This window comes from Mycobacterium sp. NGS59, from assembly GCF_059812345.1.
Window position 1 is genome coordinate 1 of the sequence record NZ_JCALCN010000020.1, and the last position, 57671, is coordinate 57671.

General features: G+C 65.6%; 50 protein-coding genes and 2 tRNA genes (1 of these 52 running past the window's edge). 28 read left to right on the plus strand and 24 right to left on the minus strand.

The genetic code is table 11. From position 1 onward, the window contains the following. Positions 1–166: 166 nt before the first annotated feature. Together AC5Y46_RS19475 and AC5Y46_RS19480 are read right to left on the minus strand one after the other, a co-directional pair. Positions 167–2164, minus strand: coding sequence for a TPM domain-containing protein (locus AC5Y46_RS19475; protein WP_499992537.1), 1998 nt, complete (start codon positions 2162–2164; stop codon positions 167–169). 61 nt (positions 2165–2225) lie between these two features. Next, on the minus strand, positions 2226–3173 hold the full coding sequence (locus tag AC5Y46_RS19480) for an esterase family protein (protein WP_499945262.1): 948 nt from the start codon (positions 3171–3173) through the stop codon (positions 2226–2228). A gap of 203 nt (positions 3174–3376) precedes the next feature. On the opposite strand from AC5Y46_RS19480, the gene AC5Y46_RS19485 reads away from it, so the two are divergent. Beyond that, a complete protein-coding gene (locus AC5Y46_RS19485; RefSeq protein WP_499992538.1) occupies positions 3377–4636 on the plus strand; it encodes a deoxyguanosinetriphosphate triphosphohydrolase in 1260 nt (419 codons plus the stop codon). Between the two features lie 46 nt (positions 4637–4682). Then, entirely contained in the window at positions 4683–6653 is a 1971-nt protein-coding gene (dnaG, locus tag AC5Y46_RS19490) for a DNA primase (RefSeq protein ID WP_499992539.1), read from the plus strand. A 4-nt stretch (positions 6654–6657) separates the two neighbouring features. On the opposite strand, the gene AC5Y46_RS19495 is transcribed toward dnaG, so the two are convergent. Next, positions 6658–6930 carry a hypothetical protein gene (locus AC5Y46_RS19495; RefSeq protein ID WP_499992578.1) on the minus strand — a complete coding sequence of 91 codons (273 nt, stop codon included), beginning with the start codon at positions 6928–6930 and terminating at the stop codon, positions 6658–6660. Between the two features lie 164 nt (positions 6931–7094). Here AC5Y46_RS19495 and AC5Y46_RS19500 point away from each other — a divergent pair. Further along, positions 7095–7167 (plus strand) — tRNA-Asn (locus tag AC5Y46_RS19500). 1 nt (position 7168) lies between these two features. On the opposite strand, the gene AC5Y46_RS19505 is transcribed toward AC5Y46_RS19500, so the two are convergent. From AC5Y46_RS19505 to AC5Y46_RS19540, 8 genes are all read right to left on the minus strand, one after another. After that, on the minus strand, positions 7169–7690 hold the full coding sequence (locus tag AC5Y46_RS19505; RefSeq protein WP_499992540.1) for a hypothetical protein: 522 nt from the start codon (positions 7688–7690) through the stop codon (positions 7169–7171). 1 nt (position 7691) lies between these two features. Beyond that, entirely contained in the window at positions 7692–8957 is a 1266-nt protein-coding gene (locus tag AC5Y46_RS19510) for a molybdopterin-dependent oxidoreductase (protein ID WP_499992580.1), read from the minus strand. Between the two features lie 191 nt (positions 8958–9148). Further along, the gene (locus AC5Y46_RS19515) at positions 9149–9430 is read right to left on the minus strand and encodes an ANTAR domain-containing protein (protein ID WP_499992541.1); all 282 of its coding nucleotides are present in this window, start codon (positions 9428–9430) and stop codon (positions 9149–9151) included. Positions 9431–9635: 205 nt separating this feature from the next. Continuing rightward, on the minus strand, positions 9636–10088 hold the full coding sequence (locus AC5Y46_RS19520) for a DUF4395 domain-containing protein (protein ID WP_499992542.1): 453 nt from the start codon (positions 10086–10088) through the stop codon (positions 9636–9638). Further along, entirely contained in the window at positions 10088–10510 is a 423-nt protein-coding gene (locus AC5Y46_RS19525) for a thioredoxin family protein (protein WP_499992543.1), read from the minus strand. The genes AC5Y46_RS19520 and AC5Y46_RS19525 overlap by 1 nt, the downstream gene beginning before the upstream one ends. Positions 10511–10544: 34 nt before the next feature. After that, a complete protein-coding gene (gene cysE / locus AC5Y46_RS19530; RefSeq protein ID WP_499992544.1) occupies positions 10545–11240 on the minus strand; it encodes a serine O-acetyltransferase in 696 nt (231 codons plus the stop codon). 2 nt (positions 11241–11242) lie between these two features. Beyond that, positions 11243–12175, minus strand: coding sequence for a cysteine synthase A (gene cysK, locus AC5Y46_RS19535; protein ID WP_499945773.1), 933 nt, complete (start codon positions 12173–12175; stop codon positions 11243–11245). Positions 12176–12185: 10 nt separating this feature from the next. After that, positions 12186–13460 carry a thioester domain-containing protein gene (locus tag AC5Y46_RS19540; RefSeq protein ID WP_499992545.1) on the minus strand — a complete coding sequence of 425 codons (1275 nt, stop codon included), beginning with the start codon at positions 13458–13460 and terminating at the stop codon, positions 12186–12188. Between the two features lie 362 nt (positions 13461–13822). Between AC5Y46_RS19540 and AC5Y46_RS19545 the strand changes: the two genes are divergently transcribed. From AC5Y46_RS19545 to AC5Y46_RS19610, 14 genes are all read left to right on the plus strand, one after another. Further along, complete coding sequence (locus AC5Y46_RS19545) at positions 13823–14746, plus strand: family 2A encapsulin nanocompartment shell protein (RefSeq protein WP_499945776.1); 924 nt, start codon at positions 13823–13825, stop codon at positions 14744–14746. Further along, on the plus strand, positions 14733–16625 hold the full coding sequence (locus AC5Y46_RS19550; protein ID WP_499992546.1) for a family 2A encapsulin nanocompartment cargo protein cysteine desulfurase: 1893 nt from the start codon (positions 14733–14735) through the stop codon (positions 16623–16625). Before AC5Y46_RS19545 ends, AC5Y46_RS19550 begins: the two co-directional genes overlap by 14 nt. 245 nt (positions 16626–16870) lie before the next feature. Continuing rightward, positions 16871–17638: an MlaE family ABC transporter permease gene (locus AC5Y46_RS19555; RefSeq protein ID WP_499992547.1), complete on the plus strand. Its 768-nt coding sequence runs from the start codon at positions 16871–16873 to the stop codon at positions 17636–17638. 29 nt (positions 17639–17667) lie between these two features. Continuing rightward, positions 17668–18486 (plus strand): ABC transporter permease, encoded by an 819-nt coding sequence (locus tag AC5Y46_RS19560; protein WP_499992581.1) that lies wholly within the window; start codon positions 17668–17670, stop codon positions 18484–18486. Positions 18487–18491: 5 nt separating this feature from the next. Next, positions 18492–19760 carry an MCE family protein gene (locus AC5Y46_RS19565; protein ID WP_499992548.1) on the plus strand — a complete coding sequence of 423 codons (1269 nt, stop codon included), beginning with the start codon at positions 18492–18494 and terminating at the stop codon, positions 19758–19760. Next, on the plus strand, positions 19757–20797 hold the full coding sequence (locus AC5Y46_RS19570; protein WP_499992549.1) for an MCE family protein: 1041 nt from the start codon (positions 19757–19759) through the stop codon (positions 20795–20797). The genes AC5Y46_RS19565 and AC5Y46_RS19570 overlap by 4 nt, the downstream gene beginning before the upstream one ends. After that, the gene (locus AC5Y46_RS19575) at positions 20794–21963 is read left to right on the plus strand and encodes a virulence factor Mce family protein (RefSeq protein WP_499992550.1); all 1170 of its coding nucleotides are present in this window, start codon (positions 20794–20796) and stop codon (positions 21961–21963) included. The genes AC5Y46_RS19570 and AC5Y46_RS19575 overlap by 4 nt, the downstream gene beginning before the upstream one ends. Next, positions 21960–23264 (plus strand): MCE family protein, encoded by a 1305-nt coding sequence (locus AC5Y46_RS19580; RefSeq protein ID WP_499992551.1) that lies wholly within the window; start codon positions 21960–21962, stop codon positions 23262–23264. The genes AC5Y46_RS19575 and AC5Y46_RS19580 overlap by 4 nt, the downstream gene beginning before the upstream one ends. Then, positions 23261–24385, plus strand: a complete 1125-nt coding sequence (locus tag AC5Y46_RS19585; RefSeq protein WP_499992552.1) for an MCE family protein — start codon at positions 23261–23263, stop codon at positions 24383–24385. The genes AC5Y46_RS19580 and AC5Y46_RS19585 overlap by 4 nt, the downstream gene beginning before the upstream one ends. Next, a complete protein-coding gene (locus tag AC5Y46_RS19590) occupies positions 24385–25863 on the plus strand; it encodes an MCE family protein (protein ID WP_499992553.1) in 1479 nt (492 codons plus the stop codon). Before AC5Y46_RS19585 ends, AC5Y46_RS19590 begins: the two co-directional genes overlap by 1 nt. Before the next feature lie 33 nt (positions 25864–25896). Beyond that, positions 25897–26487 (plus strand): Rv1363c family protein, encoded by a 591-nt coding sequence (locus AC5Y46_RS19595; protein WP_499992554.1) that lies wholly within the window; start codon positions 25897–25899, stop codon positions 26485–26487. Further along, the gene (locus AC5Y46_RS19600) at positions 26484–27179 is read left to right on the plus strand and encodes a hypothetical protein (RefSeq protein WP_499992555.1); all 696 of its coding nucleotides are present in this window, start codon (positions 26484–26486) and stop codon (positions 27177–27179) included. The genes AC5Y46_RS19595 and AC5Y46_RS19600 overlap by 4 nt, the downstream gene beginning before the upstream one ends. Before the next feature lie 8 nt (positions 27180–27187). Beyond that, complete coding sequence (locus AC5Y46_RS19605) at positions 27188–27679, plus strand: CAP domain-containing protein (RefSeq protein WP_499992556.1); 492 nt, start codon at positions 27188–27190, stop codon at positions 27677–27679. A 183-nt stretch (positions 27680–27862) separates the two neighbouring features. Then, positions 27863–29278, plus strand: coding sequence for an MBL fold metallo-hydrolase (locus tag AC5Y46_RS19610; RefSeq protein WP_499992557.1), 1416 nt, complete (start codon positions 27863–27865; stop codon positions 29276–29278). 4 nt (positions 29279–29282) lie between these two features. Here the strand turns inward: AC5Y46_RS19610 and AC5Y46_RS19615 are convergent, their stop codons facing one another. After that, entirely contained in the window at positions 29283–29585 is a 303-nt protein-coding gene (locus AC5Y46_RS19615) for a hypothetical protein (RefSeq protein WP_499945789.1), read from the minus strand. Positions 29586–29700: 115 nt separating this feature from the next. Then, complete coding sequence (locus AC5Y46_RS19620; protein WP_499992558.1) at positions 29701–33831, minus strand: bifunctional nitrate reductase/sulfite reductase flavoprotein subunit alpha; 4131 nt, start codon at positions 33829–33831, stop codon at positions 29701–29703. 321 nt (positions 33832–34152) lie between these two features. Here AC5Y46_RS19620 and AC5Y46_RS19625 point away from each other — a divergent pair, with 321 nt between their 5' ends. Continuing rightward, positions 34153–34644: an LppP/LprE family lipoprotein gene (locus tag AC5Y46_RS19625; protein WP_499992559.1), complete on the plus strand. Its 492-nt coding sequence runs from the start codon at positions 34153–34155 to the stop codon at positions 34642–34644. A 35-nt stretch (positions 34645–34679) separates the two neighbouring features. Here the strand turns inward: AC5Y46_RS19625 and AC5Y46_RS19630 are convergent, their stop codons facing one another. Beyond that, positions 34680–36617: an acyl-CoA dehydrogenase family protein gene (locus AC5Y46_RS19630; RefSeq protein ID WP_499992560.1), complete on the minus strand. Its 1938-nt coding sequence runs from the start codon at positions 36615–36617 to the stop codon at positions 34680–34682. 90 nt (positions 36618–36707) lie between these two features. On the opposite strand from AC5Y46_RS19630, the gene AC5Y46_RS19635 reads away from it, so the two are divergent. Further along, a complete protein-coding gene (locus AC5Y46_RS19635; protein WP_499992561.1) occupies positions 36708–37289 on the plus strand; it encodes a methyltransferase family protein in 582 nt (193 codons plus the stop codon). Between the two features lie 157 nt (positions 37290–37446). On the opposite strand, the gene AC5Y46_RS19640 is transcribed toward AC5Y46_RS19635, so the two are convergent. Together AC5Y46_RS19640 and AC5Y46_RS19645 are read right to left on the minus strand one after the other, a co-directional pair. After that, positions 37447–40200 carry an ABC transporter permease gene (locus tag AC5Y46_RS19640; protein ID WP_499992562.1) on the minus strand — a complete coding sequence of 918 codons (2754 nt, stop codon included), beginning with the start codon at positions 40198–40200 and terminating at the stop codon, positions 37447–37449. A gap of 122 nt (positions 40201–40322) precedes the next feature. Beyond that, positions 40323–40799 carry a MarR family winged helix-turn-helix transcriptional regulator gene (locus tag AC5Y46_RS19645; RefSeq protein WP_499945795.1) on the minus strand — a complete coding sequence of 159 codons (477 nt, stop codon included), beginning with the start codon at positions 40797–40799 and terminating at the stop codon, positions 40323–40325. A gap of 97 nt (positions 40800–40896) precedes the next feature. Between AC5Y46_RS19645 and AC5Y46_RS19650 the strand changes: the two genes are divergently transcribed. The 3 genes from AC5Y46_RS19650 (at position 40897) to AC5Y46_RS19660 (ending at position 45338) form a co-directional block, all read left to right on the plus strand. Continuing rightward, on the plus strand, positions 40897–42963 hold the full coding sequence (locus AC5Y46_RS19650; RefSeq protein ID WP_499945796.1) for an ABC transporter ATP-binding protein: 2067 nt from the start codon (positions 40897–40899) through the stop codon (positions 42961–42963). Next, positions 42960–43808 carry a CbiQ family ECF transporter T component gene (locus AC5Y46_RS19655; RefSeq protein WP_499945797.1) on the plus strand — a complete coding sequence of 283 codons (849 nt, stop codon included), beginning with the start codon at positions 42960–42962 and terminating at the stop codon, positions 43806–43808. The genes AC5Y46_RS19650 and AC5Y46_RS19655 overlap by 4 nt, the downstream gene beginning before the upstream one ends. Positions 43809–43877: 69 nt before the next feature. Further along, positions 43878–45338: an amino acid permease gene (locus AC5Y46_RS19660; RefSeq protein WP_499945798.1), complete on the plus strand. Its 1461-nt coding sequence runs from the start codon at positions 43878–43880 to the stop codon at positions 45336–45338. 67 nt (positions 45339–45405) lie between these two features. Here the strand turns inward: AC5Y46_RS19660 and AC5Y46_RS19665 are convergent, their stop codons facing one another. From AC5Y46_RS19665 to AC5Y46_RS19675, 3 genes are read right to left on the minus strand one after another with little or no spacing between them, the layout of a single operon-like run. Further along, positions 45406–46722, minus strand: a complete 1317-nt coding sequence (locus AC5Y46_RS19665; RefSeq protein WP_499945799.1) for an ABC transporter substrate-binding protein — start codon at positions 46720–46722, stop codon at positions 45406–45408. Then, entirely contained in the window at positions 46719–47531 is an 813-nt protein-coding gene (locus AC5Y46_RS19670; RefSeq protein WP_499945800.1) for a carbohydrate ABC transporter permease, read from the minus strand. Before AC5Y46_RS19670 ends, AC5Y46_RS19665 begins: the two co-directional genes overlap by 4 nt. Continuing rightward, a complete protein-coding gene (locus AC5Y46_RS19675) occupies positions 47518–48390 on the minus strand; it encodes a carbohydrate ABC transporter permease (protein ID WP_499945801.1) in 873 nt (290 codons plus the stop codon). The genes AC5Y46_RS19670 and AC5Y46_RS19675 overlap by 14 nt, the downstream gene beginning before the upstream one ends. Positions 48391–48423: 33 nt before the next feature. Here AC5Y46_RS19675 and AC5Y46_RS19680 point away from each other — a divergent pair, with 33 nt between their 5' ends. The 6 genes from AC5Y46_RS19680 (at position 48424) to AC5Y46_RS19705 (ending at position 53628) form a co-directional block, all read left to right on the plus strand. Then, a complete protein-coding gene (locus AC5Y46_RS19680) occupies positions 48424–49941 on the plus strand; it encodes a TldD/PmbA family protein (RefSeq protein WP_499945802.1) in 1518 nt (505 codons plus the stop codon). Continuing rightward, positions 49938–51311, plus strand: a complete 1374-nt coding sequence (locus AC5Y46_RS19685) for a metallopeptidase TldD-related protein (RefSeq protein WP_499945803.1) — start codon at positions 49938–49940, stop codon at positions 51309–51311. Before AC5Y46_RS19680 ends, AC5Y46_RS19685 begins: the two co-directional genes overlap by 4 nt. 41 nt (positions 51312–51352) lie before the next feature. Further along, positions 51353–52198, plus strand: a complete 846-nt coding sequence (locus tag AC5Y46_RS19690; protein ID WP_499945804.1) for a carboxymuconolactone decarboxylase family protein — start codon at positions 51353–51355, stop codon at positions 52196–52198. 102 nt (positions 52199–52300) lie between these two features. Next, positions 52301–52960, plus strand: a complete 660-nt coding sequence (locus AC5Y46_RS19695; protein ID WP_499945805.1) for an Rv1352/Rv1906c domain-containing protein — start codon at positions 52301–52303, stop codon at positions 52958–52960. Positions 52961–53024: 64 nt separating this feature from the next. Continuing rightward, positions 53025–53498, plus strand: coding sequence for a nitroreductase family deazaflavin-dependent oxidoreductase (locus AC5Y46_RS19700; protein WP_499945806.1), 474 nt, complete (start codon positions 53025–53027; stop codon positions 53496–53498). A 53-nt stretch (positions 53499–53551) separates the two neighbouring features. Further along, a tRNA-Ile gene (locus tag AC5Y46_RS19705) sits at positions 53552–53628 on the plus strand. A gap of 97 nt (positions 53629–53725) precedes the next feature. On the opposite strand, the gene AC5Y46_RS19710 is transcribed toward AC5Y46_RS19705, so the two are convergent. The 5 genes from AC5Y46_RS19710 to AC5Y46_RS19730 all read right to left on the minus strand — a co-directional run. After that, a complete protein-coding gene (locus AC5Y46_RS19710) occupies positions 53726–54085 on the minus strand; it encodes a hypothetical protein (RefSeq protein ID WP_499945807.1) in 360 nt (119 codons plus the stop codon). Between the two features lie 342 nt (positions 54086–54427). After that, positions 54428–54922, minus strand: a complete 495-nt coding sequence (locus AC5Y46_RS19715) for a RusA family crossover junction endodeoxyribonuclease (RefSeq protein WP_499945808.1) — start codon at positions 54920–54922, stop codon at positions 54428–54430. A 252-nt stretch (positions 54923–55174) separates the two neighbouring features. Next, a complete protein-coding gene (locus AC5Y46_RS19720; protein WP_499945809.1) occupies positions 55175–56032 on the minus strand; it encodes a hypothetical protein in 858 nt (285 codons plus the stop codon). Beyond that, positions 56029–56706, minus strand: coding sequence for a hypothetical protein (locus AC5Y46_RS19725; protein ID WP_499945810.1), 678 nt, complete (start codon positions 56704–56706; stop codon positions 56029–56031). The genes AC5Y46_RS19720 and AC5Y46_RS19725 overlap by 4 nt, the downstream gene beginning before the upstream one ends. 591 nt (positions 56707–57297) lie before the next feature. Beyond that, positions 57298–57671, minus strand: partial view of a nitroreductase family deazaflavin-dependent oxidoreductase gene (locus tag AC5Y46_RS19730; protein ID WP_499945811.1) — the 3' portion only. The gene runs 49 nt beyond the window's last position; 374 of the gene's 423 nt are visible here — the last part of the coding sequence; its start codon lies off the right edge, out of view; its stop codon occupies positions 57298–57300.

The window sequence follows — 57671 nt, forward strand, 5'->3', positions numbered from 1 at the left end:
AACATGGCGCAGACCGACAGCGCCGTCGGGTCCAGCTGGGCCTGAGAGAAGTACCCGGTTCTGCGGCGGCGCACCGCTAGTCGGTGCGTCCGCCGCGAACCTCAACTACGCACGTCTACTTGCGGTATCCACCGTGAGTGGGCGTGCGTAGTTTTTTCGGGTTCTTTCAGAACCGGCCGCCGCCACCCATGAAGCCGCCGCCGGATGAGCCTCCCGAGGACCTCGACCCTCCGAACGAGGTCGGGCTCCAGCCACCGAATCCGCCCCGCAGGCCGCCGCTGAGCAGGTCGCCGATGATGATGCCACCGAGGATGGCTCCGGTGTCGCTGTCCGTGCGCCGCATGTAGGCGCGCTGTGCCGACTGCACGTCGGCGTTGGCCAGCGATTGCGCCTGGGCTGCCAGTGTCGACGCCCCGTTGGCGTAGGCGATCGCGTCGGTGAGGCTGGAAGGCTTTCTTTCGTGTGCGGCTTCGAGCTGGCGCTTGGCTTCGGCAAGCCGAGTCCTGGCTTCCGGGCCGACGCTGCCACGTCGGGTGTCGATGTATTCCGACACCGCGCGCACTCGCGACTCCGCAGTGAACATGGCCTGCTCGAGCGAGCGCCTGAGCCGCTCGGCGTTGGCTTGTTCTTGAGCCACCGTGGCCACCATCCGGTCAAGTTCGGCGTCTGCCTTACTCAGTTGCGCGAACGCGCTCAACGGATCGGCGGTACCCCGGGAACCACCCGAGCTGTCCAGCGCGCGGGCCGCCGCATCGCGAGCGGCGATCAGTTCGCTGGTATGCGCCGAGGAGTTGCCCTGCGACTTCTGCAGTTGCTCGTTGGCCCGCTTGATGCCGGTCTGGATGTCGGCAACCACCGACGGCAGATTCTGGACGGCATGCCGGATGTCGTCGGCGGCGCTGTCCACCGCGTCGAGCAGCGAACGCGCTTGTCCCAGCGCGGCTTCGGCGGCGCGCACCGAGTCCACCAGTCGCGTCTGCTGTCCGCTCACCGCGTGGCCGGCCAGTTCGCGGGCGATGGCGATGTTGCGGTCGGCGAACTCCAAGCGCTCCTTGGCGGTGCCGACGTTGGCCGAGACCGAAGCCAGCGCCGTGGCACCGAATTCCCGGTGCAACTCGACCAGATGTTGAGCCGCGGGCTCGACACGGGTGGTGAGTTCGACGTATCGCTGCGTCATGGCGTCGAGTCTGGACGCCGCGTTGATCACCAGATCGCGGAGTTGCTCGAAGGCTTCGGTCTGAGATTCCAGCTCGCGGTCGGCATTGGCGGCCGAAACGATCACGCGCGTGAGCAGTTCACGGCGCTGCGCAGGGGTTTCAGGGATGCTGTCGTCGAGTTGATGACGCACCGTAAACGCCTGCGCCAGTGCGGCTTTGGCGTTGTTCAAGGCTTGCGTGAACGGCGCGGTCCGCTGTTCGCCGAATTCTTCGATGGCCAGCGCGAGTTCGTTGGCGCTGGTGCGCACCGCGTTGTCGACTTCCACCACCTTCGACCGGGACAGCTCGTCGAGGATGTCCAACGGCACCGTGGCCAGAGCGGTCGCATCGGTGGGGTCCACCCGTCGCGCCGCGGCCAAGGCGTCGGCCCGTCGCCGCCGGCCACGCCGGCGCATCACCCACAACAGGATCAGCACGGCCAGCGCAAGAGCCGCGAGGAAGGCGAGCAGCACCACCCAGCCCGTCGAGCTCGGCGTCACATTGAGTCCGTTGGCGGCGGCGACGGCGGCGCCGCTCCAGTCGCCTCTGGCCAGCGCGGGCTCGATCTGGTTGCGTCGCAAGTCGTCCACCTGCCGCGCGTTCACACCCGGCACGGCGTTGCCAACCAGGAAGGCGTAGGCGCGGTCGGTGGTCGCCACGGCCAGCAGCGCCTGGCTGCTCTGCAGATCGCTGGCCCGCCGGGTCTGCTCGGCCCAGCTCTGCGCGCTCTGCCCGGAGAACGTGTCGACGTAGACGACCCACAAGCGGATCTGCCGGTCCCCGTAGAGCTTGATCGTGGCCGAGGTCACCATGGCCCGACCCGACTCCGAGAGCGCGTTGGCTTTGTCGGTGATGTAGCCGGGCAGTCGGAACGGCGGCTGGGCGGCGGCGGGGGGTGCCTGTAGCAGTACCCCGCCGCCGACTGCCAGGATCGTCAGGATCACGCCGAGTAGGCGAGCGATGCGCATATCGCTAATTAAACGTCGGTGACGTTGTGCTTGGCGATTGCGGTCCTTGCCCGCCGAAATGTCACGCCTGTCCGCCCCCCGAAGCGCCCAGCGTGCGCTGCATGTCGGCTTTCATGGCCACCAGCTGCGCGTTCCAATATCCCCAACTGTGCACGCCGCTGCCGTCGATGTTGAACGTGGCGTTGTGGCCACCCGCAGCCGTGTAGGCGTTCTTGAAGTCGACGTTGCTCTGCAGCACAACCTGCTCGATCACGGTGCCCGGAATACTGCCCTGTCCCAACTCCGACGGCTTCCCATTGCCGCTGTAAACCCACAGGCGGGTGTTGTTACCGGCGAGCCGTCCGGCTTGCACGGTGGGATCGTGGCGTTGCCAACCCGCCCCGCCCGACGGCCCCCACATGTCCTCGGGATTGAAGCCGCCCTCGTCGTTCATCGCGAGCTTGATCAACGTCGGCCCGTTACCGCTGGACGGCGTGAGGTATGCCGACAACGCACTGGCATAAGCGAATTGCCCCGGGTGATAGGCCGCCAGGATCAACGCCGACGACCCGGACATCGAAACGCCGACGACGGCATTGCGGGTGCTACGGACGCCCTTGCCCGCCAGATAGGCCGGCAACTCACTGGTCAGGAATGTCTCCCATTTGTAGGTGGCACCGTTTGCCGACCCGTACCAGTCGGCGTAGAAACTGGACCGTCCGCCGACCGGCATGACCACCGAAATGCCCGAGCCCTTGTATTCGTCGAAGGCGTTGGTTTCGATATCCCAGCCGTTGCGGTCGTCGCGGGCGCGCAGGCCGTCGAGCAGATAGACCGCCGGCGCCCCGCCCTGCTGAAACTCCACCGTCACGTCGCGGCCCATCGCCGCCGACGGGACCTGCAGAAACTCCGGCGCCGCGGCCCGCGCCGCCGGCTCGGCCCCGACAACTCCCAGCAGCCCCGGTAGTGCGGCGGCCACCGCCGCCGCGCTCGACAGTCGACGCATCCAACGTCTGTTGCGCACGTTCATATCTCTGATCCCCTCTGAAACCTCCAGAACAGCAAGCGGGTGGACGCTGTCGTCCATCCCACGGCTGTTTCGCAATCTGGATCCGACCCAGTTCAGCACGTGGTACCCAGGCCGGTGGGGCCTCAATCGGCAGACGTCGTCTCCCTTCGCGGCGGGACGTCGATTGTCACCCAGGCGAATCTTCCCTGGCAGACTGTGGATCGGTGAGCACCGATCAGCCCGACCCCTATGACGACTTCGACCGCGAACGGCGGGTACTCGAAGCGCCGAAGAGTGCGGGTCTGCCGGGCACCGAGGGTCAGCACCGCACCGACTTCGCCCGCGACCGGGCTCGGGTGCTGCATAGCGCGGCGCTACGCCGGTTGGCCGACAAGACCCAGGTCGTGGGTCCGCGGGAAGGCGACACTCCGCGCACCCGTCTCACCCATTCGCTCGAGGTGGCGCAGATCGGTCGGGGGATGGCCATCGGGCTGGGCTGCGATCTCGATCTCGTCGAGCTGGCCGGCCTGGCACATGACATCGGCCACCCGCCCTACGGGCACAACGGAGAGCGGGCGCTCGACGAGGTGGCCGCCGACTACGGCGGTTTCGAGGGCAACGCCCAGAACTTCCGTATCCTGACCAGCCTGGAGCCCAAAGTGCTTGACGGGCAAGGGCGTAGCGCAGGATTGAACCTGACCCGCGCGGCCCTGGACGCGGTCACCAAGTATCCGTGGGGACGCGGTGACAACGAGCGCAAGTACGGCTTCTACGACGAAGACCGCGAAGCGGCTGCCTGGGCACGGGCGGGTGCGCCGGATCGTCGCACATGCCTGGAGGCGCAGGTCATGGACTGGGCCGACGACGTCGCCTACTCGGTGCACGACGTCGAGGACGGCGTCGTCTCCGAACGCATCGATCTGCGTGTGCTCGCCGACGAGGACGAGGCGGCGGCGCTGGCCAAGCTGGGCGAGAATGAGTTCGCCCAGGTCGATGCCGACGACCTGATGCAGGCCGCGCGGCGGCTGTCCCGGCTGCCGGTGGTTGCCGCGGTCGGCAAGTACGACGCCACGTTGTCGGCGGCGGTGGCACTCAAGCGGTTGACCAGTGAATTGGTGGGCCGGTTCGCTACGGCCGCGATCGCCACCACCCGCGCGGCGGCTGGGTCCGGTCCGCTGCTGCGCTACCGAGCCGACCTGCATGTCCCAGATCTGGTCCGCGCCGAGGTCGCGGTACTGAAAATCCTTGCGCTGCAATTCATCATGTCCGATCCGCGGCATTTGGAAACGCAGGCCCGGCAACGCGAACGTATCCACCGGGTGGCCCAGTGGTTGCAGGCCGGGGCGCCGCAGACCCTCGACCCGATGTTTGCCGCAGCCTTCAACGCCGCCTCCGGAGACGGCGCTCGCCTGCGGGTCGTCGTCGACCAGATCGCCTCCTACACCGAGGGACGACTGGAACGCATCGACGCCGGCCGATCCTGACGGCAACGGTGCCCGCGCCGTCGGGACGACGGCTTAGACTGAGCCCGTGTCGAGTCCGGCTGGCCCCAGGGATGCGGGCCGTTCCGGCGGTCGGTCCAGAATTTCGGACCGCGACATCGCCGCGATCCGGGAAAGAGCCGTGATCGAGGACGTCGTCGGTGATTACGTCCAGCTCAAGCGGGCGGGCGCCGACTCGCTGAAGGGCCTGTGCCCGTTCCACAACGAGAAGTCGCCGTCGTTCCACGTGCGCCCCAACCACGGTCACTTCCATTGCTTCGGTTGCGGTGAAGGCGGCGACGTGTACGCCTTCATTCAGAAGATCGAGCACGTCAATTTCGTCGAAGCCGTCGAAATGTTGGCCGATCGGATCGGCCACACGATCACCTACACCGGCTCGGCCACCAGCGTGCAGCGCGACCGCGGCAGCCGCAGCAGGCTGATCGCGGCCAACGCAGCCGCCGCCGCGTTCTACGCCGAGCAACTGGAGTCCGCCGAGGCGGCTCCGGCCCGGCAGTATCTGACCGAGCGCAGTTTCGACGCCGAGGCCGCCCGCCGGTTCGGCTGCGGCTACGCGCCGTCAGGCTGGGACAAACTCACGAAACATCTGCAGCGCAAGGGGTTCGAGTTCAAGGAACTGGAAGCGGCCGGGCTGGCAAAGCAGGGCCGTCGCGGCCCGATCGACCGGTTCCACCGGCGCCTGCTCTGGCCCATCCGCACGTCGGCCGGTGAGGTGATCGGGTTCGGTGCGCGGCGACTGTTCGACGACGACCCGATGGAAGCCAAATACGTCAACACCCCCGAAACGGTGTTGTACAAGAAGTCCTCAGTGATGTTCGGTATCGACCTCGCCAAGCGCGACATCGCCAAGGGGCATCAGGCCGTGGTGGTCGAGGGATACACCGACGTGATGGCCATGCACCTGGCCGGGGTCACCACCGCGGTCGCGTCGTGCGGCACCGCGTTCGGCGACGAGCATCTGGCCATGCTGCGCCGGCTGATGATGGACGACAGTTTCTTCCGGGGGGAACTGATCTACGTCTTCGACGGTGACGAGGCTGGCAAGGCCGCCGCGCTCAAGGCATTCGCCGGCGAACAGAACCTGGCCGGGCAGTCCTTCGTAGCGGTCGCCCCCGACGGCATGGACCCCTGCGATCTGCGGCTGCGCTCCGGTGACGGCGCGCTGCGCGACCTGGTGGCGCGACGAACCCCGTTGTTCGAGTTCGCGATTCGCACCGCGCTCGGCGAGATGGACCTGGACAGTGCCGAGGGCCGGGTGGCCGGGCTGCGTCGCTGCGTGCCGATGGTGGGCCGGATCAAGGACCCCACGCTGCGCGACGAATACGCGCGCCAGCTCGCCGGCTGGGTCGGCTGGGACGATGTCGCGCAGGTGATCGACCGGGTCCGTGCCGAAGCCCGCAAATCCGGCGGCTCCGCCCGGTCCGCGGCGCAGGCGAAGCCGTCTCGACGCACGTCGCCCGCTCAGACCCCCGCTGAGGGCGGAGCCGCACAACCCGCCGTCGCCCGTCCGGACCCGCGCGATCCGACGCTGTGGCCCCAGCGTGAGGCTCTCAAATCGGCGTTGCAGTATCCCGCGTTGGCCGGCCCGGTGTTCGACACGCTGACCGTGGAGAGCTTCACGCACCCGGCTTACGCCGCCGTGCGGGCCGCGATCGAGGCGGCGGGCGGCACCGCGATCGGTGTCAGCGGGGCCCAATGGTTGGACATGGTGCGCCAACAGACCAGCGCGGCGCCGATCGCCGGCCTGATCAGCGAACTGGGTGTCGAGACGATCCGGGCCGACGACGAGCAGTTGCCGCGCTACATCTCCGGGGTGCTGGCCCGGCTGCAGGAAGTGTGGATGGGGCGCCAGATCGCGGAGGTCAAGTCGAAGTTGCAGCGTATGTCGCCGATCGAACAGGGCGACGAGTATCACGCCTTGTTCGGCGACCTGGTGGCGATGGAGGCCTACCGCCGCAGCCTGCTGGAACAGGCCAGCGGCGACGATCTCACGGCATGAGACGTCAGCGGGTGGCGTTCACCTGCGGTTCGACGTCCGACTCGAGTTCCTCGACGCGGCCGACGACGGCGGTGCCGTCGATCTCGGTCAGTGTGACGAATCCGGTGTCGGGAGAGATCCGATTTGCGATCTTGCGACGACCCCCTTCGATCATCGATCTGGCTATCGGACTCGACGTCACGGCGCGATAGGTGCCGGCAATCTGCTCGTAGCGTCGACGTCCGGCTTTCGTGCCCAACACGTAGCCCAGTCCCAACACGGCGACATACCCGATCAAAGCGGTCCCTCCGAAGCGAAGTGCGATTGGTTCCATCCTGCCTCATCCGGTGGCGAAGCGGCGCGCCCGATGCGCCGACGCTCCCGGGGCCTCTAGTTGGGGGCGACCCTGCCAGTACGCTAGAGTCGTCCCGCGATCAGCACCAGGATTGGCTGGACTGATAGTCCCCTGTAGCTCAACTGGCAGAGCATTCGGCTGTTAACCGAAGGGTTGAAGGTTCGAGTCCTTCCGGGGGAGCCTATGGTTGCTCGGTGTCGTCGGATGGCTGCTTGCGCCGGGCGAGTCGTGCGGCGTAGGCCAGCGCGCTGAGCCCGTACACGACGGCGACGAGCAGCAGCCAGCGCCCCAGGAAGGGTTGCTGGTCCTGACCGGTGGCCGCCACGTAGCTGGATTCGCCCTGCCGGATGATTCCGGGGAAGAACAGCAGCAGTGCGAGGCCCGCAGCCAAGGTCGGCACGCGAAAGTAGTTGAGCGGCGAGATTTCCGGCCGACTACCTCGTCGAATCCGAACGGCGGCAACGGCTTTGACCAGAGAGCGGTCGGCCAGCGCGTACAGCGGAAACAGGATCAGGTCGTGCGCGATGATCGCCGCGATGAACCAGACGCCGATCGATTGCCACCACACCGCCGGATTCCACAGGGCGTGCGGCCCGAGCACGGACACGACGTATCCGGCCAGCGCGCACGCGGCGACCGTGCCCAGCAGATGCAGGGGATGAGCGCCGTAGAACGCGGTGAACCGGGCGATGCGGGCGCGCATTTCAGGCGGTGCCGAACTCGATGGACCGCACCCACTTGGTGTTGTGCACCCCGGGCAGCGCGGGCACGATGATGCGCGCGGGATAGCCGTGGTCGGGCGACAGGTCGACACCGTTGACCCGAAGGGCCAGCAGCGAGTCGCGATCTCTCACCTGGTTGGCCTGTAGGACCGCCTGGTTGAATGCCCCGACCCGCTCGAGTGACCGCACCGTGGCCCGCGCCGGACCGCGCATCCCGGCCAGGGCGGCCAGATCGCGGAGCCGAACTCCGCTCCACCTCTGGGTTGTCGACCAGCCCTCCACGCAGGCGATCGGCAACTCGGCGGTGTGCTGCGGCATGGCTTCCAGGTCAGCCCGGTCCAGCAGCACTTGACCCGACGGGCCGCGCACGGTGAGTCGCCAATCGGGGCCGGTGTCGGCGGGGGTGATCGCCGCGGCCGCGGCGGTCCGGTTGACCTGAAAATCATTGGGTCCGTCGCCGCGGCTGCGTCCCCGCGGCAACAGCAGCGCCGCGCCGCGGGTGAAGCCGCCCACGGTCTGGCCGGCGGTGAGGACCGCGACGAACAGTGCGCCGCCGGTGACCATAGCCAGCGCGCCGCGTCGACTCAGCGTGGCCGGGGCGGGATTGGCGGCGACCAGCCCGTCGGCGTCGTGCGGCTCGGGGCGGGTGTCGGCCCGCGAGGTGCGCAGCACCGTACGGAACGAACGAGACCGCAAGCCGGACAGCATCTTCGGCCATTTGATCAGCACGTGGATCACGAAGCCGGCGATGAAGACCCACGCCCCGAAGTAGTGGGCGGTGTAGAAGCTGAAGCCGAAAATGTAGTCGTACTGGATGTTCAACACTCCGGTAGCCAGCTCGAACAGGATCCCGCCCACCAGCATCGACAATGACAGCCGCTCCAGCAGTTGCGCGAACGAACGCAGCGGTGGCCAGGCGAAGAGCCGCGGAATCACCGACCAGAGTTTGGCCAGCACCACCGGGATCAGGACCAGGCCCAGACCGACGTGCACGCCTTGGGTCAAGCGGTACAGCCACGGGGGTCGGGTGGGCCAATCGAAGGTGGGTAACTTGAGCCATCCCACGTCGTTGGGGATGGCCTGGCCGAATTGGGGGGCGTACGCGATGTAGGACAGCAGACCGGTCAGGATCACCAGCGGCAGTCCGACGAGCAGCGCCAAGCCGAACACCGACGTCAGCCACGGCCCCCGCAACGGGCTTCGCCATCGGTGCAGCAGGCGCGTCCCGCGCGGGGGATGACGTTCCAGCGCGCGCCACAGCGGAGCGGGAAACCCATAACGCCGGTTGCTCGTATCGCGCTCGAAAGCCGAGTTGGCTTTGGCGGCTTCGTGCTTGGGATCGGCCAATACGGTGCCGTTCGTCGTCGGTGCAGTCGACCGTTATTCGATGCTGGTCGCCGGACGGATTGCCCGCACCCGAATTTCCAAACGGCTGCCTGCTAGACCAGCAGGTGCGCGCCCCACTCCCGCTCGGCGGCCAGCTGCGCGGCCGAACCGGCGGACTGGCTGTCCGCTTCGCCGCTGGCCAGCTTCACCAAGGCGGCCGCCAGCGCGAAGACGGGGACCTGATGTCTCTGGCCGGCGGCCACCAATTCCCGGAATGCGGCATAGCTATCGCACCGGCGCCATCCCACGAGAATCCCGACCGCCGTGTCGAGCGCGCGGGTCGCTTCGTGCCGGCCGTCACTGATCGATACTGCTGTGCGCAGACTTTCGGTCATCAGTCGTCGAACCCTTCTGGAATTGCCATGTCGCACACGGCGAGACGAAGCGAATGGGAAGCAGATGATCAACGGAGGCGACAGCGGCACGGCCGCACGGACTGAGGCATGTCTCCACTATAGGGCATCGGCAAAGAGTCGACTTGATTCAAAGTGTTTGCCTCACAGTGGATTTAAAGACCAGGGCCGAGTAAGCGGGCGGTCGCTACGCCGCGGGTGCCCGACGGAATCGGGCGACCAGCGGGTAGAGCTGGCAACCCAGGCAAATGCCGAAGGCCGCATTCAGAAACGCCGCGAAGAGGGCGAACGCGGTTGCGACGAGTCCCACCAGCGTCAGCCCGGCCACGAAGCCGATCACGCCGATGACGGCGAAGATCAACCCGACCAACTGCGCGAACTTCAACGGCGGCACCGGTTCACGTTCACTGACCGGGCTCAGCCGCGGCGCGACCAGTTTGGCGAACAGCAATCCGTAAGGGCTGCTGCGTGGACCGCGCAACGCGCTCAGCGCGAAGACGACGGCCTGGGCGCCCAGCAGCGCCGCCGCGGCAGGCTGGCTGAAGACCGACAGGACCAACGTCGAGACCAGAACCGTCGTGGTGATCCACGCCGCAAAGCGGGGACCGCGCACGTCGACCTGGTTTGTCGGCGACGACATCAATGTGCTCCTCTCAAGGGCTGCAAGGCCGTCTGTAGGTCGGCCGCCTTCGGCACCCCGGCGGTGCGGAACCGCTGCCGGCCGTCGGAGTCGAAGATGAAGGTGGTGGGCAGTGACAGCACTGAAAGTCGTTTGGCCGGACCGGGATTGGCGTCGATGTCCAACTCGACATGCGCCACATCGGGCAACTCGGCGCATACCTGGTCGACCACGCGACGCACCGCCGCGCACGGGCCACACCAGTCCGCGCTGAAATGCACCACCGTCGGCCCGGTCTCGGACAGGCCAAGATCTGAATTGTCTTGCCCGCCAACCGACGAACTGCGCAACACGCCCGACCGGCGATTGACCAGCGCGCCGATCACGCCGGCACCGCCCAACGCCGCGACGCCCGCGATCGCCGCGATCACAGCAGAACTCACCAGCACACCAACACTTTCCGCAGCGCGATATTCCCTAGATGGAGAAATCCTCGCCGTACCAGACCCCGGCCTCGGGGGGACGGATGACGCGTTCGGCCGCTTGGCCGTTCTGCTTGCCGGTGCTTCGCGACTCCAATCTCGCCACCCGGGTCAGCAGCGATTTGAGGCTGGCGCCGACCAGGTCGGGCAGTTTGGATTCGTCCTCGCTGGCGGGACCGGGACGGCTGACGATCTGCCCGGGTACCCCGACCACGACCGCGCTTGCCGGGACTTCCTTGACGACGACGGAGTTCGCGCCGATCCGGCTGTCGTCGCCGATCTTGATCGCGCCCAGCACCTTGGCTCCGGCGCCGATGGTCACCCGATCGCCGACCGTGGGGTGACGTTTCCCGGTTTCACTGCCGGTGCCGCCGAGGGTGACCCCGTGGAAAATCGTCACGTCCTCGCCGACCTCGGCGGTCTCCCCGATCACCACGCCGGTCGCGTGGTCGATGAACAGGCCCGGTCCGAGCACGGCACCCGGATGAATCTCGACGCCGGTCAGGATGCGGTTCACTTCGGCCAGCGTCCGGGCCAGCAGGCGCGCGCCGCGCAGCCACAACCAGTGGGTGACCCGGTGCCCCCATACGGCGTGCACGCCCGGGTAGGCAAAGACGACTTCCAGCACGGTCGGGTTGGCCGGGTCGCGGTCCCTGGCCGCCTTGATGTCGCGCCGGATCGCCGCCAGCATGGCTAGTCGCTCAGATCTTTGAACAGCACGGTGCTCAGGTACCGCTCACCGAACGACGGCAGCACGACGACGATCAACTTCCCGGCGTTCTCGGGTCGGCGGGCCAGTTCGAGGGCGGCCGCGACCGCAGCGCCCGAGGAGATACCGACCAGCAGTCCTTCCTCCTTGGCCAGGCGCCGGGCCAGGTCGAGGGCGTCGTCGTTGTCGACCGTGATGACCTCGTCGACAAGGCCCATGTCGAGCACCGCCGGGACGAACCCCGCGCCGATGCCCTGGATCGGGTGCGGCCCCTTTTGACCGCCGGACAGCACCGGCGACGCAGCCGGCTCGACGGCGACGAACTGGACCGATGGCTTGCGCTCTTTGATGGTCTGCGCGACACCGGTGATGGTGCCGCCGGTTCCGATCCCGGAGACGAAGATGTCGATCTTGCCGTCGGTGTCCTTCCAGACCTCCTCGGCGGTGGTGACCGCGTGCACGGCAGGGTTCGCCGGGTTTTCGAATTGCTGCGGAATGAAGTACCGCTGATCGGTCTTGGCGAGTTCCTCGGCCTTGGCGATGGCACCGGGCATGCCTTCGGATCCGGGAGTGAGGATGAGTTCGGCGCCGTAGGCGCGCAACAGGATTCGCCGCTCGATGCTCATCGTGTCCGGCATGGTCAGCACCAGCTTGTAGCCGCGCGCCGCGGCCACCATCGCCAGGGCGATGCCGGTGTTTCCGCTGGTGGGCTCGAGGATGATGGTGTCCTCGTTGATCAAGCCCGCCTGCTCGGCCGCATCCAGCATCGCCACGCCGATGCGGTCTTTCACACTGCCCGCCGGGTTGAACGATTCGAGCTTGGCGACGACGTCGGCCACCGCACCGTCGGTCACCCTGCGCAGTCGGACCAGCGGTGTGTTGCCGACCAGTTGTGTGATGTTCTCCGCGATGCTCATCTGCCTTCTCTCAAATGTCGGCCTTCGGAAAGGGCCACGTCTCGTCCCAGCTGATGTCGAATTCGATGGTCAGTTCGGTGGGCACGGTCAGGGCGACCGGGGTGAACCGCTGAGCTGGTTCTTCCATGGCCACACCCGTCAGTACCCGTCCGCCCCCGATGTGTGGGGTGGACGCGGTCAATGTTATTGCGGATGCGCCGGGGATGCGACGAAGGTAGAAATCCGTTCCCGGCCCAACCGCGCCGTCGAAGGTGAAGCCGTCGGCGTCGACGATGCCGTGCGGGTCCTCGGCGTTCAGTCTCATCGGGACGGCCACCTGGAACGGCCCGATCAGTTCGGGTTCGACGAGGGCGTCCGCATCGACGAGCGGGGGTAGGTCGGCGTCGCGGGGCGCGGCATACGCTCCCGCGAGCAGGTAGTTGTACAGGTGCACGATGCGGTCGGCATTGCGGTGGTGCCGGGACCCGCTCAGCCAGAAATCCACCTGATCGATGGTGGGCGCATTCCCCGCTGCGCTGATCAGCCGGTAGTAGCGGTAGCCTCGTCGGCCTCTGCCGTGGCTGCTGGTCGAGACCGTGCTGCCCACGCCGAGCGTGCGCCGATATCGGCCTTTGCCCGGGTCGATGGTCAGCCGGGAGCCGGACACCGGCTGCCATGTCCGGCCGTCTACCGACTTCTGCAGCTCGACGGCGGCGGGATGGTCTGCAGCCGCCGACAACGAGAAACCGCCGAGTTGAGGGTGGCCGTCGAATTCGAAGGTCAGCGCCGAGTCCGAGCGATGCACGGCGATGGGCGCGTTGAGTGGCCGGGTGTCCAAGGACAGGCCGTTGGTGAAGTACCAGACCGCGGCCTGCGTGCCGGCGATGGCTTCGTGTTCGCTGATGTTGGCCGACCCCATCGGATAGCCGGCCGCCCGTAGTTGCTCGCTGAGTTCGGCGACCGAGCGCAGTGGGTAGGAGTGACGCAAGATCCAGTCCACTTCGGCTTCACAGTCCCGGGCGTGCAGGTGCGGCAGCGCCGACCAGCTGTCCAGCCGGTACCGCGACGGCTGGTGCGGGGCGATGCCGGTGAAGTCCAGCGAGTACGCCCGCAGGTTCGGGTTGAGCCGGATCAGGTCGGTACGCGCGGTGGTCCCGTCGGTGAACACGATCCGGTCGACGGTGTGGGAGTAGGTGCCGCCTCGGTACCGCATCATGCGGCTGGGCTCGGCGGTGGGGCGCACCCGGACGCGACGACGGACAGCCAACTCGGGTAGCGCACGGCTGGGAGCAGACAGCAAAGTCATGGGCAGGTGATCTTTCCGAGGAATTCGAGCCGCGCATCGCCGGGCCACAGGGCGGTCTGTCACAACCGCGGGCAGGGGAGCGCGAGGATTACTGCGGGCTCAGAAGATCAACAACAACAAGACGGCATGCCAAAGCAGCGCGAGGGAACGAGGCGCGGCTGGTAGGCCTGTTGCATGCGTCCCACTATAGGGCATCGCCCTTTTCCGACCATTCGGTTCACGCGTGGTTAAAGGTTTGTGTGCGATTGCCGGGTCACTTACTCTCGGCGGGCGCCAGGCTTCCCGGTACGGCAGGATGAGCCTGGCTCGATTGAACTCATACAGATATTCAGCGTGATCGGACTTTGCGAGGAAGGACGACGATGACTACGGCTCAAAACGAGTCTCAGTCCCTGGGCGATCTTGCTGCCAGGCAGCTTGCCAATGCGACGAAGACTGTTCCCCAGCTTTCCACGATCACGCCGCGGTGGCTGCTGCACCTGCTGGGCTGGGTGCCGGTAGAAGCCGGCATCTACCGAGTCAACCGGGTGGTCAACCCCGAGCAGGTCGCGGTCAAAGCCGAGGCCGGAGCCAGTATCGACGAGCCGCTGCCCGAGACGTACGTCGACTACGAGACCAGTCCGCGCGAGTACACGCTGCGCAGCATCTCGACGCTGCTCGACGTCCACACCCGCGTCTCCGACCTGTACTCCAGCCCGCACGACCAGATCGCGCAGCAGTTGCGGCTGACCATCGAAACGATCAAAGAGCGTCAAGAGTCCGAACTGATCAACAACCCGGAATACGGTTTGCTGGCTCAGGTGACTCCGGAGCAGACCATCCAGACTCTGGTCGGCGCCCCGACCCCAGACGACCTCGACGCGCTGATCACCAAGGTGTGGAAGACGCCCAGCTTCTTCCTGACCCACCCGCTGGGCATCGCCGCGTTCGGTCGCGAGGCCACCTACCGCGGTGTGCCGCCGGTGGTGGTGAGTCTGTTCGGCGCCCAATTCATCACCTGGCGGGGCATTCCGCTGATCCCGTCGGACAAGGTGCCGGTCGAGGACGGCAAGACCAAGTTCATCCTGGTGCGCACCGGCGAGGAACGCCAAGGGGTGGTCGGTCTGTTCCAGCCCGGTCTGGTCGGGGAGCAGGCGCCGGGCCTGTCGGTGCGGTTCACCGGCATCAACAAGTCCGCGATCGCCACCTATCTGGTCACGTTGTACACGTCTTTGGCTGTCCTGACCGACGACGCACTTGCCGTGCTCGACGACGTCGCCGTGGACCAGTTCCATGAGTACAAGTGAGTACCGCTCGGTAGACGCCGAAAGCGAATTGCCGGTCAGCGCTACGGAACTCGCCGTGCTGGCCAGCCAGCTGTACGCGGCCAGCATCCGTCCGGGACCCGACAGCCCACCGCAGACCTCGCCCGTCGCCCCTCGTGGGAATGTGCCGGATACGACGGCTGCATCGTCTGCGGCACGAACGGTGATCGGCACGTCTGACCCGCTGACTTCCGGCGTGCCAGCGTTGGCGTTCTCTGACATCTATGTCCCGGCGCCGAGCTCGCCGGGACCAGAGGTCATACCGCCGCAGGCGGTGCCGGTGGCTCCGCGCGGCAACCTGCCGGATTCGACAGCGGCACCGACGGCGGCCCAGGCCCCCGCGGCAGCAGGGGATCCGTACCTGCCGCCCGGCGTCGGTGACTTCAGCGCTTTCGCCGTCCCGGCTTCGGGCATCGTGCCGACGGTGCCGGGCGTGCTGGCCGGTGCTTCACCGACCGTGCCGGTGGCCCCCCGCGGCTCGGCGCCGAGTTGGCCAGCCGAGGCGCCGTCGGTCGCTGACCTGCGCTGGTCCGACACACCGGTGCAGGCACCGGCCGGTGACGAAGCGAACTACTACTTCCTGACCCGCCCCCGAGACGTCGAGCCGGTACCGCTGTTTCCGGACGAGCACGAGGTTTTCGACGTCAACGCGGTGCGGGCGGACTTCCCGATCCTGCAGGAGACGGTCAACGGTAAGCCGTTGATCTGGTTCGACAACGCCGCCACCACCCAGAAACCTCAGGTGGTGATCGACCGGCTGGCGTACTTCTACGCCCACGAGAACTCCAACATCCACCGTGCCGCACACGAGCTGGCGGCGCGGGCCACCGATGCCTACGAGGAGGCCCGCGAGACGATACGGCGCTTCATCGGCGCGCCGAAGGTCGAGCAGAACATCTTCGTGCGGGGGACCACCGAGGCCATCAACCTGGTGGCCTACGCCTGGGGCGGGAAGCACCTGGGGCCCGGTGACGAGATCGTCATCACGCACTTGGAGCACCACGCCAATATCGTTCCCTGGCAACTTCTTTCGCAAGCCACCGGAGCGGTGTTAAAGGTCGCGCCGGTCGACGAGGCGGGCAATCTGCTGCTCTCGGAGTTCGAGGACCTGCTCGGCCCGAAGACCAAACTGGTTGCGGCGACCCAGGTTTCCAACGCCCTCGGCACGGTGACACCGGTGGAGAAGATCGTCGAGTTGGGTCACCGCTACGGGGCGCGGGTGCTGGTCGACGGCGCTCAGTCGATCCCGCATCTGCCCATTGACGTCGCCGAACTCGGCGTGGACTTCTTCGCCTTCTCCGGCCACAAGATCTACGGCCCCACCGGGATCGGGGTGCTGTACGGGTCCGAGGAGGCGCTAGCCGAGACGCCACCGTGGCAGGGCGGCGGCAACATGATCGCCGACGTCACGCTGGAGCGATCGCTGTATCAGGGACTGCCCAACAAGTTCGAGGCCGGCACCGGCAATATCGCCGATGCGGTCGGGCTGGGGGAGGCGATCCGTTATATCGAGCGGGTCGGCATCGAGCGGATCGCGGCCTACGAGCACGCGCTGCTGGAGTATGCGACACCCCGATTGGCGGACATCCCGGGAGTGCGCCTGGTCGGCACGGCTCAGGAGAAGGCCAGTGTGCTGTCGTTCGTGCTGGCCGGGCACGAACCACTCGAGGTGGGCAAGGCGCTGAACGCCGAGGGCATCGCGGTGCGTGCCGGACATCACTGTGCGCAACCCATCCTGCGCCGCTATGGTTTGGAGGCGACCGTCCGTCCCTCGTTCGCGTTCTACAACACCCACGAGGAGATCGACGTCTTCCTGCGGGCGGTCCGTCGCATCGCCGAAGGCGGCGCGAACGTAGGCTGAATCCCGCGCCCGCTCCACCTTTTCTTTCCGGCTGATTGCAAACCTCGGAACGCAATTGGGCGGCTCGTAAGCTCGCGACATGACTCTATCTGCATTCCGGCGGGGTGGTCCGCCGTCGCCTGCAGATGCCGTGAATGCATTGTCGGACAACGAATTACGCACCATCGCGACTCTTCTTGTGGCGTGGGCGTAATTGTGCTGGGCCGCACGCACACATCGATCAATCCGGGGGGGTGAGCAGAACCATGAACGCAACGACTTTCGCAAAGCCGATGAACGCGCTGGGTGAGTTCTTCAGTTTCTGCGCCGAAACTTTCCTGGTCCTGGTGCGACGGCCGTGGAACTGGCGGGAGATCCTCGAGCAGATCTGGTTCGTGGCCCGGGTCTCGATTTTCCCCACCATCATGCTGTCGATCCCGTACACGGTGCTGATCGTGTTCGTGCTGAACATCCTGCTGGTCGAGATCGGTGCCGGGGACCTGTCAGGGGCCGGCGCGGGACTTGCGTCGGTGACGCAGGTGGGTCCGGTGGTTACCGCGATGGTGGTCTCCGGCGCCGGCTCCACCGCCATGTGTGCCGACCTGGGCGCGCGCAAGATCCGCGAGGAAATCGACGCGATGCAAGTCATCGGCGTCAATCCCGTTCAGGCGCTGGTGGTTCCGCGCCTGATTGCCGCCACTTTCGTTGCGGTGCTGCTCTTCTCGGTGGTCTCGGTCACCGGTTTGGTGGGCAGCTACATCTTCGTGGTGTACATCCAGCACGTCACGCCGGGAGCGTTCGTGGCCGGAATGACGCTGCTCGTCGGGTTGCCGCAGGTGGTGATTTCCCTCATCAAGGCAACGCTGTTCGGCATCTCCGCGGGATTGATCGCGTGCTACAAAGGGCTTTCGTCCGGCGGCGGTCCCGCCGGTGTGGGTAGTGCGGTGAACGAGACCGTGGTGTTCTCGTTCATGGCGCTGTTCTTCATCAACATCTTGACCACCGCGCTCGGCGTGAAAGTGACCGCCAAGTGACGGACGCGACGTTCGACGAATCGACCTGGTTGGCCACCGTCGGCCCGAGGCTGAGCGCCTCGACCCGGAAGTTGGGTGAGCAGACCGCGTTCTACGGGCGCTCACTGGTGAACATCGTCGACGCGGTACGGCGTTACCCAGGTGAATTGCTGCGGCTGATCGCCGAAATGGGTATGGGCACAGGCGCGTTGGCGGTTATCGGCGGAACCGTCGGCATCATCGGATTCCTCACCCTGACCACCGGTGCCCTGGTCGCGGTGCAGGGCTACGACTCGCTGTCCAACATCGGCGTCGAGGCGATGACCGGCTTCCTGTCGGCGTTCCTGAACGTCCGGATGATCGCGCCGTGCACGGCCGGCTTGGCATTGGCCGCAACCATCGGCGCGGGCGCCACCGCGCAACTGGGCGCCATGCGGATCAACGAGGAGATCGACGCGCTGGAGGTGATGGGCATCCGCGCGATCACCTACCTCGCGTCGACGCGGATCATCGCCGGTGTCCTGGTTGTCATTCCGCTCTACGCGGTGGCGGTGCTGGCCTCGTTCATCGCGGCCAAGTTCCTGACGATCTCGGTCTACGGCCAGTCCCGCGGCGTCTATGAGCACTACTTCTCGACGTTCCTGCATCCCGTCGATCTGCTGTGGTCGTTCTTGTCGGCGCTGACGATGGCCACCGGCGTGATGGTGGTGCACACCTACTACGGCTTCACCGCGGCCGGCGGGCCGGCCGGTGTCGGGGAAGCGGTCGGCCGGTCGGTGCGGTCCTCGATGATCGTCACAGCCTTTGTCTGTCTGATGATTTCGCTGTCCGTCTACGGCCAGCACGGCAACTTCAACCTCTCGGGCTAGCCGGTATGAGCGACGACAAATACCGAGGAGCCTCGAGGGCGAACAGGGTCCGCGCCAGCAGGGTCGATCCGATCTGGTACGCACCGATTCTGTTCCTGGTGCTCGCAGGCCTGATCGCGATGACCATGGGCATGTTCTCCGGCAAACTCCAGCCCTCGGTCCCGCTGACCCTGGTGTCGGACCGCGCGGGACTGGTGATGGAACAGGGCGCCAAGGTCAAGTTTCGCGGCGTGCAAGTCGGCCAGGTCGAGGCGATCGGCACCGACGCCAAAAAGGCCAAGCTGAAACTGAAGATGCAACCGGACGCTTTCAAGTACCTACCCGGCAACGTCGAAGCAGAGATCAAGTCGACGACCGCGTTCGGCTCCAAGTACGTCGACTTGATCGCACCCGAGCACCCCAGCCCGGCCGGGTTGAGGCCCGGTGCGGTCCTGCACTCCCGGAACGTGACCGTCGAAGTCAACACCGTATTCGAGAATCTGCAGTCGCTGGTTCAGGCCATCGATCCGGCAAAGCTGAACGCGATCCTGTCGGCGTTCGCACAATCGGTGCGCGGCAAGGGCGATCGGATCGGGCAGGCGATCACCGACTCCAACAATCTGTTGCTGGCGGTCAATCCCCGGTTGCCGACAATCCACGAAGACTGGAAGCTGTTCGGCAGGACCACCGCTGTCTATTCCACTGCGGCGCAAGACATCCTGTCGATTCTCGACTCCGCGACCACGACCAGTGCCACCCTCACCCAAAACCAGCAGTCGCTGGACGCGATGCTGATGTCGGCCATCGGGTTCAGCCAGACCGGTATCAGCGTCATCGGCCGCAACGAAACCAACATCGTCCGAGCCATCAACCTGCTCGACCCGACCACCAGGCTGTTGGACATGTACTCCCCGACCTACACGTGCCTGTTCCAGGGTTCGCAGTGGTATGTGGAGCACGGCGGTCGGGACACGTTGGGCGGCAACGGATATTCGTTCATCATGGATGCCGGCTTGTTGTTCGGCGACGACCCGTACCGGTACCCCAAGCACCTGCCGAAGGTCAATGCCACCGGCGGTCCGGGTGGCAAACCCAGTTGTGGGTCGCTGCCTGACCCGAGCGCCAACTACCCGGTGCGTGCGCTGGTCACCGACACCGGATGGGGCACCGAGCCCAACGAGATTCGCACCAACCTCGCGGTAGGTAATCCCTGGTGGTCCAACTACTTCCCGACCACCAAGAACCCGCCGGAACCGCCGCGCTACTTCTACCGCCGGGGGCAACCGCCGCCATGAGTCAAGAGAAAAGACCCGGCACATTCAAACTCTGGGCACGCGTCGCAATGTTCACCGTGGTGTGCCTGGTGTTCACGTTCGCTCTGGTCACGGTATTCGGACAGTTCCGTTTCGAGGATCGCACCGACTATCACGCGGTGTTCACCAACATCTCCGGCCTGAAATCCGGCAACTTCGTCCGCATTGCCGGTGCGGAGGTCGGCAAGGTCGGCGACATCACCCTGCATCGCGACGGCACGGTCAGCATCGATTTCGCCGTCGACAAGGGTCTGCGGCTCACCGAGGGCACCCGCGCGGTGGTGCGCTACGAGAACCTGATCGGTGACCGTTTCCTGGCGTTGGAGGAGGGCGCCGGATCGCCGCACCGACTGGCGCCGGGTGGCACGATCCCGCTGGCACGGACATCGCCGGCCCTGGACATCGACGTGCTGATCGGCGGCTTCCGCCCGTTGTTCCGCGCGCTGGACCCCGAACAGGTCAACGCGCTGTCGGGCCAGCTGCTGCGGATCTTTCAGGGACAGGGCGGCACTCTGTCCTCGGTGCTGGCCCAGACCGCGTCGCTGACCTCGACGTTGGCCGGGCGTAGCGAACTGATCGGTGACCTGATCGCCAACCTGAACACCGTGCTGCACACCTTCGCCGCGCGCGACCACGAATTCTCCGACGGCTTGGACAAACTCGCCGAGTTCGTCGACGGGCTTTCGCAGCGTAAGACCGACATCTCCACCGGGCTGGCCTACGTCAACGCGGCAGCCGGGTCGATCGCCGACCTACTCGTCCAGGCACGCCAACCGATCAAGGACGTGGTGCGCGAGACCGACCGCATGGCCGGGCAAGTCATGGCCGATCACGACTATGTCGACCACCTGATCCACAGCCTGCCCGACGTGTACCAAGTGCTGTCTCGGCAGGGCCTCAACGGCGACTATTTCGGTTTCTACTTCTGCGAGGTGCTGCTCAAACTCAACGGCAAGGGCGGCAACCCCATCTACGTCAAACTGCTGAGTCAGCCCAGTGGGCGGTGCACACCGCAATGAGCCGTTTCAGGGGCAAGCCGGGCAAGAACCGCAGCCCGTTCGTCTTGGGGGTGATGGGCACAGTCATCCTGATCCTGGTGGTGTTCGTCGCCTTTCAGTACAACAAGCTGCCGTTCGTCAACGGCTACGACAACCACGCGGCCTACTTCTCCGAGGCCGGCGGCATCAAAGCCGGCAACCAGGTGCGGGTTTCGGGCGTCGGTGTCGGCCGGGTCTCCGACATCCGTCTGGAGGGCACCAAAGTCCGGGTGGGCTTCACCGTCCGCAAAAGCGTCGAGCTGGGTGAACGCACGGAAGCGGCCATCAAGACCGAGACCATCCTGGGCTCCAAGATGCTCGAGCTGACCCCGCGCGGCGGCGGACGGCTGAAGAACACCATCCCGCTGGAACGCACCACGTCACCCTATGACCTGCCGGATGCGTTGGGCGATCTGACAACTCAGATCAGCGGGCTCGACACCACCCAACTGTCCTCGGCCCTGACGACGCTGGCTGACACGTTGCGCGACACACCGCCCAACCTCAAGCCCGCGCTGGAGGGCGTCGCGCGATTCTCCGACACCTTGAACAATCGGGACGCCCAGCTGCGCAGCCTGCTGACCAATGCCAACAACGTTGCCGGCGTGTTGGGCCGACGCAGCCAGCAGATCGCCGGCCTGGTATCGAATTCCAACACGCTACTGGCGGCGCTGCTTCAGGAACGCAGCTCGATCGACGCGTTGATGAACAGCATCACCGCGGTCTCACACCAGATCTCGGGATTGGTCGACGATAACCGTGCACAACTCAAGCCGGCGCTGGACAAGCTCAACGGCGTGCTCGAAATACTCGACAACCGCAAGGAAGACATTCAGCGAACCCTGCCCAAGTTCAAGCGTTACGCAATGTCCTTCGGGGAGGTGCTGGGGTCGGGTCCCTTCTTCAAAGCCTATGTGGCCAACCTGATTCCGGGTCAGCTCAGCGGACCGATCCTCGACTCCCGGATGTATGACCGGTATCTGGACCCAAACCAGCATCTTCCTTCGGAGGCGGTCGATCCACCGACCGGATCTCCGCCCGTACCACCGGAACTCGCGCCCGTGCCGCTGTGGTCGCAACCTCCATCTCCCGGACCCGCCCCGGGCCCGCCGCCCGAGCCCGCGCCTGCCGCAACGGGGGGATCGTGACCATTCCCCCGAACGCGCGCAGCACAGTGCGCAAAGTCACCGGTGTCAGCCTGGTCGTGATCCTGGCGCTCGCGTCCTTTCTGGTCGGCAAACAACTGTGGAAGCAAGTCGACAAGAGCACCTACTCCGCGTATTTCGCTAATGCGAACGGTCTTTTCGTCGGCGACGAAGTACGGATCCTCGGCGTCGCCGTCGGCACCATCGACAACATCGAGCCGCAACCGGCGAGCTCGAAAGTGACGTTCTCCGTGGACAAGCAGTACGCGATCCCGGCCGACGCGCGCGCGGCGATCCTGTCGCCCTCACTGGTCACCTCACGGGCGATCCAGCTCGTCCCCGTCTACGCCGGGGGACCGAAACTAACTGCCGGAGCCTCGATCCCGCTGAGCCGCACCGCGGTTCCGGTCGAGTGGGACGATTTCCGCAAACAGCTGGAAAAGCTCACCGAATCCCTGCAACCGGGCCCTGGCGGAGTGAACTCGTTGGGGGAGTTCGTCAACTCGACCGCGGACAACCTGCGCGGCGAAGGCGACACCGCCCGCGACACCATCATCAAGCTGTCCGCGGCGCTTTCGGCGCTCGGCGATCACGCCGACGACATCTTCAGCACGGTGCGCAACCTGCAACTTCTCGTTTCTGCGCTGTACTCCAGCAGCGATCTGCTGGCCGCGTTCAACCAGAACCTGGCCAGCGTCACCACGATCCTGTCCAACTCGCCCAACGAGGTCGCCAACGCGGTGCAGGGTCTCGACGGGGCGCTGGCGGATCTGCGCGGCTTCCTGGCGGAGAACCGGGAGTCGATCGGAGTGACCTTCGATCGGCTGAGTTCGGTGACGACGGCGCTGAACGACAGCCGCGCCGACATCAAACAGATTCTGCATGTGGTCCCGACGGTGTTCCAGAACTTCATGAACATCTACCAGCCCGCGCAGGGCGCGATGACGGGCATCATCGCGTTGAACAACTTCGCCGACATCCCCCAATGGATCTGCAGCTCAATCGAAGCGGCGTCACGGCGTGGACTGGACCGAGTTTCGAAGCTGTGCCTGCAGTACGTCGAGCCGATCATCAAGAATCGCATCTACAACTACATTCCGGCCGGGATCAACCCGTTCGTCGGACCGCAGGCCCGCCCGGGTGAGATCACCTACAGCGAAGACAGGCTGCGCCCCGGCGGCCCACCCACACCCGAGGCGGCCCCGCCGCCGCCACCGTTACCGGCTGAGCAACCGGCACCGACGGTCGTCGATCCGAGGCTGGGGCTGCAGGGCCTGATGGTTCCGCAAGGACCGGCGTCATGAGGCGCGCCGTCATCGCGGCGCTCAGCGTCGCGTGCCTGTCCGTACTGCCCGGATGCGGCGACTGGCACGGGCTGAATTCACTGACGTTGCCCGGCACTTCCGGCGACGGACCGGGCTCCTACACCATTCAGGCCCAACTGCCCGATGTGGTGAATATCCAAGAGAACACCCGAGTTCGGGTGGACGACGTCAACATCGGCAACGTCACCAAGATCGAGGTCCAGGACTGGCACGCGCTGGTGACGATGCGGATCAACGGCGATGTCCACCTGCCGGCCAATTCCACAGCCAAGATCGGACAGACCAGCCTGCTCGGCTCGATGCACATCGAACTCGCAGCGCCCAAAGACGAGCCGCCGGTCGGCCAACTCGGCAACGGATCGGTCATCCCGCTGGCGCACGCGAGCATGTACCCGACCACCGAGCAAACCCTGGCCTCGGTGTCGATCCTGTTGAACGGCGGCGGCCTGAACCAGCTTCAGGAGATCACCCAGGCGGTCGCGAAAGCCTTCGCCGGCCGGGAGAACGACATGCGCAGCCTGCTGCGCCAGCTCGACGAGTTCATCGCCGGCACCAACGAGCAGACCGACGACATCATCGCTGCCGCCGAGAATCTCAACTCCCTGGCGGGTCAGTTCGCCGCCAAGGACGCGGTGGTGGACCGGGCCCTGACGACGGTGCCCCAAGCGCTCGCGGTGTTGGCCAGGGAGCGCACCCAGATCGCCGACGCTATCGACCAGCTCGGCAAGTTCAGCGCCATCGCCGCCGACACGGTTCGTCAGAGCAAAGAGTCCTTGGTGAACAACCTGCGTCAGATCGCACCGGTCTTGCGGCGACTTGCCGACGCCGGACCGGCGCTCACCAAGGGACTGGACGGGTTGGCGACCTACCCCTGGCCGACGTCGACGGTGACCAACTGGTTCCGGGGCGACTATGCCAACTTGACGATGATCGTCGACCTCACCTTGAGCCGCATCGACACCGGCATCTTCACCGGTTCCCGTTGGGAAGGCAATCTCACCCAGCTCGAACTGCAGTGGGGGCGCACCATCGGCATGCAACCCAGCCCGGTCACCGGCGGGAACCCGCTGACGTTCCCTTACCACTTCGAGGGATACTGATGTTGCGCCTGAACCGCAAGACCTGGATCCAGCTGGCTGTGCTGTCGGTGGTGACGTTGATCTCCTGTGGCGCAATGGCATTCGACTACATGAAGCTTCCCGCGACGCTGTTCGGGATCGGTGAGTACAGCGTCAGCGTCGACCTGCCGCAGTCCGGCGGACTCTACGAGAACTCCGTCGTCACCTATCGCGGCACCGACGTGGGCCAGGTCAGGTCGGTCAACGTCACCGCCACCGGGGTGCGGGCGGTGCTGGCCATGAGATCCGGCGTCAAAGTGCCGGCCGAGGTCCAAGCCTCGGTGCACAGCCGCTCGGCGATCGGCGAGCAGTACATCGAGTTGACCCCGCGGTCGGGCGGAGACGGACGACAATCCCGGCTGCTGCGTGCCGGCGACGTCATCCCCGCCGGAAGGGTCGACGTGCCCGTCGACATCGGGCGGCTGCTGGACATGACGAACCGTGCGCTGCAAGCGATTCCGCGGGAGAACCTGCGCACCGTGATGGAGGAGGCCAACCGGGGTGTCGGCGGGCTCGGGCCGGAGCTGTCCCGAATCGTGGACGGGTCAACGGTTTTGGCTATCGCCGGAGGCCGAACCGTGGAGCCGTTGTCGGCGCTGATCGACCAGGCCCCGCCGGTGCTGAACTCCCAGGTGCAGACATCGGACGCGATCGCCACCTGGGCTCATCGGACCGCAGCGATCACCGCGCAGTTCCAGGCGCAGGACGCGGCGCTGCGAGATCTGTTGACGCAGGGCAGTTCCGGTTTGGAAGAGGGCCGAGCGATGTTCGACCGGGTCGCGCCCGCCGTGCCGGTGCTGTTCGCCAACCTGGTGAGCCTGGGTGACATCGCCTACGTCTACCGCCACGACATCGAACAGATCCTGGTCCTGTTGCCCCAGGGCATCGCGGTCATGGCGGGGTCCCTGGTGCCGAACGTCGGCACCAAACAGGACTACAAGGGCTTCTATCTGGACTTCAACCTCAACATGAACCTGCCGCCGCCCTGCACCACCGGCTTCCTGCCGCCCACCCAGCGGCGCTCGCCGGCCAGCGTGGACGCCCCGGACCGCCCGGCCGCGGAACTGTATTGCCGACTGCCGCAGGACTCCGAGCTCAATGTTCGTGGCGCGCGCAACATTCCGTGTGAGACCAAGCCGTGGAAACGTGCGCCGACCGTCGAGCTGTGCGAAAGCGACGAAGAGTACGTCCCGCTCAACGACGGCTACAACTGGAAGGGCGACCCGAACGCAACCACCAGTGGGCAGGGCGTACCGCAATACCCGCCGGGGCAAGACCCGCGGCTTCCACCGCCGCGGGGCACCGCGCCACCACCGTCGGCACCCGCGCCGATCGCGGTGGCGACCTACGACCCGGCCTCCGGCGACTACGTGGGTCCCGACGGACACCGCTACACCGAAGCCGATTTGGCGCACCCACGTGCCAAGAACTGGCAGGCGCTGCTGGTGCCGACATCCTAGGCACACCCGGACCTGCCGTGAGCAAGGAGCAATATGACCGAACAACTTGAAATCACCGACGTCGAAGAACCCGACGGTGTCGACGAGCACGAGGATCCAGTCGCAAAGCGGCCAATCCCGCGCCGTCGCAATCCTTTTGCGCGGCTTTCCCAGCTCGGACGGGCACTGGTAGCCGCCGGTGTCGTCGTGGCGGCGCTGGCCGGATTGACCGGCTGGCTCGGCTACCGCGCCTATCAGCAGCACCAAGCGCAGGCTCAGCGCGAGCTGTTCGTCCGGACCGCCCGCCAGGGCGCGGTGAACCTGACCACGCTCGACTACACCGAGATCGATGCCGACGTGCAGCGAATCCTGGACCTGGCCACCGGCACGTTCCGCGACGATTTCGAACGCCGCGCCAAGCCCTTCATCGAACTGGTCAAGGTGGCCCAATCGAAATCTGAAGGCACGGTGACCGACGCCGGCGTGGAAGCTGAGCGCGGCGACTCGGCTCAGGTGCTGGTCGCGGTCGCCGTGAAGTCACGGACCGCGGCCGGCGAAGAGGCACCGCGGGAGTGGCGCATGCGGATCGAGGTCCGCGCGGTCGGCGACGACGCCAAGATGTCCAACGTGGTGTTCGTGCCATGACGACACTGAGCGCAACGCCCGTCGACGCGGACGAGACGACCGAATCCGCCGTGACACCAGCGGATTCCGAGGCGACCACCGACGACGAGACGACATCGGAACCCACCGGCGACGAGGCGACATCGGAACCCACCGGCGACGAGGCCGGCGAAGCCCCGGACGACGAGTCCGCGGATCCCGATCCGAAAGAGCGGCATCAGACCCCGATTGCCTGGACGCGGGTGCTCGCCTTCGGTGTGTTGCCCGGACTCGCGTTGGTGCTGGCGTTGACCGCCGGCTACTTCAAGTGGGTGGCCTTCTCCGGTGACGAGGCGGCGCGGGCCCGAACGGAGTCGGTTCGGGTCGCCGGTGAGGATGCGGTCGCGCTGTTGTCCTACACCCCCGACTCGGCCGACAAGGATCTCGGCGCGGCCCGGGAACGCCTGACCGGCGACTTCAAGGACGCCTACACGGCGTTGACCCGCCAGGTCGTCATCCCCGGCGCGAAAGACAAGCGCATTTCGGCGGTCGCGAAAGTCAACTCGGCGGCGTCGGTGTCCGCCACCGCCGACCATGCCGTGGTCCTGTTGTTCGTCAACCAGACAGTCACCATCGGAGACGGCGGAACCCCGACGGACACCCAGCCCGTGATCCGGGTGGTCTTGGACAAGGTCAGCGGACGATGGCTGGTGTCCCACTTCGATCCGGTGTGAGGACTTCGATGAAACGCTGGTTCCGCGTCGGCGCACCCGCCGCGATCGTGATCCTCATACCACTCGGGGGAGTAGCTCCGGCTCGAGCCGACAACAAGAGGCTCAACGACAGCGTCATCTCCGGGGTCTACACCGTGCAGCATCAAGCGGGTTGCGTCAATGATGTCGTACCGAACAACTCGCTGTACCTGGCCGCCCAGTGGCATGCCGACGACATGATCGCGCACCGAAACATCAACGACGACACCGGATCCGACGGGTCGACTCCGCAATCCCGAGCCGACGCCGCGGGCTTCCGCGGCAGGGTCGCCGAGACCGTGGCGATCAACCCTGCGCTGGCCATCAGCAGCCTCGAAGTGTTCCAGCAGTGGTTCGATAACCCGGACTACCTGACGATCATGCGGGACTGCGCCAACACCGCGATGGGGGTGTGGTCGAACAACAGCCTGGACCGCAGCGTGGTGGTTGCCCTCTACGGGCAGCCAGAGCAGCGACGCTGATTAGACGGTTAAATTCAGCATGATTCGAGTCGGCCACCGGCGGTGGGCCTTCGAAAGACGTTGTCACCTGCGCAAGCACGCCGTGCAGCCTGAACCAGGCGTGCTCGTTCTCGCCCAGGGTTACCCCAGCGCAGATCGGGGGAACCCTACGCTAAATCTGCCTCGGGCCGAGAGGAAGAGTCGATGATCTTCACCCAGCACTATCTGGAATGTCTGTCGCAGGCTTCGTACTTCATCGGAGACGAGAGTTCGGGCCGCGCCGTCGTCGTCGACCCCCGCCGGGATATCGCCGAGTATCTCGAAGAAGCAGCCCAACACGGCATGACGATCGAACGCGTCATCGAAACTCACATCCATGCCGACTTCCTCAGCGGACACTTGGAACTGGCGGCGGCCACCGGCGCGGTGATTTCTTACGGCAAGGACGCCGAGGTCGAGTTTCCGGTCGAACCACTGCACCACGGTCAGCGAATCTCGCTGGGAGAAGTCACCTTTGAGATATTGGCGACGCCGGGTCACACCCCAGAGTCGATCTCGGTAGTCGTCTACGAACATCCCGACGACGAGGTGCCCTACGGGGTATGCACCGGGGACGCGCTGTTCGTCGGCGATGTCGGACGCCCGGATCTGCTTGCCGACGAAGGCATTTCAGCCGAGGACCTGGCCCGCACCCTCTACGAGACGCTGCACGGCAAGCTGCTGAAATTGCCGGACGCCACCCGCGTGTTTCCCGCTCACGGGGCCGGCTCGACCTGCGGCAAGCAGTTGTCCAGCGAAACCCACTCCACCATCGGCGAGCAGCGGGAGACGAACTACGCAGCCAAGATCGACAACGTCGACGACTTCGTCGCGTCCCTGACCTCCGACCAGGCCACCCAACCGCGCTACTTCGAGTACGACTCACATCGCAATCGCGAACAGCGTCCTCTGTTGAACGACGGCCCGCCCAGCCTTTTGGGTATCGAAATCGTGGAGAAGCACATCGCCGCCGGCGTGACGCCGCTGGACGGCCGCGACCCAGCCGATTTCGCCGCCGGTCACCTGCGCGGCGCGATCAACGTCAGCCTCCAGGGGCGCTTCGCCGAATGGGCCGGTGGGGCACTGGAAATCGACCGGGACATCGTCTTGGTGGGAGATCCGGACAAGGCCGGTGAATCCCGGCTTCGGCTCGCGCGGGTGGGTCTGGATCGGGTGATCGGGCAATTGGACGACCTCGCCTCGGTCTCCGACGACCGGCCCGAGCTGATCGAAACCACTAAGCGTTACAGCGCAGCTGATCTCGAGCGGCTGCGTAACTCGAGACCCAACCTGCAGATCGTCGATGTGCGCGGCAAAGCCGAGTTGGACGACGGCAAGATTCCGGGTTCGCACCACATTCCGCTGCCGGCGCTGCCCGACTCGTTGGACCGGTTGGACAGGGCGGCTCCGGTGGTCACCTACTGCGCGAGCGGTACCCGCTCCATGATCGCCGCCAGTCTTTTGCAGACGTCGGGCTTCGGCGACGTCGCGGACCTCGTCGGCGGGTTCGGCGACTGGGAGGATGCGGGCCTGCCGGTCGACGAGGGGAATGACCCATCGCAGGACCCGCCCGCCGCCTGATTCGCTAGCGGTTGGACACCGACCGGTCCGCGTCCGGATTCGGCTCGGTGACGTCGCAAACGCACAGTCGGGTGACCTCGGGAGAGGAACGCCGCAGCAGCGTCCCGCGCCTGAGCATCTGGTGTTGCTTGAAGACCTTGTCCCGCTGGTTCTGCGAGAACGCCAGATCCAGGTTCACCGGAAATCCGGCCCAATCCACCTGGTCAGCGGGTGCACTGCCGTTTCGGCCACCGTTACGCGACCTGCAGTGCAGGGGACAGGCGGTGGTTTCGGCACCATCATCGGGACCATCAGGCTTGCGAGCCACGCGAACGACCCTCCCTTGAGTGCGCGAATCTCTAGGGTGAATGGTGCGACTCCGATGTTTCGGCAACTGGTGCGTGACGTTTCCGTCAAATTACGGATCTACCCAATTGTCGGCATTAATACACGTCGCGGTGGTACCGCTTGTCGGCGCTCAGGGAGCGCACGTAGGCACGGGCCTCGTCGCTGCCGAGGTTCCCGTGCTGTGCCGCGATGTCGCAGATCGCCTGGTCAACGTCCTTGGCCATCGGATCGGCATTGCCGCACACGTACAGTTGGGCTCCGTCTTGTAACCATCGCCACAGCTGCGCGCCCCGTTGGCGCATCAGGTGCTGTACGTAGACCTTTTCCTGCTGGTCGCGGGAGAACGCCAGGTCCAACTCTCTGAGCAGGCCGTCGGCGTGCATCGCCCGGATCTCGTCGCGGTAATAGAAATCGGTGGCGGCGTGCTGCTCGCCGAAGAACAGCCAGTTGGGACCGGTGTGGCCGAGCGCGCGTCGTTCCTGCAGAAAGCCGCGAAACGGCGCGATACCGGTCCCGGGGCCGACCATGATCATCGGGGTCTGCGGGTCGGTCGGTGGCCTGAAGTTCTTCGCCGTCCGCACGAACACCGCGATCTGGTCGTTGGGGGAGCGGTCGGCGAGGTACGTTGAGCACACTCCGCGCCGCGGCACCCCCCGGAAGTTGTAGCGCACCGGCGAGACCGTCAGGTGCACCTCACCCGGGTGCTCCTTGGGGCTCGACGAGATCGAGTACAGCCGTGGCTGCAGCGGTTTGAGCACACTGAGCCACTCGTCGGCGGACGCGCTGACGGGTGCTTGCGCGAGCAGATCGACCGACTGACGTCCCCATGACCAATCCGCAAGCGCGGCCCGGCTTTCCGGCTTCAGCAACTCAGCGAGTCGACCGGCGACGTCCGCGTCGACGGTGCGCTCGCCGACGAATTGCAGCATCGCCCGACTGAGGTGGGCGATCTCGAAGCGATCGGTGAGGGCGGCGCGCAACGACATCGAGCCGTGGCCGTCGACCTGCACCTCGGTGTGGCCGTCCAGACCGGTGGCGGTCAGCCATTCGTCGACGAACTCGTCGTTGTTGTGCGGCCACACCCCCAGCGCGTCACCAGCCTCGTAGCTGACGCTTCCGTGCGGAACGTGAAAGACCAACTGCCGCACGTCTTTTGCTGACTTCGGCCGGCTCAAGGTGGTGTTGCGGATGAGGTCGGTCACCAGCGGCCGCTGCTTCGAGTACTTCTCGGGCTCGCGGGTGGGGACAACCGGTAGGGGGTTAACCGGTTTGGCCGGGTGGCTATCGAGTGCTTTCACGATGTCGTCCAGCCAACGCGCGGCGGTGTCGTCGTAGTCCGGTTCGCAGTCGACACGGTCGGTGATACGGGTCGCGCCGAGCTCGGCGAGCCGATTGTCGAGCTTGCGCCCGTAACCGCAGAAGTCGTCGTAGTTGGAGTCTCCGAGCGCCAGCACGGCGTACCGGACGCCCGCCAGACGTGGTGCGTCTTCGGTGTTCAGCGCCCACCACAGCCCGGCGCCGTTGTCCGGCGGGTCGCCGTCGCCAGTGGTGCTGGTGATCAGCAGCAGCTCACCTGCGCCGGGCAGGTCGGCGACCGGAAATTCGTCCATAGCCTGCAGCGCCGCCGGTATTCCGCCTGCGCGCAACCCCTCGGTGACGACGGCGGCGAGCTCCTCGGCGTTACCGGTCTGGGATGCCCACAACACCACGACGGGCGCACGGTCCGGTACCGCCTCGGGACTCGGCGAGGCAGCGGGGTCACCAGTCGACATCCCGGCCAGCACACCGTCCAGCCACATCCTGGTGCGAACGTCGAACGGGGCGGTGGCCGGCAACGTCGGTACCGAGGTCGTCGAGTGGCCCGCGTGCACCCGCATGCCGGCAAACAACCCGGCCAGATAGGCGCGCCCGCACTCGTCGAACTCGGGGATGGGTTCGCTTGCCACCCCGAGGAATTCAGCGATCGCGTCGATCTGGGCGAGGCTCGCCTGAACCGACCGACCGGGCTGGCCGCCCGCGGGTTCCCGTGCCGGGGCGACCTTGGTCAAGGTGACGGCGCAGACCTTGTATTCGGGTTGGCGCGATACCGGGTCGACGGCGTCGTTGGTGACCGCGTTGATCGCGAGGTACTCGCCGAAGACGTCGTTCCAGTGAAACGGCGCGAAGCAATTGCCGGGCAGCACGCGATCGGTGACCGTGGCCGGCAACACCGCGCGGCCGCGGCGAGACGCGACCTCGACCCGGTCGCCGTCGCAGATCTGCAGGCGGGCAGCGTCTTCGGGGTGGACTTCGACGAATGGCCCGGGGTTGAGCTTGTTGAGTTTGGCGACCTTGCCCGTCTTGGTCATGGTGTGCCATTGGTGCGCCAGTCGTCCGGTGTTGAGCAACAACGGATAGTCGGCATCCGGCATCTCGTCGGGCAGCAGATGCGGACGGGCATAGAACACTGCCCGGCCGTCCGGGGTCGGGAAGGCCAGTCGGGGCCGTTGACCGTCTTCGCGGATGAATTGTCGTTGGCTGGCACCGTCGTTGAGGTACCGGATGGGGTTGCGGTCGGTGGTGCTGTCCGGTGGGCACGGCCACTGCACCGGGGACCGGCGCAGCCGTTCGTAGCTGACGCCGCGAATGTCGTAGCCTGTCTTGGGGTTCCAGAACCGTTTGATCTCCTCGAACACTTCCTCGGCGCAGGTGTAGGAGAAGTGCTCGGAAAAGCCCATCGCGCAGGCGATCCGGGCGATGATCTGCCAGTCCGGCAGCGCCTGTCCCGGCGCGTCGACGGCCGCCTGGAACAGGCTCAGGTTGCGCTCGGAGTTGACCATCACACCGTCGGACTCGGTCCACAACGTCGCCGGCAGCAACACGTCGGCGTATTCATTGGTCTCGGTCTCCAGGAACGCGTCCTGGGTGATCACCAGTTCGGCTCGCTCCAGACCGGCCAGCACCGTCTTGCGATTCGCCACGGTGGCAACGGGGTTGGTGCAGATGATCCAGCACGCCTTGATCCGGCCGTCGGCCATCCGGGCGAACATGTCGATCACTCCGTCGCTGACGTCGGAGCGCAGCGACCCGCGCGGGATGCCCCATTGCTCCTCGGTGAAGGCGCGGTCCTCGGCGCAGGTGATCGAGCGTTGGCCCGGCAATCCCGGCCCCATGTAGCCCATTTCGCGGCCGCCCATGGCGTTCGGTTGCCCGGTCAGGGAAAAGGGGCCGCTGCCCGGCCTGCAGATCGCACCGGTTGCCAGGTGCAGATTACAGAGCGCGTTGGTGTTCCAGGTGCCGTGGGTGCTCTGGTTGAGGCCCATCGTCCAACAGCTCATCCAGTTGCCGGCTTCGCCGATCCAGCGGGCCGCGGTGCGAAGGTCGTCGACCGGGATGCCGGTGATCTCACTGACCGTTTGCGCATCGAATTGCTGCAGGAAGTCCGGCATGGCTGCCCAGCCGGTGGTGAACTCGGAGATGAATTCGGCGTCCGTGTGCCCATTTTCGACGATCAGCTGCAGCAGTCCGTTGAGCAGCGCCAGATCCGTACCCGGGGAGATCTGCAGGAAGAGATCGGCCTTGGCTGCGGTGGCGGTGCGGCGCGGGTCGACGACGATCAGTTTCGCGCCCGCTTTGACCCGTTCCATCATGCGCAAGAACAGGATCGGATGGCAGTCGGCCATATTGGCGCCGATGACGAAGAACACGTCGGCGTGCTCGAAGTCCTGGTAGGAGCCGGGGGGTCCGTCGGCGCCCAGGGAAAGTTTGTAGCCCGAACTGGCACCGGCCATGCACAGTCGCGAGTTCGATTCGATCTGGTTGGTACCGATGAAGCCCTTGGCCAGCTTGTTCGCCAGATACTGGGCCTCCAGCGACATCTGACCCGACACATACAGGGCGACGGCATCCGGGCCGTGTTCGTCGACGATGGCCCGTAGCCGTTCGGCGGCCGCGGCGATGGCGGTGTCGGTGTCCACCGAACCCAGCGGCTGGCCTCGGTCGGTCCTCGAGTAGGCCGTCTCGGCGCGACCCGACGCGGCCAGCAAGTCCACGGTGGTTGCGCCTTTGGTGCACAGCCGGCCGAAGTTCGCCGGATGATCCTTGCGCCCAGTCGAATTGGTGATGTGACGTCGGCCGCTTTCGGGATCGGTTGTGATCTGCAACACCACTCCGCAGCCGACACCGCAATAGGCGCACAGGGTTTGCACGTCCTGGTTGTTTGCAGCCGCCTCGGGCCTCCTCGCCACGCCCGACGTCCTTCCTGACTGTGTCGCAGTGGTCTGCTGAATCGTGCGTCAAGGATGTTTCGGGGCAGAGGGCTCGAGGTTTCATCCGTTTTACGGTCTGCTCGCAGCACCTCGCCTTCACCAGTGCGTTGCCGGAAACCGGGTGATAACCCATGCCCTCATAAACCACCCTTGACCCGTGTCAAAGCTACCTACGACCGGGCCCATTTAGGCCTGACAGCTGCGGTTTTGACCAAACCTGACGGACATTCACAGGCGTTGTCCAGCAACGGATACCCGAGGGTGGCCGACGTCACCGAGCCCCTTCGCTAAGCTCGCGACGTGCGTCATCGGTTCGGCACGATTCTTCTGATTGTGGGCTTGGCGGCTGCCGGGTGCGCGGAAAAGGCTCCGCCGCGCCCGGCCGCGAAGCCGGACAACTGCAAAGAGTCGGACGGCCCGACCGCCGACACGGTGCGCCGGGCCATCGCCGCGGTTCCGGTCGAAGTACCCGGCTCCACCTGGGTGGAAATCGGCCGTGGTCATACCCGTAAATGCCGGCTGCACTGGGTACAGATCATTCCCACCATCGCGAGCGAGTCCACTCCGCAGCAGCTGCTGTTCTTCGACCGCAACAAGCCGCTCGGCTCGCCTACACCGAATCCGAAGCCTTACATCACCGTGCAGCCACCCGCCGATGACACCGTGACCGTCCAATACCGTTGGCGCGTCGGCAAGGACGAGGAATGCTGTCCCAGCGGAAGCGGCACGGTGAAGTTCCAGATCGGCCCGGACGGCCGACTGCAGGCACTGGGCTCGATTCCGCACCAGTAGCAATCACCCTGCGGCAGTTGACTGCCGTGGATGGCTCAGTCGGACAGATTCTCCGGATGCAGCATCTCGGCGTAGCGCAACGGTTCCGGGATGCCGAATCCGTCCACCAGTGCCCTGGCGTGCGGGCGCAGCACCCGGCAGCGGTCGTTGATGCCGCGCGTCACGGCCTTGGCCCGCTCGGTCGAGAGGTATCGGTGCTCGATGAACCAGGCTTTGTCGTCCTCGATCACCGACAGCGCATAAAGGTCGCAGATCACGTCGAGCAACTCCCGCGCCTCTTCGTCCGGACACGCGTCGATGCCGGCGACGAACGCTTCCAGCACGATCCGGTCGATGTGCGCCTGCGCGGCGTGCAGCACGTGATCCTGCACCGCATTGAACGCGTCGAACGCCGACATCTCTCTGGATTTGCCCTGCAATCGACGCGCGACCGACGACAGCATGTATTCCTCGCGGTCTTCGAACATCGACACCTGGGTGCCCCGGTTGAACAGGCTGCCCTCCTCCTCGCTGTCCTGGCGGGCATCGACGATGCGCTGCATGATCGCTTCGGCCGCAGTGCGTTTCATCACCCGGTCGCCAACGGTGTTGGCGGCGAAGAAAACCCACTCCACCGGACTCATGCTCTTGACGTCGTCGGCGTAGGCGGTCAGCAGCTCCTTGGCCACCAGCTGTGTCAGCACGTGGTTGTCGCCTTCGAATGTGGTGAACACGTCGGTGTCGGCACGCAGCGCGATCAGCCTGTTCTCCGCCATGTATCCCGCACCGCCGCAAGCCTCCCTGGCCTCCTGGATGGCGTGCGACGCATGCCAGGTGTTGGCGGCTTTGAGCCCCGCCGCCCGCGCTTCCAGCTCCCGCTGCTCCTCGGCGTCCACCACATCGGAGGTCTGCAGGTCGTGGCATTTCGATACCAGTTCGTTCTGCGCGAACTGCAGTGCGTAGGACCGCGCGATCAGTGGAAGCAGCCGGCGCTGATGCACCAGGTAGTCCATGATCAGCACTTCCTGGTCGTCGTCCGGGGAGGTGAACTGCTTGCGCTGCAACGCATATCGCGTGGCGATGTCCAAGGCCACCCGCGCTGCCGCACCCGCGCTGCCACCCACCGTCACCCGCCCGCGGATCAAAGTGCCGATCATGGTGAAGAACCGGCGGTTGGGGTTGTCGATCGGCGAACTGTAGGTGCCGTCAGGGGCGACGTCACCGTACTTGTTCAGCAGATTGACCCGCGGAACCCGGACCTGATCGAACATGATGCGACCGTTGTCGACTCCCGGCAGCCCGCCCTTGTAGTGGCAGTCCGACGTGGTCACGCCCGGCAGGTCGTTACCGTCCTCGTCGCGAATCGGCACCAGCACGCAGTGCACCCCGTGGTTGACCGGCTCACCGTTCTCGTGGGTGATCAACTGCGCGAAAACCGCTGCCATTCGGGCGGTCTCGGCCGCGCCGCCGATGTAGTCCTTCCGTGCCGTCGGGGTCTCGGAGTGGACGACGAACTCTTCGGTCTCCGCGTCGTAGGTCGCCGTCGTCTCCAGCGACTGGACATCGCTGCCGTGTCCGGTCTCGGTCATCGCAAAACACCCCAGCAGGTCCAGGCTGATGATGTCCTCGATGTATGCGCCGTGGCGCTCGGTGCCCAGGTTCTCCACGGCACCACCGAACAGGCCCCACTGCACCCCAGCCTTCACCATCAGGGACAAATCCGACATGGCCAGCATCTCGATCATGGTGATGGCCGCCCCGACGTCCCCGGTGCCACCGTGCTCTTTGCGGAACCCTTCATCCGAGATGCCCGCGGTCGCCAGGATCTGCATCTGTTCGGCCACTTTCGCGCGCGCGATGACCGTGTTGGGTGTGTAGTGCGGACGGAACGCCTCGCCGCTGAGCTGGGCTCGAGTCTGGTTTCTCACGTCACGCCAGCGCCCGTCCAGCGCGTCCCGCAGATATTCGGCCGTGGTCTTTTTCTCTGACGCCATGCCCCGACCGTAGCCCGTCGCCGGTGCGGCCGAAACAAGTCGTTCCACTCCGACACGTCAGTGTCGTGGAATCATGGTTTCAGCCCGGCGATGGAGAGAACAGCGATGCCGCAATACCTGGCCGCACTGATGGTGATGCTGCTGCTCGGCACGGTGGCCGGCCGCCTCTGGGTCCTGAAGAAAAACGGCATCCAGGCACTGCATTTCGGAAACCTCGACAACAGCGACTTCGCGATCCCGCCGGTGGCGCTGTTCTACTTCTACACGGTGTTCGCCGCGGCCTTCGGCTGGCCGCTGATCAGCACGCAGCGGTTCTTCAACTCCACCGTCGTGGCCTGGATCGGGGTGGGGTTGTGCGCGTGCGCCATCGCGATTCTGGTCGGCAGCCTGGTCTCCTTCGGCCGAAGCTTCCGGGTGGGCATCGACGTCGACGAGCCCGGGCGCCTGGTCACCACCGGCATCTTCGCGGTCAGCCGCAACCCGATCTACGTCGGATTCTTCTTGTTCCTGATCGGTCAGCTGTTGGTGTTCCCCAACTGGGTGCCGCTGTTCTACCTGGCCGCCGGCACCTGGTTGTTCCATCGACAGGTGTTGCGGGAAGAGGAGTTTCTGCGCCGGCACTACGGCCGGGAATTCGACGACTACTGCAGTCGCGTCCGGCGCTACGTCTGAGACCTCCGCAGCCCGTTCGACGGCCACGTCGTCCTGACCCGGGCCAATCCGACGCACCGCTAGAGAGCACCAGCTCGGTTCTACACCTTCGGTCTATCGTTGTCGGACAACGGGATTGGTGACGCTACCTGGACCCGCAATTTCGCCGCCAGCCAGGTCACCCAGTTCGTGCTGCACGCGATGTCGCGGGAACGCGCAATCGGTATCTGACCAGCCCGGCCCACAACACGCCCAGGACCGCAAGCATGAGCATGTCGAACACCCACCACCCCGAGTAGTGCGCCCACACCGCGTTCTGCTCGGCAAGCTTGTCCACCCGGCGCAGATCGACGGTGGAGGCCGCGGCCGCAAATCCCCACTGGGCCGGGACGAACCAGGACACCTGGTCGTAGCCCCAGGTGCCCACCAACGACACCAAGCCCCCGGCGAACAGCAAGGAAGCCAGCAGCACCGGGATGACCAGCGGCAGCACCTCACCCGAGGATCTGCCGAACGAGGACAGCGCCAGTCCGACAATCGCCGAGACGACGGCCGTCGCGGCCACACTGACATACAGCTCGAATTCCGCGCTGCCCAACAGGACCGCACCGCGCCCGGGCCCGCCTTTGCCGACGATCACGATGGTGGTCAGGATCGCTGCCTGTGCGGCCGCGACGAGGCCGAAGAAGACGATCTTGGCAAGCAGATAGGCCGACGCCGACAACCCGAGTTGCTGCTCACGCCGGAAGATCCGCCGCTCGGTGACCAGCGCGCGGATGGTTGCCGAGGTGCCCATCAGCACCGCGGCGAAGTTCAGCGCGGCAAGTATCGCGATGGCTTCGTGGGTGTTGCCCGACGACGGCGCCGGTCGGCCCAGCCCGGAATCACCGGGAATCAGCAGCGTCAACCCGCCCAACGCGACCGGCAGCAGCACCAGGAACAGCAACTGGACGGGACTGGCCAGCACGCTGCGGGCCTGGCGTCGCACCGCCAGCCAGAACTGTCCGCCGAGGCCGGGTGCGGGCGGGGTCCGTTCGGGGAGGGCGACCGAGGGCGGTGCGGGGGCGGCCGTCGCCTGTTGTCGGCGCAGGAATGCCTGGTGGGTGCCGTGCGGGTCGTTCGACACCCGAGCGAAGATCTCGAACCAGTCGGTGGTGCCCAGGGCTGAGTCGATGTGCGACGGCGGTCCGGCGAACGCCAACCGGCCGTCGGGGGTGAGCACCAGCACCTGGTCGCACAGATTCAGGTAGGTCAACGAGTTGGCCGACGTCACCGCCATCACCACGACACACCCGAGGTCGGCCTGACGGCGCAGCAACCCCATCACGTGTTTCTCCTGCGACGGGTCCAAGCCCGCGCCCGGCTCGTCGACCACCAGCATGGACGGCCGGGTGACCAGTTCGATCGCCAGCGACGCGCAGCGACGCAGTTCGGGCGGCAACTTGGACACCTTGGTCGTGCGATGCGGGGTCAACTCGAGCTCGTCGAGTATCTGGTCGACGACCCGGGAGTGATCCTCGTCGGCGGTCGTCGCCGGCAGCCGCAGCTCTGCCGCGTAGCCCAGCGCGCGCTCCACGGTGAGATTTGCGTGCACCCGGTTGTCCCGTGGCACCACGCCGATCCGGGACCGCATGGCCTCGGGTTCGGCGTGCACGTCATGGCCGTCCACCGTGAGGATGCCGGAGCTCAGGGTCCGGATACCGGCGAGCGCACCGGTCAACGCGAAATTGCGGGCTGCCGACGGGCCGACGACCGCGATCAGTGCACCGGGGCGCGTCGTGAACGACACGTCCGCCAACAGATCCTCGACTCCCAGCTGGTAGGCCGCCACCCCGAGCGTGCGCGCACCGGCCTGCAGCAGCGGCAGCCGACTTGTCTGCGGGGTGGGTTCGCCATCGTCCTGCGGGAGGAGTTTCCGCGTCGCCTCGGTCATCCGCTCGATCAGGCCGCGTCCTTTGGCCCGGGCGGCTTCCTCCGCCGGAGTGGGGAGCGGTGCCGCTACGGGCGGAGACTCCGTTGCGATGTAGCGAAAGGGTTTGGTGGGTCGCTCGGTCGGGGAGTGTTGTCCGGGGAAGAAGTCGAGGGGCGCCGCCGGGATGGCCGCGGTGGCCGGCTCGACGGGGATGCGGCTGGTCTCCGGGTCTTCGTCCCCTGGCTGCTGGGTGACGTCACCGAGCGTCACGCCAGCGTGGCTGTCGGCGTCGAGCGTCACGCTAGCGTGAGGCTCGGCGAGCGGGATGCCGGCGGTGGCCGGCTCGACGGGGATGCGGCTGGTCTCTGGGTCTTCGTCCCCCGGCTGCTGGGTGACGTCACCGAGCGTCACGCCAGCGTGGCCGTCGGCGTCGAGCGTCACGCTAGCGTGAGGCTCGGCGGTCGGGACGGGAGGCGCGGCTGGCTCGTCGGGCACTGCGGGCGGCTCGGCGGTCGGGACGGGAGGCGTGGCCGGCTCGTCGGGCAGCGCCGGAATGCGCGCGGTCTCCGGCTCTCCCGAGAGGTGCGGTTGCACCGGGATCAGACCGGTGGTGGGTTCGGGGTCGGGCAGTCGTTCGGGGCGCGGCACCCCGAGCGGATCGGTGTCGGACGGGGGCGCGTCGTCGGCGGCGGAGACCTGGAAGGTCAGTCGCGGCCCGTGCTCAGGGTCGCCGATCGCGATCGTCTGGCCGTCACGGATGTCCACCGTCGACATCCGGGTTCCGTCGAGGAAAAGGCCGTGCTGACTCTGGTCGACGGCGAGCCAATGGGTGCCGGCGAACCGCAGCACCAGATCGGGGACCGGTTGCGCCGCATCGTCAGGGGCGGCAAGGCCGGGACGGTCCAGTCGGATGTCGCAGTGCCCGCCGTGGCCCACGATTACGTCGCGGCCCGGGGTGAAGAAGTACCGTGACGATCCGACCCAGACGGTCAACGGGGAGGCATCGGGTATGGCCGGCACCTTTCATTCTCGATTGCCGATCGGTCCCAGAAGCGCGGACCAGGGCACCGTGTAGTGCCCTGCGTCAAGTGTCTACCCACGGACGCGGTGTATCCACCTGCAGTGTCGGCGTATGGGCCGGATCAGAGTGTGTTGCGGCCCGGTGCGGTCGCGGCGTTCTGCAACAGACGTCGCAACACGTCGACGGCGTCGGCCAGCACCTGACGCTCGGCCGGTTCCAGCCGGGACAGTTGCGGTTCGATGGCGGCGGCCCGGTCTCGGCGCACCGCGTTGAGCATGTGCAGCCCCGCGGGGGTGATGCGGATGCGGACCGCGCGGGCATCGCCGGGATCGACGGTGCGCGACACCAGCCCGGCCTCCTCGAGTCGCCGCACCTGCGTGGTCATCGTCGGCTGAGAACAGTGGTCGACGGCGGCCAGGTCGCCGATGCGGGCCTCGCCCTGAGCATCGATGGTGGCCAGTAGCCGAGCCTGCGCCGCGGGCAGCGGCATCTGGATGCGCTGAGTGGCCAACCGATTCAACCGCGCAACCACGGCCAGCAGGTCCGCCCCCAGACCGTGCGGGACCTCTGCGTCATCTGCCGTGACGGACGAAGACATGCGCTCATCGTTGCATAGCTTTGCTATGCGAGCACCACCCCGGGTTACCCCTATGTGCTGCACCGGCTTAGCTGCCGTGCCTGGCAGAATCGGACAAGTGACACCGCCCGACCCGCCGCCTTCGCAACAACGGGGTGGCCCCCTGCGCCCCAGCGAATTGGCGCAGGCATCGGTCATGGCGGCGCTATGCGCGGTGACCGCGATCATTTCTGTCGCCGTGCCGTTTGCCGCGGGACTGTCCCTGCTGGGCACCGTGCCCACCGGGCTGCTCGCCTACCGCTACCGGCTGCGGGTGCTGCTGACCGCGACGGTCGCCGCATCCGTCATCGCATTCCTGATCGCCGGCAGCGGCGGGCTGGGTGCGGTCATCCAGAGCGCCTACATCGGCGGGCTGACCGGCATCATCAAACGCAAGAACCGCGGCACGCTCACCGTGGTGGTCTCGTCGCTGATCGCCGGCCTGATATTCGGCGCCGGCAACGTCGGGCTGCTGATGGCCTTGACCCGGCTGCGGCACTTGATGCGCGATGCCATCACCGCCAACGTGGAGGGGCTCGCGTCGTTTCTGAGCCGCATCCATTTGGAGAGCGTGGGGTTCTGGCTGAAGTTCGCGTTCGAGTTCTCGTTGCGCTACTGGCAGTTGGTCCTGCTCGGCATCGTCACCGCCGGGATCATGGTCGTGTCCCTGGTCGGTTGGTGGGCGTTGTCGCGGCTGCTGGAGCGCATGCGGGGCATCCCCGACGTGCACAAACTCGACGCCCCCGCCGGTGACGCCGACGATGCGCCCGTCGGGCCGGTTCCGGTGCGGTTGGAGGACGTGCGTTTCCGCTACCCCGGTGCCGCCCAGGACGCGCTGCGCGAGATCAGCATGGAGCTCCGGGAAGGTGAACACGTCGCCATCACCGGGGCGAACGGCTCCGGCAAGACCACCCTGATGCTGATCCTGGCCGGGCGGGAGCCGACGTCGGGCACCGTGCATCGCCCGGGTGCGGTGGGCCTGGGCAAACTCGGCGGCACCGCGATCGTCCTGCAGCATCCGGAGAGCCAGGTGTTGGGCACCCGCGTCGCCGACGACGTGGTCTGGGGGCTGCCGCCAGGCACCGAGACCGATGTCGAGAAGTTGCTGGGCGAGGTGGGCCTGGCCGAACTGGCCGAACGCGACACCGGCAGCCTGTCCGGCGGTGAACTGCAACGACTCGCGCTGGCGGCCGCGCTGGCCCGCGAGCCCGCGATGCTGATCGCCGACGAGGTCACCACGATGGTCGATCAACAGGGCAAAGAGGGGCTGCTGAGCGTGCTGTCCGGTCTGACGAAACGACACCGGACCGCCCTGGTGCACATCACGCATTACAGCAACGAGGCCGAATCTGCCGACCGCACAGTCAAACTCAGCGATTCGCCGGACAACACCGGCATGGGTCAGGCCACCGCAGCGCCGCCCGCGGAGGCGAACCTGAGCGAAGCCCGGCACGCACCGGCGCTCGAACTGGCGGGCGTCGGTCACGAATACGGCATCGGGACCCCATGGGCCAAGACCGCACTGCGCGACGTCACTTTCGTGGTGGAGCAGGGCGATGGCGTGCTGATCCACGGCGGCAACGGTTCGGGCAAGTCGACACTGGCGTGGATCATGGCCGGACTCACCCAACCCACCAGCGGCGCCTGCCTGCTGGACGGGCGGCCCACCCACGAGCAGGTCGGGGCGGTGGCGCTGTCCTTCCAGGCGGCCCGGTTGCAGCTGATGCGTAACCGCGTCGACCTGGAAGTGGCTTCGGCGGCCGGGTTTTCACACAAGGACGAGGACCGGGTGGTGGCGGCGCTCGGCGTCGTGGGGCTGGACCCGGCGCTGGCCAAACGCAGCATCGACCAGCTCAGCGGCGGCCAGATGCGGCGGGTGGTGCTGGCCGGACTCCTCGCGTGCTCGCCCAAGGCGCTGATCCTCGACGAGCCGCTGGCCGGGCTGGACACCGCCAGTCAGCAGGGCCTGGTGCGTTTGCTGGAGGATCTGCGCCGCGAGCGCGGCCTGACGGTGGTGGTGATATCCCATGACGTCGCGGGCATGGAGACCCTGTGCCCGCGTGTCCTGCATCTGCGGGACGGTGTCCTGGACTCCGCGCCAGCGTCGACCTCCCCGGCGTTGCAGGGACCGGGAGGTGTGTCGTGACGGTGACGTCCGCCGCGTCGCGGCAAGACAAGCGCAAGCCCGGCCGTCCCGTCGTACTACTGGTGCCGATACCCGGCGGATCACCCATCCACGACCTCTGGGCGGGCACCAAGCTGGTCGCCGTCTTCAGCATCTCGGTGCTGCTCGCGTTCTACCCGGGCTGGACGATGATCGGGCTCATGGCGGCGCTGGTGCTGGCCGCGATTCGGATTGCGCGCATTCCGCGCGGTGCGCTGCCGTCGATACCTCGCTGGTTGTGGATTGTGTTGGCGCTCGGCGGTATTACCGCCGCACTGGCCGGTGGCGATCCGGTGGTCCCGTTTGCCGGCGTCGAGATAGGACTCGGCGGGTTCTTGAACTTCCTGCGCATCACCACCTTGACGTTGATCTTGCTGGCATTGGGCGGGTTGGTGTCCTATACCACCAACGTCGCCGAAATCGGTCCTGCCGTAGCGACTTTGGGACGGCCGCTGCGGTTGCTGCGGATGCCGGTCGACGAGTGGGCGGTGGCTTTGGCGCTCGCGCTGCGCGCCTTCCCGATGCTGATCGACGAATTCCAGGTCCTCTACGCTGCACGACGGTTGCGCCCGAAACCGACCCCGAAGAGCCGCAAGGAAAAGCGCCAGCAACGCAGGATGGAAGTGATCGATCTGCTGGCGGCTGCCATCACGGTGACGCTGCGACGCGCCGACGAGATGGGCGACGCGATCACCGCCCGCGGCGGCACCGGGCAGCTCTCCGCCAACCCGCGCAGGCCGAAACTCGCCGACTGGATGACATTGGCGATCACCGCCGTGGTTGGAGCCGCGGGAGTGGTGATCGAGACAATCCTCACCGTCGCCTGAGGCCCGGGGCGCAACTGTCGCCGTGCTGCGGGTGGCTCATAATCAGCGGAGCTACCGACGGGAGGGCAGTTGCCGGATACTTCGATCAGTATCAAAGAGCAGATGCTGCGCCGGCGTCCGGTGGGTGGTGCCCCGGTCGCGGAGGGTGCTTCATCCGGCCTCAAGCGCAGCTTCGGGACTTTTCAGCTCACCCTGTTCGGCGTCGGGTCGACGATCGGCACGGGGATCTTCTTCGTGCTGTCCCAGGCTGTGCCCGAGGCCGGTCCCGGCGTGATCGTTTCATTCCTCATCGCCGGACTCGCCGCCGGCCTGGCCGCCATCTGCTATGCCGAATTGGCTTCGGCCGTGCCGGTTTCCGGGTCGTCGTATTCCTACGCGTACACCACGCTGGGCGAGGTGATGGCGATGGTCGTGGCGGCGTGTCTGCTGCTGGAATACGGGGTCGCGACGGCCGCGGTGGCGGTGGGGTGGAGCGGCTATCTGAACAAGCTGCTGCACAATCTGTTCGGATTCTCGTTGCCGCATGCGCTCTCGGCGGCGCCGTGGGACAAGCTGCCCGACGGCGTCTCGCACGGTTGGGTGAACCTGCCGGCGGTCATCCTCATCGTCATGTGCGCGCTGCTGCTGATCCGCGGCGCCAGCGAATCGGCGAAAGTCAACACCGTCATGGTGTTGGTCAAGCTGGGCGTGCTGGGCATGTTCGTCGTCATCGCGTTCACCGCTTTCGACGACGGCAATCTCAAGGATTTCGCGCCTTTCGGGGTCGCGGGCATCGGCTCGGCGGCGGGCACCATCTTCTTCTCCTACATCGGTTTGGATGCGGTCTCCACCGCCGGCGACGAGGTCAAGGACCCACAGAAGACGATGCCGCGCGCGTTGCTGTCGGCGTTGTTCGTTGTCACCGGCGTGTACGTACTCGTCGCCGTCGCTGCGCTCGGCACCCAGCCGTGGCAGAACTTCGCAAAGCAGGAGAACGCCGGGCTGGCCACCATCCTCGACAGCGTCACGCGCGGTACGTGGGCGGGCACGATTCTGGCTGCGGGCGCGGTCATTTCGATTTTTACGGTCACGCTGGTCACGCTGTACGGGATGACCCGCATCCTGTTCGCCATGGGTCGTGACGGTTTGCTGCCCGCGTGGTTCGCGAGGGTGAACCCGCGCACTAGGACTCCGGTGAACAACACGGTGATGGTCGCGGTCGTAGCGTCGGCGTTGGCCGCGTTCGTACCGCTGGACAAGCTGGCCGACATGGTGTCAATCGGGACGTTGACCGCCTTCATCGTGGTTTCGGCGGGGGTGATCATCCTGCGGGTGCGCGAACCTGATCTGCCGCGCGGGTTCCGGATGCCCGGTTACCCTGTCACGCCGGTGCTTTCGATGTTGGCGTGCGGGTACATCCTGCTCAGTTTGCACTGGTACACGTGGTTGGCGTTCGGCGGCTGGATCGCCGCGGCGTTGATCTACTACTTCGCGTGGGGACGGCATCACAGTGCGCTCAATGCGGCGGAGGCGCAGGGAGCGTCGCCGTAGCACACGGTTGTGCGTCCGGGCCGGGCCCGCTTTAGGCGTCGAGCGTCACGCTAGCCGGTCAGCGAGATCAGCGGCGCGCGGCGGCGTTCGCGGCATCCTGAGCTTGCCGCAACGTCACCGCGATATCGCCTCTGCCCAGGAACATCTCGTCGAAGTAGGGTTGCAGCGCCTCGTTTCCGGCGGCGAATCCGGCGCCGCCGGGGGCCGGGATATGAGGGCCGTCGAGAACCGAGAAGAACGGCGTGACATCGACGTTCCTGGCTTTCCAGTGGGCGAAATAGCCGGGTTGGGCCGACACGACGGCAGGGATGGCCGCACCTTCGCGCCCCAGATAGGAGTTACCTTCGCGACTTCCCATCCAGGCCAACACCTCACGCACCGCATTGGGATGTCTCGTAGCCGAATTACCCGCTGCGGCAATGCCGTTGGTCACACTGACGCGTCCTCGGGGACCCGCGGGCATCATCGCGATGCCCCACCGGAAGGTGGCATCGCGGGACACCGCCGCCAGAGTGTAGGTGCCGGACTGGAAGAGCGCCATCTTGCCGGCCAGGAACTGGTTGAGGGAGAAGTCGCCGTTGTCGTTGGTGTCGGACGCTGGCGGTGCGACGTGGTCGTCGTTGATCAGGCCGACGAGGTAGCGAAACGCTTGTAGCGCCTCGGGATTGTCGAACGCGAACTCGTTGCCGCGCTGGAACACCCCACCCGCTGACCCGATGTAGTTGAGGTAGATGGCCTGCGGGTCGTTGGCGGCGTTGTACCCCCACTGACGGACCCGGCGAAACTCGAAACCCATTGCGTCGGCGCGATGTCCGTCGGCGTCGATGGTGAGCCTGGCCAGCAGCGGCCGCAGGGTGTCGTCGGAGCCCGGGCTCCACCGCAGCGTGTCCAGTTCGGCGGGGTCGACGCCGGCAGCGGCCAGCAGGTCGGCGTTATAGAACACCGCGATCCCGGCATCGGTCAATTGCGGTACCGCCCATAGCGATCCGTTGTGCGTGAACTGGGCCACCACGGTGTGTTCCCAGTCGGCGTCGGGGTTGTCGATCCTCATCAGCCGACCGCTGTCGGCGTACGCGTCGAGGTAGGCGTTGGACAGCCAGAAGATGTCGTCGGCGCTGCCTCCCGCCACATCGGTGCGCAAAGTGTCGAAATAATTCGAGAACGCCACCATGTTGGTGCGCACTTCGATGTCGGGATGCGTACGGTTGAAAGCCTCGAACGACTCCCGATAGGCCCGCGCGATGGGTTCGGCCCACAGTCGCACGGTCACCACGATCTTGCCGTTCTCGCTGGACCGGCCCATCAGGACCGCCGTCGTCAACAACAACACGGCAACCAGAGCGAAAGCACCCGCGAACAACGTCGAGAAGCGGGGACGATTCATTTGAGCCCCGAGACCAGGATTGACGAGACGATGTGCCGCTGAAAGGCCACGAACAGCACGATCAGCGGCACGATCGCCACCGTCGTCGCCGCCATCACCAATGTCCATTGCGAGTTGTACCGGGACTGCAGGTCAGCGGTGGCCACCGTCAGCACCCGCCACTTGCGCCCACTGGTGATCACCAGCGGCCACATGAAGTTGTTCCACTGCGAGACGACGGTGATCATCGTCAGCGCGGCCAGTACCGGCTTGCTGGACGGCAGGATCACGTGCACGAGCACATCCAATGTATTGGCCCCGTCGAGGTGTGCGGCGTTGACCAGGTCGTCGGGAATGAGGCGAAAATGCTCGCGCAGCAGGAAGATCGCATACGGCGATCCGAACATGAAGGGAATCACCAACGCCCAGAACGTATTCCGCAGACCCAACTGAGCCATCATCAGATACAGCGGCACCACCGTCACGGTCCCCGGCACCATCAACGTCGCGATGTAGACCCAGAACAAGCCGTCGCGGCCGGGAAAGTGCAACCGGGCGAACGCGTACGCGGCCAGGACCGAGAAAGTCAACTGCCCCAGCAGGATCACCGCCGTCATCAACGCGGTCACCGCGGCCGCCCGGCCGAAACCGGTGCCGACCAGATCGGTGTAGTTGGCCAGCGTCGGCGGGTGCGGCCACTGCAGCGGCGAGCCCGTCGCGAACTGGTGTGCCGAGGTGAACGACGTCAGCAGGCCAAGGATGAACGGCGCCAACGTGATCAGTGCACCGGTCACCAGGCCCACATAGATCAGCGCATTACGCGAGGTCATAGGTGATCCGCCTACGGAAGTACAGGTGCTGGACGAAGGTGACACCGACCAAGATCACGAACAACACCACCGCCATCACCGCGGCGCGCCCGATCGCCGCCGCGCCGAACGCCTCGGCGTAGATCTGGTGAGCGACCAAATCGGTGCTGCCCTCCGGCCCGCCACCGGTCAAGGCGTAGACAGTGTCGAAAACCTGTGCGGTGCTGACGATTCCGGTGACCAAAACGAAGAACGTGGTGGGCCGCAGCATCGGCAGGGTGATGCGCCAGAACCGCTGCCAGGCGTTGGCGCCGTCGGTCCGGGCGGCGTTGTGAACGTCCTCGGGGATCGCCAGCAGTCCGGCCAGGAAGGACAGCGAGACGTAGCCGACATTGGTCCAGATGACGACCGACGACACCATCGGCAGCGCCAGGTCAGGGTTGGTCAACCATTCGATGCGCCGGCCCAACAGGGTGCTGACCGCGCCGTCGGTGGGGGCCAGGATCCAGCGCCACATCACCGCGATCGCCAGCGGCGCGCAAATCCACGGCAGCACATAGAGAGTTCGGAACAACCCGGTGCCGGGAAGCCGTGGGGCCAGCATCATCGCCGCCAACAGACCCAGCACCGTCTGCGCCGGGACCACGATCGCCACGAAGATGGCGGTCACCACCAGCGAATCGCCGAAGTCACCGTCGCGCAGGACCGAGCGCCAGTTGGCGAAGCCCACGTAGTGCAACGGCCCCAGCAGATCCCACCGGTACAAACTCAACCAGACCACGACCAGGATCGGCAGCAACAGGAAGGCCACCACGCCGAACAGACTTGGCGCAAGCAGGGCATACGCCAGCGCGGTGGAGCGGCGTGGCGCGTCGGGCATGAATGTATTAAAGCCGGTCGTTACGGTGGACCCGTGACACCGAACCGGGGGATCGATGCCGACTTCCTGGACCTGCCGCGCCACGAGTTGGCGGACGCCGCCCTGTCGGCGGCCAGAGCGGCCGGGGCCAGCTATGCAGATCTGCGGATCCACCGGCTCAGCACCGAGATCATCCAGCTGCGCGACGGCGAACTGGAGACCTCGGTGCTCAGCCGCGAGGTCGGTCTGGCGGTGCGGGTGATCGTGGCCGGCACCTGGGGATTCGCGTCGCATTCCGAATTGGCACCCGACGTCGCGGCCCGGACAGCGCGCCACGCGGTGCAGGTGGCGACCGTGCTGGCGGCGCTGAACACCGAGCAGGTCCGGTTGGCGCCCGAGCCGGTGTATGCCGACGCCAGCTGGGCATCGGACTATCAGATCGACCCGTTCGGGGTCCCGGCGACGGAAAAGATCGGGGTGCTGCAGGACTATTCCGGGCGACTGCTGGACGCCGACGGGGTCGACCACGTGTCGGCCGGCTTGACCGCCGTGAAAGAACAGACCTTCTACGCCGACACGTTCGGATCCTCGATCACCCAGCAGCGGGTGCGGCTGCAGCCGTCGTTGGAGGCGGTGAGCATTGACGCCAAGGCGGGCAGCTTCGACTCCATGCGCACGCTGGCGCCGCCGACGGCTCGCGGTTGGGAAGCCGTCGCCGGCGACGACGTGTGGAACTGGTCCGCCGAACTCGCCGAGCTCCCCGACCTGCTCTACGAGAAAGTGCGTGCGCCCTCGGTGGTGCCCGGTGCCACGGACCTGGTGATCGACCCCACCAACCTGTGGCTGACGATCCACGAATCCATCGGGCACGCAACCGAATACGACCGGGCGATCGGCTACGAAGCCGCCTACGCCGGTACCTCGTTCGCGACCCCGGACAAACTCGGCAGCATGCGCTACGGATCCGCAGTGATGAACGTGACCGCCGACCGCACCGTCGAATACGGTTTGGCCACAGTGGGTTACGACGACGAAGGGGTGGCCGCCCAGTCCTGGGATCTGGTGCGCGACGGGATGTTCGTCGGGTATCAGCTGGATCGTGTTTTCGCGCCCCGGCTGGGCGAGTCGCGTTCCAACGGATGCTCCTACGCCGACTCGGCGCACCACGTCCCGATCCAGCGGATGGCGAATGTGTCACTGCAACCGGGGCCCGAGGACGTCAGCACCCAGGACTTGATCTCGCGGGTCGACGACGGCATCTACATCGTCGGCGACAAGTCTTGGTCTATTGACATGCAGCGCTACAACTTTCAGTTCACGGGCCAACGCTTCTTCCGGATTCGGGACGGAGAGGTGTACGGGCAGTTGCGCGACGTCGCGTATCAGGCCACCACCACCGACTTCTGGAATGCGATGGAAGCGGTGGGTGGTCCGTCGACCTGGCGGTTGGGCGGTGCACTCAATTGCGGCAAGGCCCAGCCCGGTCAGATCGCCGCGGTCAGCCACGGTTGCCCGTCGGCACTGTTCCGTGGCATCAACGTGCTCAACACCCGGACCGAGGGCGGCCGATGATCACGCCTCAGCACGTCGTCAACATCGTTCTGGACGAGGCGGCCAAGAGCGGCCGCGCCGACGAGACCATGGTGCTGGTGACCGACAAGGTCGAGGCGACGCTGCGTTGGGCGAACAACTCGATGACCACCAACGGCGTCACGGTTACCCGCAGTGTGACCGTGATTTCGATTGTGCGACAAGGCGACAGCGCCCACGTCGGCGCGGTGGTCTCCGGCGAGTCCGACCCGTCGGTGCTGCCTGGTCTGGTGGTGTCGTCTCAGGACGCCGCGCGTTCGGCGCCGGAGGCCGGGGACGCCGCACCGCTGCTGGCCGACACCGGGGAGCCCGCCGACTGGGATGCGCCGGTGCCCGGGACCGGGGTCGGGGTGTTCACCGGGATCGCCGGCCCGTTGAGCAAGGTGTTCCGTGGCCGTGACACGTTGTACGGCTATGCGCACCACAGTCTTTCGACGACGTTCCTGGCGTCGTCGACGGGACTCCGGCGGCGCTACACGCTGCCCACCGGGGCGATCGAGGTCAACGCCAAACGCGGCGACGCCAGCGCGTGGGCGGGCGTCGGAACACCCGATTTCATTGACGTGCCGATGGATTCGCTGCTCGACGACTTGTCGACCCGGCTGGATTGGTCGTCGCGGTTCGTCGAGTTGCCCGCCGGGCGCTACGAGACCATCATGCCGCCCTCAACGGTGGCCGACATGATGATCTACCTCGCCTGGACGATGGCCGGCCGCGGCGCCCAGGAGGGCCGCACCGCGTTGTCGGCGCCCGGCGGCGGCACCCGCGTGGGGGAGCGGCTCACAAACTTGCCGCTGACCCTGTTCTCCGACCCGATGGCACCGGGCCTGGCGTGCACGCCGTTCGTCGCCGCCAGCAGTTCCAGCGAGACGATGTCGGTGTTCGACAACGGCATGGAGATCGGGCAGGTCGACTGGATCCGCGACGGCGTGATCAACGCACTCGCCTACCCGCGCGCCACGGCCGCCCGGTTCGATGCCCCGGTCGCGGTTGCCTGCGACAACCTCGTCATGACCGGAGGGTCGGCGGACCTGGCGGACATGATCGCGTCCACCGAGCGCGGGTTGTTGCTGAGCACGCTGTGGTACATCCGCGAAGTCGACCCGACGACGTTGCTGCTGACGGGTCTGACGCGGGATGGGGTGTACCTGATCGAGGACGGCGAGGTCACCGGGGCGGTCAACAATTTCCGGTTCAACGAGAGCCCGCTGGATCTGCTGCGGCGCGCGACCGAGGCCGGCATCAGCGAGAAGACGCTGCCACGCGAATGGGGTGACTGGGCGACGCGCGCCGCTATGCCGTCATTGCGGATCCCCGATTTCCACATGTCCTCGGTCAGCCAGGCGCAATAGCGGAATTGCCCTGGTTACCCGCGCGCTCTAGCGTGGAAAGGGTGTCTGCTCCCGCTGTCGACGATCGGCTGACGCGGTTGGTGGCGTTGTCGGATGGGCCGCTTACCAGCCTGGTGCGTCACGTGTGTGCGCAGACGCTGTCCCTGCCGAAGCTGCCCGTCGAGGAGGAGATCACCGAACCGGAATGCTCGACGGGGGGCGCCGTCGCCGAGTTCGCCGAGCAGTTCAGCACCGACGTCTCCAGGATCAGCGTCGAGCAACGTTCTCTGCTGTTCAAATACTTGCGGGACAGCACCTTTCGGATTGTGGTGGGAATATTCATCGCCGACTTCGTGCCACGGGTGCGGGCTGGGTTGGAAGCGTTGGATGTCGGATCGGAGTACCTGGGCTGGGTGAACGGCCCGATCGCCTGGGACGACTCGACCGACCCGGCCGGTGAGATGTTCGCTGTCTTCGCCCCCGCCGTCGCCCGGATGCGCGCCCTGGACCCGGTCACCTCCGAGTTGGTCCGGCTGCGCGTCGCGTCCGCCCACAACTGCCGGCTGTGCAAGTCGCTGCGGGAAGGCAACGCCCTGGACGCGGGCGGTTCGGAAGCGCTGTACGACGAGATTTCGCACTTCGAGGCGTCCAGGTCGCTGGATGACCGCGCTAAAGCAGCGCTGCGCTATACGGATGCGTTAATTTGGACCCCTGCGCACCTCGCCGTCGACGATGCCGCCGAGGTGCGCTCACGATTTTCCGAGGCAGAAGCCGTCGAACTCACCTTCGACATCATGCGCAATGCCAGCAACAAGATCGCGGTGTCGCTGGGCGCCGATGCGGCGCGGGTGGAATCCGGGACCGAACGGTATCTGATCGACGCCGACGGCCAGACGGTGTTCGGCTGACGGCGACTGATGAAAGTCGCATGCAGCGCGGTCGCAGTTCTGATGGTGTCTTGCCTGGTGAGCGGTTGTTCCGGGGGCGGTGGGAAGTCAGCTCGACCGGCGGTGGCGCCGCACGATACCGCGACGTCCCACTTGGAGCCCATCTACCCCGGCACGACGGTCTCGATCCCGCCTCCGTCATCGGGGACGACGACGTCCTCGTCGACCACGACGACCACCCGGCCCGCCGGTCGCACCCTCCCGGGCGACGGCACCTTCCGCCTGGGTGTCGATCTGCAGCCCGGCACGTACCGCTCGCCGGGTGGTGAGTCGTGCTACTGGGAGCGCCTGCGGGGCTTCGGAGGTGATACCGCCGACATCATCGTCAACGGGGCCGGGATTCTGCCGCAGACCGTGAGGATCGCGCCGACCGACGCCGGGTTCCGGACCCAGGGTTGTGGCACGTGGACTCTGGACGACGGGACGACGACCACCTCCGCCACGACGCCCGTCTCCTTGCCGCCCAATGCGCAGGCCTGCACGCCGACGTCCGGCCCGTCGGGTGGTCTCGCGCACTCGGCGGTCGGATCCTCCGACACCACCTGCCCGTTCGCTGAACAGGTACGCCAGGCCTACGGCGCCGGCGGCCCGGCCAGCGTGACGCCACGCCAGGTCGAGGCTCTCAGTCCGGTGACCGGCCAGCGCTACACGATGACCTGTGCTGCGACCGGCGCCCTCGTGGTCTGCAACGGCGGCAACGGCGCCGTCGTGTACGTGTACTAATCGGCCCGGCGGGTACGGTCTTACCGTGGCGTTTCGGCGGTATAGCGAAGTTCGTGGTCGACGGTTGCGGTTCGGCGAGGCCGTGGGGGAGCGGATCGCGATGAGCCCGGTCGGCTATCAGCTTGCGCTCCATGTGGCACCGCATATCGACAAGGTGCTGATCCCTCGAACCAACGGCCGCTTCAGTTCGGCGGGTGTGGACAGGGCCGGTCTGGTCACCTCGACCGGCGCGAAGACCGGGCAGCCGCGCGCGACTCCTCTTGTCCTGATTGAGGATTCGGGTACCTTGCTGGCGATCGGGTCGAACTATGGCGGGCCGAAGCATCCCGGGTGGAGCGCCAACCTGAAAGCCAATCCCGAGTGCACCGTCGAGTACAAGGGTCCGCCGCGTAAGTACCGCGCCGAACTGCTCACTGGAGACGAACGCGCTAAGGCGTGGGAGACGGCGGTCGACTTCTACGCCGGCTACGACGCGTATCGCGCCAAGGCCGCGCCGCGCGAGATCCGGGTGTTTCGGCTCACGCCCGTCGAAGGCTGACGGCCTGCGTCTCGTGGGTGAGGCCGCGCTAGTGTCGTGGTCGTTAGCGCCTGGGGGCGGTAGCTCAGTCGGTTAGAGCCGCGGACTCATAATCCGTTGGTCGTGGGTTCGAGCCCCACCCGCCCCACCAAGTGTAGCTAGACGGTCTGCGGGAGGCTGTCCAGCGCTGGGCACTGTGGCCGCCACCAGCCACGGTGTCCACACCGCGTCCATATTCGGCAACGGTTTCAGCAGACAGGTGAAGCCTGAGAATGACTGGCGGCTTCCTCCGCCGAGACAATGCCCTGGGCTTCAAGAGCGGTGTAGCCGCGTGTCTGGAGCAAAGAAACGACTTGGGAGGAGGTGACACCTGCTTTCCTGTTCGAGCAGGCGATGTGGCCGTCATTATTGACTCGCTGCGCATCGAGATAGCCGAAACCATTGTTGTAAAGGTACTTCCAGAACGGGCTTTCCAGGGCGAACGAGTTGTTAACCATTTCTTCGATTGTCTCGGCACCGGCAGTCGGCACTGTGGCCAACCCAACAGTTGCGGCAAGTGCGAACACAGCCATCAACGCCCGCGCCCGAGAGTTATTGACGATCTTCACTGTCTCTCCCAGATGTCGCTAGCAAACTGACATACGACCCATACCCACGCAGCTCGACAGCATAACCGCAGGCGGAAGCGTTGCCACGGGGTAGCGGAAGTGAGTACGGCGGCCAGCAAAACCTATTCTCCTGCGTTGCAGCACGTGGACGGACGACAGCCCTAGCGCAGTTACCGCGGAGTGCCTCTATGCTGGCGTAGCCGCGACACCCACTGGCATTTTGATTACAAGCCAGCTGGACCCACCGTGGTGGCCGGACGTGCTAGTCGCCCCACACGTCCCTTAGCAGAGTCAGACAGGGCGCCGTAAAACTGCATCAGAAGACCGGCACGACATAGGTATTCAAGCGAAAATTTGCTGAGCGGGATTACTGGGCCAGATCACGTCAGCTTCCCAAGGCGCAACCTGTGTAATCGTCAGTACATAGTGGCCGCTGTCGTTGACACTTCGCAGGATGCGGCTCGTTAGGCATTGGATGTCGCGATCGTTCTCGTAAATTGAACCGGCTAGACTGTCGAGCAGACCCTTGACGATGTTGTCGGCATCAATGATTTTGCGTCGCTGCGGTACAACACTAACGACACTCACACAGAGCGGGCCGGCGTGTGGAGGTCCGAAAAGCTCACGATTACTTAGGTATTTCCGAACGAGATGTTTCATTCGTTGGTTCTCTTCGTTTGAAACCTGAGCTGACCACGGTTGAACCGGAATCGGACGTTGGTGCCGTCCGAACAGGGGAGTGCATGCGGGGCACGCAAGCTGCACGACACCAGCAGCCTTTTCGAGCATAGAGAGTGACGCTTCCAGGCGGCGCCGATACCGTGTGGTCCAGAACATGGGCCCGTCGTTGCCCTGTCGTCTCAGAGTCATAAACCATTCGTGTACCTTCTGCTGCTCGGAATCACTTGGTGGTCTGCTGATTCGATCTCTTGTTGCGTTCTCGTAGTGACTCCAAATAAGTTCCATGCGCTCGGATATTGGTGCGTCTTGATCGAGGTGCTGAAGCGCAACGTCAAGCGGATCCGGCGGCTGGAGACCCTCCATAAGTCCCTACTGTCTTAAAGTTTGATCGGGCACAAACGCATGCTGTTACGCCTTCGGCAGGTTGAGATCGTTTGTAGTCCACTCGTTCACAGCGTTTGTCACAGTCGCAGGATCGTCGAGGTCTACCGGCTTATAAATCATCCCGACCAGGTCGGTCGGCATTGATTTAATCGAGATGTCCTTTAGCAGTAAGCATCTGCGTCCAGTCATGACCATGCTACCGACTTCAATCGTCAGATTGTAATTTAGTCCACGGCTACGTCTGTCCTCGAAAATGGCAATCCCGTAGCGACTTGCCCACATGTGCGCAGCCACGTTCGTCCAAAGGTCATCGGACATGGCACGGTCAGAAGCCAGGTGGAAGTTCAGGCCATGTTCCTCAATTTCGGAGCGGGCAGCTGCTAACGCATGTTCGACAGGATCGCCCCCAGAGTCGTCTGGGAAACGTGTCATGCCGAAAACATTGAGGTCAAACGGGTAGGTCTCGGTGAATTTGGTGACTGGCGCCAGAATCGCCGGAGGCGCGAGGGTGGGTGGCACAAGAGTGTGCATTACCGCACCGAGCAGTGCGCCGCCGTAGCTTTGCGTTTCAGCCAGCAGCTCATGGAGTTCGGATTCGGTGACAACGCTATTCGATTGATGTCGCCCAAGCGGGGTGATGCGCCACAATCCTGCACCACCCGCCTTCGTGATGAATCCTGCTTTGGATAGAGCGGCATACATGTTGCCGATCTTGGACGGTGCGGGCAATCCAAGGTTTTCGAACATCGCGGCCACATCTCGAGGCCGCACGAATCCGCCAGTGCTTCGTGCCTCGACAATACGTGCCAGCGCTAACGCTTGATCTGCTGCAGTCAGCAGCTGGAATCGTACAGCAACAGACTTGCTGTGCGGCTTAGTCACTCGCCGTCCAATACCTGAAAGTTGTTCTCACCGACTGCGTTCGAATCTTCGCTGTCTGACTTCGCGGTTGCCTTCTTACGTCGCGACGGGGCGCGGCGAATTGGTTTGCTAAACTTCTCCGCAAACCTCTCAGCAATCGCGGCTTTGCCCGTATTGGTGACGTAGTACTGACCCTTTGCCGCCGAATCCTCGGCGATCCATCGCTGGGTGATTGCGTCTCCGAAGTCGCGAGAGTAGTTGCCAGGTACTGCTTCGCCTGCGGGGCGGAATTGGCTCTTGACTTCTTCACGGGTGAATGAACCTTGGCCCAGCCTCACCTGCAGGTAGTGGCCAATCGCTGTAATTTTCTCCGGATTTCGTTTCGCTTCGCACTCATCGATGTACTCTCCGACGGTAACTTCTGGGTCAATGCCAGTGCCTCCGCCGCCATCAGCAGGCCGATGCTGGTGCGTTACCAGATGAGGCACACGTGGAGCTGATGGAAGATATGTTTGACCGGGTGCCGTTCCGCCGCCGAGAACAGTAGCGATCACTTGTAGTGCCGTGGTCTGGTCCACATTCCGCGTCAGTTCAACACCGGTGCCCTTCACAGAGACTGTGAACATGTCGGGTGCAATCTCGGCGTTGGCGACAGGTTCAGCGACGGGGGGTACCGCTGCAGATTCCTCACCCATGGAAGCCTCCTTGGAGTATGTATCTCCAAATTACAATCTGGGGACATCCGGTGCAAGCGTGTACTCATGTATTCCCTTGTGTCCAGTTGTAATCAACAGGGCGAGTCATGGAAGAATCCTGCATGAAGTCCTCGAACTCTTCGACACCTACGGCGTCCGCACCACGTCCACATGAGTTGCTCAACCTGCTGATTTGCTGCGATGTGCAAGCAGCCGCTGCTAGGCCGACAGAAGGCCTGGAAATTTAGGGGATTGGAGCCGCTGCAGGTGGTTTTGTGGACTCAGCAGAGGTTGCCAGGGGGCGGACCAGGGACTCATAATCCGTTGGTCGTGGGTTCGAGCCCCACCCGCCCCACCAAGCGTTTGTGCAGGTAAAGACGTTTTTAACGTTTGCTGGGCTCAGGTTTGAGCGGCCAAATTGCCTCAGATCTACGCAAGTCTTACGCATTCAAGTGGCACGATAAGCGGTACAAAGTGGCCAACACCACCGCCCCCAGGGTGCCCGGCTGACTCGTGTGCGAGTGCAGCAGCACTGGCAACCAGTGACCCGGTCGCCGGGGCTGTGGCTAACAATGTCATCCGGTTGCGTTGCTAGGCGCACCCTTCGGCGATTTCTCCTACAAGTACGCCCATTCGACGGCTACCAAGTCGGGCGACTAACGGCAATCCATCGGCGGAGCCGCCTGCGGGCACAACACACACATGAGTGATATGTAGGACCTTTTCCGAACGCAGCACGTCGGCTTCGCCAGCGGCCACAACATTTTTGACCCAATCGGTTTGGCCATGACCTAAGAGAATCGCCAGCACGTTCTTTCTGCGATAAGCCTGGACAACAGTCTCGTACGGGTTGCCCGACTTGCGTCCATGGTGGGTGATGATGGCGAACGTCGGCATGAAACGCGCCACCCGCCGCGCTACCGGGTTCATATATTTCATCTGCAACCTGTCGACCCACGCCGGGA

Bases quoted from the DNA above. Each gene is read 5' to 3' on its own strand.
- AC5Y46_RS19675 (WP_499945801.1), bottom strand. From the start codon at position 48,390: ATGCCCGACGCGCCACGCCGCTCCACCGCGCTGGCGTATGCCCTGCTT.
- cysK (WP_499945773.1), bottom strand. From the start codon at position 12,175: ATGAGCATCGCGGAGAACATCACACAACTGGTCGGCAACACACCGCTG.
- AC5Y46_RS19555 (WP_499992547.1), top strand. From the start codon at position 16,871: ATGAACGCAACGACTTTCGCAAAGCCGATGAACGCGCTGGGTGAGTTC.
- AC5Y46_RS19475 (WP_499992537.1), bottom strand. From the start codon at position 2,164: ATGCGCATCGCTCGCCTACTCGGCGTGATCCTGACGATCCTGGCAGTC.
- AC5Y46_RS19600 (WP_499992555.1), top strand. From the start codon at position 26,484: ATGACGACACTGAGCGCAACGCCCGTCGACGCGGACGAGACGACCGAA.
- AC5Y46_RS19505 (WP_499992540.1), bottom strand. From the start codon at position 7,690: ATGCGCGCCCGCATCGCCCGGTTCACCGCGTTCTACGGCGCTCATCCC.
- cysE (WP_499992544.1), bottom strand. From the start codon at position 11,240: ATGCTGGCGGCGATCCGGCGCGACATCAAGGCGGCCAGGGACCGCGAC.
- AC5Y46_RS19585 (WP_499992552.1), top strand. From the start codon at position 23,261: ATGAGGCGCGCCGTCATCGCGGCGCTCAGCGTCGCGTGCCTGTCCGTA.
- AC5Y46_RS19685 (WP_499945803.1), top strand. From the start codon at position 49,938: ATGATCACGCCTCAGCACGTCGTCAACATCGTTCTGGACGAGGCGGCC.
- AC5Y46_RS19590 (WP_499992553.1), top strand. From the start codon at position 24,385: ATGTTGCGCCTGAACCGCAAGACCTGGATCCAGCTGGCTGTGCTGTCG.
- AC5Y46_RS19670 (WP_499945800.1), bottom strand. From the start codon at position 47,531: ATGACCTCGCGTAATGCGCTGATCTATGTGGGCCTGGTGACCGGTGCA.
- AC5Y46_RS19565 (WP_499992548.1), top strand. From the start codon at position 18,492: ATGAGCGACGACAAATACCGAGGAGCCTCGAGGGCGAACAGGGTCCGC.
- AC5Y46_RS19550 (WP_499992546.1), top strand. From the start codon at position 14,733: ATGAGTACAAGTGAGTACCGCTCGGTAGACGCCGAAAGCGAATTGCCG.
- AC5Y46_RS19540 (WP_499992545.1), bottom strand. From the start codon at position 13,460: ATGACTTTGCTGTCTGCTCCCAGCCGTGCGCTACCCGAGTTGGCTGTC.
- AC5Y46_RS19480 (WP_499945262.1), bottom strand. From the start codon at position 3,173: ATGAACGTGCGCAACAGACGTTGGATGCGTCGACTGTCGAGCGCGGCG.
- AC5Y46_RS19515 (WP_499992541.1), bottom strand. From the start codon at position 9,430: ATGACCGAAAGTCTGCGCACAGCAGTATCGATCAGTGACGGCCGGCAC.
- AC5Y46_RS19570 (WP_499992549.1), top strand. From the start codon at position 19,757: ATGAGTCAAGAGAAAAGACCCGGCACATTCAAACTCTGGGCACGCGTC.
- AC5Y46_RS19630 (WP_499992560.1), bottom strand. From the start codon at position 36,617: ATGGCGTCAGAGAAAAAGACCACGGCCGAATATCTGCGGGACGCGCTG.
- AC5Y46_RS19610 (WP_499992557.1), top strand. From the start codon at position 27,863: ATGATCTTCACCCAGCACTATCTGGAATGTCTGTCGCAGGCTTCGTAC.
- AC5Y46_RS19545 (WP_499945776.1), top strand. From the start codon at position 13,823: ATGACTACGGCTCAAAACGAGTCTCAGTCCCTGGGCGATCTTGCTGCC.
- AC5Y46_RS19520 (WP_499992542.1), bottom strand. From the start codon at position 10,088: ATGTCGTCGCCGACAAACCAGGTCGACGTGCGCGGTCCCCGCTTTGCG.
- AC5Y46_RS19595 (WP_499992554.1), top strand. From the start codon at position 25,897: ATGACCGAACAACTTGAAATCACCGACGTCGAAGAACCCGACGGTGTC.
- AC5Y46_RS19635 (WP_499992561.1), top strand. From the start codon at position 36,708: ATGGAGAGAACAGCGATGCCGCAATACCTGGCCGCACTGATGGTGATG.
- AC5Y46_RS19575 (WP_499992550.1), top strand. From the start codon at position 20,794: ATGAGCCGTTTCAGGGGCAAGCCGGGCAAGAACCGCAGCCCGTTCGTC.
- AC5Y46_RS19605 (WP_499992556.1), top strand. From the start codon at position 27,188: ATGAAACGCTGGTTCCGCGTCGGCGCACCCGCCGCGATCGTGATCCTC.
- AC5Y46_RS19715 (WP_499945808.1), bottom strand. From the start codon at position 54,922: ATGTTCTGGACCACACGGTATCGGCGCCGCCTGGAAGCGTCACTCTCT.
- AC5Y46_RS19725 (WP_499945810.1), bottom strand. From the start codon at position 56,706: ATGGGTGAGGAATCTGCAGCGGTACCCCCCGTCGCTGAACCTGTCGCC.
- AC5Y46_RS19645 (WP_499945795.1), bottom strand. From the start codon at position 40,799: ATGTCTTCGTCCGTCACGGCAGATGACGCAGAGGTCCCGCACGGTCTG.
- AC5Y46_RS19665 (WP_499945799.1), bottom strand. From the start codon at position 46,722: ATGAATCGTCCCCGCTTCTCGACGTTGTTCGCGGGTGCTTTCGCTCTG.